Annotated in this window: 48 protein-coding genes and 1 pseudogene (1 of these 49 only partly in view); 22 read left to right on the top strand and 27 right to left on the bottom strand. The window is 71.2% G+C overall.

What is annotated here, in order from left to right; genetic code table 11:
- On the top strand, positions 1-645 hold the 3' portion of the coding sequence (locus ACZ67T_RS31630; RefSeq protein WP_469988429.1) for an urease accessory protein UreD. 111 nt of this gene lie to the left of the window's left edge; 645 of the gene's 756 nt are visible here — the last part of the coding sequence; the start codon falls outside the window, past its left edge; the stop codon is at positions 643-645.
- Positions 646-940: 295 nt separating this feature from the next.
- Positions 941-2,452, top strand: a complete 1,512-nt coding sequence (locus ACZ67T_RS31625; protein ID WP_469988624.1) for an alpha/beta hydrolase — start codon at positions 941-943, stop codon at positions 2,450-2,452.
- 66 nt (positions 2,453-2,518) lie between these two features.
- Here the strand turns inward: ACZ67T_RS31625 and ACZ67T_RS31620 are convergent, their stop codons facing one another.
- Both ACZ67T_RS31620 and ACZ67T_RS31615 read right to left on the bottom strand, forming a co-directional pair.
- Complete coding sequence (locus tag ACZ67T_RS31620) at positions 2,519-3,556, bottom strand: NAD-dependent epimerase/dehydratase family protein (RefSeq protein ID WP_469988427.1); 1,038 nt, start codon at positions 3,554-3,556, stop codon at positions 2,519-2,521.
- Positions 3,557-3,631: 75 nt separating this feature from the next.
- The gene (locus ACZ67T_RS31615; RefSeq protein ID WP_100597534.1) at positions 3,632-4,354 is read right to left on the bottom strand and encodes a lysophospholipid acyltransferase family protein; all 723 of its coding nucleotides are present in this window, start codon (positions 4,352-4,354) and stop codon (positions 3,632-3,634) included.
- Between the two features lie 190 nt (positions 4,355-4,544).
- Here ACZ67T_RS31615 and ACZ67T_RS31610 point away from each other — a divergent pair, with 190 nt between their 5' ends.
- Positions 4,545-4,934 (top strand): SSI family serine proteinase inhibitor, encoded by a 390-nt coding sequence (locus tag ACZ67T_RS31610; protein ID WP_469988425.1) that lies wholly within the window; start codon positions 4,545-4,547, stop codon positions 4,932-4,934.
- A gap of 38 nt (positions 4,935-4,972) precedes the next feature.
- Here the strand turns inward: ACZ67T_RS31610 and ACZ67T_RS31605 are convergent, their stop codons facing one another.
- From ACZ67T_RS31605 to ACZ67T_RS31585, 5 genes are all read right to left on the bottom strand, one after another.
- A complete protein-coding gene (locus tag ACZ67T_RS31605; RefSeq protein WP_469988423.1) occupies positions 4,973-5,131 on the bottom strand; it encodes a hypothetical protein in 159 nt (52 codons plus the stop codon).
- Between the two features lie 84 nt (positions 5,132-5,215).
- Positions 5,216-6,166, bottom strand: coding sequence for a cytochrome c oxidase assembly protein (locus ACZ67T_RS31600; RefSeq protein ID WP_469988421.1), 951 nt, complete (start codon positions 6,164-6,166; stop codon positions 5,216-5,218).
- A gap of 103 nt (positions 6,167-6,269) precedes the next feature.
- On the bottom strand, positions 6,270-7,295 hold the full coding sequence (locus ACZ67T_RS31595) for a 6-phosphofructokinase (RefSeq protein WP_116500180.1): 1,026 nt from the start codon (positions 7,293-7,295) through the stop codon (positions 6,270-6,272).
- A 142-nt stretch (positions 7,296-7,437) separates the two neighbouring features.
- On the bottom strand, positions 7,438-8,166 hold the full coding sequence (locus ACZ67T_RS31590) for a type 1 glutamine amidotransferase (RefSeq protein ID WP_116500181.1): 729 nt from the start codon (positions 8,164-8,166) through the stop codon (positions 7,438-7,440).
- Positions 8,167-8,189: 23 nt separating this feature from the next.
- Entirely contained in the window at positions 8,190-9,428 is a 1,239-nt protein-coding gene (locus tag ACZ67T_RS31585; protein WP_100597528.1) for a Mur ligase family protein, read from the bottom strand.
- Between the two features lie 141 nt (positions 9,429-9,569).
- Here ACZ67T_RS31585 and def point away from each other — a divergent pair, with 141 nt between their 5' ends.
- Complete coding sequence (gene def, locus ACZ67T_RS31580; protein ID WP_469988419.1) at positions 9,570-10,121, top strand: peptide deformylase; 552 nt, start codon at positions 9,570-9,572, stop codon at positions 10,119-10,121.
- Between the two features lie 11 nt (positions 10,122-10,132).
- On the opposite strand, the gene ACZ67T_RS31575 is transcribed toward def, so the two are convergent.
- Complete coding sequence (locus ACZ67T_RS31575; protein ID WP_266566971.1) at positions 10,133-10,789, bottom strand: TetR/AcrR family transcriptional regulator; 657 nt, start codon at positions 10,787-10,789, stop codon at positions 10,133-10,135.
- A 164-nt stretch (positions 10,790-10,953) separates the two neighbouring features.
- Between ACZ67T_RS31575 and ACZ67T_RS31570 the strand changes: the two genes are divergently transcribed.
- The gene (locus ACZ67T_RS31570; RefSeq protein ID WP_469988417.1) at positions 10,954-12,183 is read left to right on the top strand and encodes an acyl-CoA dehydrogenase family protein; all 1,230 of its coding nucleotides are present in this window, start codon (positions 10,954-10,956) and stop codon (positions 12,181-12,183) included.
- A gap of 63 nt (positions 12,184-12,246) precedes the next feature.
- Here the strand turns inward: ACZ67T_RS31570 and ACZ67T_RS31565 are convergent, their stop codons facing one another.
- The 3 genes from ACZ67T_RS31565 to ACZ67T_RS31555 all read right to left on the bottom strand — a co-directional run bounded on the left by ACZ67T_RS31565 (position 12,247) and on the right by ACZ67T_RS31555 (position 18,986).
- Positions 12,247-14,436: an alpha-N-acetylglucosaminidase gene (locus ACZ67T_RS31565; protein ID WP_469988415.1), complete on the bottom strand. Its 2,190-nt coding sequence runs from the start codon at positions 14,434-14,436 to the stop codon at positions 12,247-12,249.
- A 333-nt stretch (positions 14,437-14,769) separates the two neighbouring features.
- Positions 14,770-16,119 carry an SWIM zinc finger family protein gene (locus ACZ67T_RS31560; RefSeq protein WP_469988413.1) on the bottom strand — a complete coding sequence of 450 codons (1,350 nt, stop codon included), beginning with the start codon at positions 16,117-16,119 and terminating at the stop codon, positions 14,770-14,772.
- Positions 16,116-18,986 (bottom strand): DEAD/DEAH box helicase, encoded by a 2,871-nt coding sequence (locus ACZ67T_RS31555; RefSeq protein ID WP_469988411.1) that lies wholly within the window; start codon positions 18,984-18,986, stop codon positions 16,116-16,118. The genes ACZ67T_RS31560 and ACZ67T_RS31555 overlap by 4 nt, the downstream gene beginning before the upstream one ends.
- A gap of 355 nt (positions 18,987-19,341) precedes the next feature.
- On the opposite strand from ACZ67T_RS31555, the gene ACZ67T_RS31550 reads away from it, so the two are divergent.
- Both ACZ67T_RS31550 and ACZ67T_RS31545 read left to right on the top strand, forming a co-directional pair.
- Entirely contained in the window at positions 19,342-20,397 is a 1,056-nt protein-coding gene (locus ACZ67T_RS31550; RefSeq protein ID WP_469988409.1) for a fatty acid desaturase family protein, read from the top strand.
- Between the two features lie 248 nt (positions 20,398-20,645).
- Positions 20,646-20,828, top strand: coding sequence for a hypothetical protein (locus ACZ67T_RS31545; RefSeq protein WP_469988407.1), 183 nt, complete (start codon positions 20,646-20,648; stop codon positions 20,826-20,828).
- A gap of 9 nt (positions 20,829-20,837) precedes the next feature.
- On the opposite strand, the gene ACZ67T_RS31540 is transcribed toward ACZ67T_RS31545, so the two are convergent.
- The 4 genes from ACZ67T_RS31540 to ACZ67T_RS31525 form a co-directional block, all read right to left on the bottom strand.
- The gene (locus tag ACZ67T_RS31540) at positions 20,838-22,241 is read right to left on the bottom strand and encodes a tannase/feruloyl esterase family alpha/beta hydrolase (RefSeq protein WP_469988405.1); all 1,404 of its coding nucleotides are present in this window, start codon (positions 22,239-22,241) and stop codon (positions 20,838-20,840) included.
- A 175-nt stretch (positions 22,242-22,416) separates the two neighbouring features.
- On the bottom strand, positions 22,417-23,421 hold the full coding sequence (locus ACZ67T_RS31535) for a hypothetical protein (protein ID WP_469988404.1): 1,005 nt from the start codon (positions 23,419-23,421) through the stop codon (positions 22,417-22,419).
- A gap of 179 nt (positions 23,422-23,600) precedes the next feature.
- A complete protein-coding gene (locus ACZ67T_RS31530; protein WP_469988403.1) occupies positions 23,601-23,897 on the bottom strand; it encodes a hypothetical protein in 297 nt (98 codons plus the stop codon).
- 97 nt (positions 23,898-23,994) lie between these two features.
- Entirely contained in the window at positions 23,995-24,522 is a 528-nt protein-coding gene (locus ACZ67T_RS31525) for a PadR family transcriptional regulator (RefSeq protein ID WP_469988402.1), read from the bottom strand.
- Positions 24,523-24,658: 136 nt separating this feature from the next.
- Here ACZ67T_RS31525 and ACZ67T_RS31520 point away from each other — a divergent pair, with 136 nt between their 5' ends.
- On the top strand, positions 24,659-25,426 hold the full coding sequence (locus ACZ67T_RS31520) for an alpha/beta fold hydrolase (protein ID WP_469988622.1): 768 nt from the start codon (positions 24,659-24,661) through the stop codon (positions 25,424-25,426).
- A 46-nt stretch (positions 25,427-25,472) separates the two neighbouring features.
- Here ACZ67T_RS31520 and ACZ67T_RS31515 read toward each other — a convergent pair whose 3' ends face one another.
- Positions 25,473-26,072: a class I SAM-dependent methyltransferase gene (locus ACZ67T_RS31515; RefSeq protein WP_469988401.1), complete on the bottom strand. Its 600-nt coding sequence runs from the start codon at positions 26,070-26,072 to the stop codon at positions 25,473-25,475.
- A gap of 227 nt (positions 26,073-26,299) precedes the next feature.
- Here ACZ67T_RS31515 and ACZ67T_RS31510 point away from each other — a divergent pair, with 227 nt between their 5' ends.
- The 5 genes from ACZ67T_RS31510 to ACZ67T_RS31490 are packed head-to-tail and all read left to right on the top strand — an operon-like array spanning position 26,300 to position 31,156.
- Complete coding sequence (locus ACZ67T_RS31510; protein ID WP_469988400.1) at positions 26,300-27,073, top strand: MHYT domain-containing protein; 774 nt, start codon at positions 26,300-26,302, stop codon at positions 27,071-27,073.
- A gap of 56 nt (positions 27,074-27,129) precedes the next feature.
- Positions 27,130-29,670, top strand: coding sequence for a sensor histidine kinase (locus ACZ67T_RS31505; protein WP_469988399.1), 2,541 nt, complete (start codon positions 27,130-27,132; stop codon positions 29,668-29,670).
- Positions 29,667-30,104: a roadblock/LC7 domain-containing protein gene (locus ACZ67T_RS31500; RefSeq protein ID WP_100598443.1), complete on the top strand. Its 438-nt coding sequence runs from the start codon at positions 29,667-29,669 to the stop codon at positions 30,102-30,104. The genes ACZ67T_RS31505 and ACZ67T_RS31500 overlap by 4 nt, the downstream gene beginning before the upstream one ends.
- A 16-nt stretch (positions 30,105-30,120) precedes the next feature.
- Complete coding sequence (locus ACZ67T_RS31495; RefSeq protein WP_469988398.1) at positions 30,121-30,552, top strand: DUF742 domain-containing protein; 432 nt, start codon at positions 30,121-30,123, stop codon at positions 30,550-30,552.
- The gene (locus ACZ67T_RS31490; RefSeq protein WP_469988397.1) at positions 30,533-31,156 is read left to right on the top strand and encodes a GTP-binding protein; all 624 of its coding nucleotides are present in this window, start codon (positions 30,533-30,535) and stop codon (positions 31,154-31,156) included. The genes ACZ67T_RS31495 and ACZ67T_RS31490 overlap by 20 nt, the downstream gene beginning before the upstream one ends.
- A 12-nt stretch (positions 31,157-31,168) precedes the next feature.
- On the opposite strand, the gene ACZ67T_RS31485 is transcribed toward ACZ67T_RS31490, so the two are convergent.
- Positions 31,169-31,597 carry a PPOX class F420-dependent oxidoreductase gene (locus ACZ67T_RS31485; RefSeq protein ID WP_469988396.1) on the bottom strand — a complete coding sequence of 143 codons (429 nt, stop codon included), beginning with the start codon at positions 31,595-31,597 and terminating at the stop codon, positions 31,169-31,171.
- Positions 31,598-31,692: 95 nt separating this feature from the next.
- Between ACZ67T_RS31485 and ACZ67T_RS31480 the strand changes: the two genes are divergently transcribed.
- Positions 31,693-32,091 carry a roadblock/LC7 domain-containing protein gene (locus ACZ67T_RS31480; RefSeq protein ID WP_469988395.1) on the top strand — a complete coding sequence of 133 codons (399 nt, stop codon included), beginning with the start codon at positions 31,693-31,695 and terminating at the stop codon, positions 32,089-32,091.
- A 111-nt stretch (positions 32,092-32,202) separates the two neighbouring features.
- The gene (locus ACZ67T_RS31475) at positions 32,203-33,144 is read left to right on the top strand and encodes a DUF6397 family protein (protein WP_469988394.1); all 942 of its coding nucleotides are present in this window, start codon (positions 32,203-32,205) and stop codon (positions 33,142-33,144) included.
- 37 nt (positions 33,145-33,181) lie between these two features.
- Here the strand turns inward: ACZ67T_RS31475 and ACZ67T_RS31470 are convergent, their stop codons facing one another.
- From ACZ67T_RS31470 to ACZ67T_RS31460, 3 genes are all read right to left on the bottom strand, one after another.
- A complete protein-coding gene (locus ACZ67T_RS31470; protein WP_469988393.1) occupies positions 33,182-33,685 on the bottom strand; it encodes a tetratricopeptide repeat protein in 504 nt (167 codons plus the stop codon).
- On the bottom strand, positions 33,682-34,554 hold the full coding sequence (locus ACZ67T_RS31465) for an acyl-CoA thioesterase (RefSeq protein ID WP_469988392.1): 873 nt from the start codon (positions 34,552-34,554) through the stop codon (positions 33,682-33,684). The genes ACZ67T_RS31470 and ACZ67T_RS31465 overlap by 4 nt, the downstream gene beginning before the upstream one ends.
- A 67-nt stretch (positions 34,555-34,621) precedes the next feature.
- Complete coding sequence (locus tag ACZ67T_RS31460) at positions 34,622-37,135, bottom strand: DEAD/DEAH box helicase (RefSeq protein ID WP_469988391.1); 2,514 nt, start codon at positions 37,133-37,135, stop codon at positions 34,622-34,624.
- A gap of 157 nt (positions 37,136-37,292) precedes the next feature.
- Here ACZ67T_RS31460 and ACZ67T_RS31455 point away from each other — a divergent pair, with 157 nt between their 5' ends.
- Positions 37,293-38,087, top strand: a complete 795-nt coding sequence (locus ACZ67T_RS31455; RefSeq protein ID WP_469988390.1) for a metal-dependent hydrolase — start codon at positions 37,293-37,295, stop codon at positions 38,085-38,087.
- Positions 38,088-38,119: 32 nt separating this feature from the next.
- On the opposite strand, the gene ACZ67T_RS31450 is transcribed toward ACZ67T_RS31455, so the two are convergent.
- The gene (locus ACZ67T_RS31450) at positions 38,120-39,910 is read right to left on the bottom strand and encodes an ABC transporter ATP-binding protein (protein ID WP_469988389.1); all 1,791 of its coding nucleotides are present in this window, start codon (positions 39,908-39,910) and stop codon (positions 38,120-38,122) included.
- A complete protein-coding gene (locus ACZ67T_RS31445) occupies positions 39,907-41,787 on the bottom strand; it encodes an ABC transporter transmembrane domain-containing protein (protein ID WP_469988388.1) in 1,881 nt (626 codons plus the stop codon). Before ACZ67T_RS31445 ends, ACZ67T_RS31450 begins: the two co-directional genes overlap by 4 nt.
- Before the next feature lie 187 nt (positions 41,788-41,974).
- On the opposite strand from ACZ67T_RS31445, the gene ACZ67T_RS31440 reads away from it, so the two are divergent.
- From ACZ67T_RS31440 to ACZ67T_RS31430, 3 genes are all read left to right on the top strand, one after another.
- A complete protein-coding gene (locus ACZ67T_RS31440) occupies positions 41,975-42,721 on the top strand; it encodes a L,D-transpeptidase family protein (protein ID WP_469988621.1) in 747 nt (248 codons plus the stop codon).
- A gap of 103 nt (positions 42,722-42,824) precedes the next feature.
- Positions 42,825-44,480, top strand: a complete 1,656-nt coding sequence (locus ACZ67T_RS31435) for a peptide-N4-asparagine amidase (RefSeq protein ID WP_469988387.1) — start codon at positions 42,825-42,827, stop codon at positions 44,478-44,480.
- A 189-nt stretch (positions 44,481-44,669) separates the two neighbouring features.
- The gene (locus ACZ67T_RS31430; protein ID WP_469988386.1) at positions 44,670-46,055 is read left to right on the top strand and encodes a cation:dicarboxylate symporter family transporter; all 1,386 of its coding nucleotides are present in this window, start codon (positions 44,670-44,672) and stop codon (positions 46,053-46,055) included.
- A 53-nt stretch (positions 46,056-46,108) separates the two neighbouring features.
- On the opposite strand, the gene ACZ67T_RS31425 is transcribed toward ACZ67T_RS31430, so the two are convergent.
- From ACZ67T_RS31425 to ACZ67T_RS31415, 3 genes are all read right to left on the bottom strand, one after another.
- Positions 46,109-47,599, bottom strand: a complete 1,491-nt coding sequence (locus tag ACZ67T_RS31425) for a Gfo/Idh/MocA family protein (protein WP_469988385.1) — start codon at positions 47,597-47,599, stop codon at positions 46,109-46,111.
- A gap of 184 nt (positions 47,600-47,783) precedes the next feature.
- Positions 47,784-50,702 (bottom strand): FAD-binding and (Fe-S)-binding domain-containing protein, encoded by a 2,919-nt coding sequence (locus ACZ67T_RS31420; RefSeq protein ID WP_469988384.1) that lies wholly within the window; start codon positions 50,700-50,702, stop codon positions 47,784-47,786.
- A gap of 38 nt (positions 50,703-50,740) precedes the next feature.
- On the bottom strand, positions 50,741-51,184 hold the full coding sequence (locus ACZ67T_RS31415) for a MarR family winged helix-turn-helix transcriptional regulator (protein WP_469988383.1): 444 nt from the start codon (positions 51,182-51,184) through the stop codon (positions 50,741-50,743).
- 93 nt (positions 51,185-51,277) lie between these two features.
- Between ACZ67T_RS31415 and ACZ67T_RS31410 the strand changes: the two genes are divergently transcribed.
- Complete coding sequence (locus tag ACZ67T_RS31410) at positions 51,278-53,098, top strand: ABC transporter ATP-binding protein (protein ID WP_469988382.1); 1,821 nt, start codon at positions 51,278-51,280, stop codon at positions 53,096-53,098.
- A 110-nt stretch (positions 53,099-53,208) separates the two neighbouring features.
- Positions 53,209-54,057 carry an endolytic transglycosylase MltG gene (mltG, locus tag ACZ67T_RS31405; RefSeq protein WP_469988381.1) on the top strand — a complete coding sequence of 283 codons (849 nt, stop codon included), beginning with the start codon at positions 53,209-53,211 and terminating at the stop codon, positions 54,055-54,057.
- 93 nt (positions 54,058-54,150) lie between these two features.
- Here mltG and ACZ67T_RS31400 read toward each other — a convergent pair whose 3' ends face one another.
- Both ACZ67T_RS31400 and ACZ67T_RS31395 read right to left on the bottom strand, forming a co-directional pair.
- Positions 54,151-55,275: an NAD(P)-binding domain-containing protein gene (locus ACZ67T_RS31400; protein ID WP_469988380.1), complete on the bottom strand. Its 1,125-nt coding sequence runs from the start codon at positions 55,273-55,275 to the stop codon at positions 54,151-54,153.
- A gap of 70 nt (positions 55,276-55,345) precedes the next feature.
- Positions 55,346-55,489: pseudogene (locus tag ACZ67T_RS31395) on the bottom strand (alkanesulfonate monooxygenase); the annotation flags it as partial.
- A 72-nt stretch (positions 55,490-55,561) separates the two neighbouring features.
- On the opposite strand from ACZ67T_RS31395, the gene ACZ67T_RS31390 reads away from it, so the two are divergent.
- On the top strand, positions 55,562-55,821 hold a 260-nt coding region (locus ACZ67T_RS31390; RefSeq protein WP_469988379.1), incomplete at its 3' end, for a recombinase family protein.

The following is a 55,821-nucleotide window of genomic DNA, read 5'->3' as shown; positions in this document are numbered from 1 at the left end:
CGCTCGACCGGTCCCGACGCGCGCGTCATGCTCGTCGGCGCCATGAGCGGGCCGCTCGGCGGCGACCACATGAGTGTCGAGGCGCATGCGACGGCCGGTGCCCGCCTGCGCATCGGATCCGTCGCCGCGACGATCGCCCTGCCCGGCCAGACCAAGGGCGAGGCGCGCTACGACGTCCGCCTCACGGTCGACGACGGGGCCGAACTGCACTGGCTGCCCGAGCAGTTGATCTCCGCGTGCGAGAGTGACCTGCGGGTCACCACGCGGGCCGAACTCGCTCCGGGCGCCCGGCTCGTGCTGCGTGAGGAACAGGTGCTCGGCCGCACTGCCGAGGAGCCCGGCCGGCTCACCAGCCGGCTCACCGTCCACCGCGCGGGCCGGCCGCTGCTCGACCAGGAGCTGGCCTGCGGCCCCGGCGCCCCCGGCGGCTGGGACGGCCCCGCCGTACTCGCGGGACACCGGGCGCTCGGTCAACTCGTGGTCGTGAGGCCCGAGTTCGAGAAGGACAGGCCGTCGCCCGCGCTGCTCGGCGAGAACGCCGCGCTGACGCCGCTCGCCGGGCCCGCGGTCCTGGTCACGGCCCTCGCGTCCGACGCGCTGCGGCTGCGCGGAACGCTCGACGACGCCCTGCGCCGCCTGTCCTGAGCGACGGCCCAAGGGGCCCGGCCGGTCCGAACCAAACGACCGTACGGGCCCATTCCGCTCACCGGGACGAGTTATACCGTTTATCGGATTGGTAAAGAACGTCAACTGTCCCTGTTGTCAGGGACGGTGCAGGCGCAAGGATCCCCGTACTGATCGAGAACCCGATCGAAGTAATGATCGAATCGATGTACGGAGGCCTCAGTTGAGACGGACTCGACTTACCAGTCGAAGCAGCCGGACGGCGGTGATCGGCTCCGCCGGAACCCTGGTGGCGGCGACCCTGATCGCCGGAGCGATGGCGGCGCCGGTGGCGAGCGCGGACTCCCGGACCGGCCAGGACCGTGAGGCCCGCGGTGCGGCCGTCGCGGCGGCCCGTGCCGCCAAGGCCGGCATCGACTGGAAGGACTGCCCCGCCGACTGGGGCATAGCCAAGCCCATCCAGTGCGGCTGGGTGACGGTGCCGCTGGACTACGCGAAGCCGTACGGCAAGCAGATCAAGCTCGCTGTCGACCGCATAGGCTCCACCGGCACCCAGGACGAGCGCCAGGGCGCCCTCGTCTACAACCCGGGCGGCCCCGGCGGCTCCGGCATGCGCTTCCCGACGCGCGTGACCAGCAAGAACCCGCTCTGGGCGAAGACTTCGAAGGCGTACGACTTCGTGGGCTTCGACCCGCGCGGCGTCGGCCACTCCGCGCCGATCTCCTGCATCGACCCGCAGGAGTTCGTGAAGGCCCCCAAGGCCGACCCGGTCCCCGACTCCGAGGCCGACAAGCTCGGCCAGCGCAAGCTCGCCAAGGAGTACGCGGACGGCTGCGCCGAGCGCAGCGGCGACATGCTGCCGCAGATGACCACGCCGAACACCGCGCGCGACCTCGACGTCATCCGCGCCGCCCTCGGCGAGAAGAAGCTCAACTACCTGGGCGTCTCCTACGGCACGTACCTGGGCGCCGTGTACGGCACGCTCTTCCCGGGCCACGTCCGCCGCATGGTCGTCGACAGCGTCGTCGACCCGTCGCGCGACAACATCTGGTACGAGGCCAACCTCGGCCAGGACGTCGCCTTCCAGGGCCGCTGGAACGACTGGACCTCGTGGGTGGCCAAGAACGACGCCTCCTTCCACCTCGGTGGCACGCAGGCCGAGGTCGAGGCCCAGTGGCTGAAGCTGCGCGCCGCCGCCAAGAAGAACCCCATCGGCGGCGTCGTCGGCCCCGCCGAACTGATCGGCTTCTTCCAGAGCGCCCCGTACTACGACTCGTCGTGGGTGCCGGTCGCGCAGGTGTGGAGCAAGTACGTCGCCGGGGACACCCAGGCGCTCGTCGACGCCGCGGCCCCCGACATGTCGGACACCGCGGGCAACGCCGCGTCGGAGAACGGCAACGCGGTCTACACCGCCGTCGAGTGCGCCGACGCCAAGTGGCCCACCAGCTGGAACAAGTGGGACCGCGACAACACGCGTCTGAACAAGGACTATCCGTTCATGACGTGGGCGAACGCGTGGATGAACCTGCCGTGCGCCACCTGGCCCACCAAGCAGCAGACCCCCGTGAACGTGAAGACCGGCAAGGGCCTGCCCGCCGTTCTCATCGTCCAGTCCACGCGCGACGCGGCCACCCCCTACAAGGGCGCCGTCGAGCTGCACCAGCGCTTCAAGGGCTCGCGCCTGATCACCGAGAAGGACGCGGGCTCCCACGGTGTCACCGGCCTGACCAACCCGTGCATCAACGACCGGGTCGACACCTACCTGCTCACCGGCGGGACGGACAGCAAGGATGTGACGTGCGCCCCGCACGCCACGCCCAAGCCGTAGCCACCGTCTGACGGCAGCACCTTGACGGCCCGGCCCCCGCTCGGGGGCCGGGCCGTCACCGTGCGGTCAGCCGCGCCGCGCCAGCCACGCGTCCTCGGCCGCGTAGTCGAAGAGCCCCGTCGTGTAGGTCCGCACCATCGCCGGGAACGCCTCCTCCCAGCCTCGCCCCGCGCTCAGCCGCTCGGTCAGCCAGCCCACCGTGCCCGGCAGCGACGCGCTGTACGTCGTCACCGCGCGATAGCCCAACTCCCGCTCCGCGGCAGCCATGTCGTACAGGACGGGATGCGCGATGGACCACGGGGTGTCACCCACGTTCGGCTCCGGGGGCGCACCGTCCACCAGGACGGTCTCCGTCTCGACCCCCATCACGGCGTCGATCTCCGCCCCGATCTCCGCGATCGTCGGTGCCTCGGGATCCCCGGCGTTCAGGACCCGCGAACCGGGCCGTGCCGCGGCGAGCCGCACCAGCTCGGCGAGGTTGTACACGCTGACCGGATGGAACCGGCTCCGCCCACCGTGGGCCAGCACGCGCGTACGGCGGCCGTCCAGATTCCGCTTCACGAAGTACAGCTCACGGGGCGTACGGCAGTGCGGTCCGTGCACGGCGCCCGCGCGCAGGAGCGTCGCCGGCAGCCGGCCGCCCAGCGCGAGCAGCTCCCGCTCCAGCCCGACCTTCCGTGTGCTGTACGTCGCGTCGCCGGGGGCGACCGTCCGCTGGGTCTCCGGGATGGGCACCGGATACGCGGGCGCCCCGTCCGGCTCACCCTGCGTGTCGAAGCCGCGCCCCTCGTCGTCCTCGTAGACCGCCCCGCTGGAGATCACCACCGCGGAACCGATCCGGCCGGCGAACGAGGCCAGCTGTCGGGCGTGGGCCGGGCCGTACGCCACAGTGTCCACGACCACGTCGACGCCGTCCCCGAGCACCGCGCCGAGCGCTCCGTCGTCCTCCCGGTCGGCGCGGGACTCCCGCACGTCCCCCGGCCAGCTCGCGTCGCGTCCGCCGCCGCGGGAGACCGCCGTCACCGCCCAGCCGTCCTCCGCGAGCGCCCGCACCGCCGCGCGCCCGATCTGCCCCGTCGCCCCGATCACCACCGCTGTCCTCATGACCGGACCGTACGCCGCGCGCAGGCGCCGCTCCCAGGGCGTTTCGCGGTGCGCAGAAACCCCCGGCCGCCGCTCTCAGCTCAGCGGCATCCGCGGGAACTTGCGGGCCTTGTCCTTGGCCGCTTCGGCCTCGGCCTTGACGTCGGCCGCGTACTTGTCGACGTACTCCTGACCGGACAGGCCGAGGATCGCGTAGATGATCTCGTCGGTGACCGCGCGGAGGATCGCCTTCTCGCCGTCCATGCCCGCGTAGCGCGAGAAGTCCAGGGGCTCGCCGAAGCGGATCGTCACGCGGTGGAGGTTCGGGATGACCTGGCCGGGCGGCTGCGCCTCGAACGTGCCGATCATCGCGCAGGGGATCACCGGGACCTGCCCCTTGAGCGCCATCGCGGCCACGCCGACCTTGCCCTTGTAGAGCCGCCCGTCGTGCGAGCGCGTGCCCTCCGGGTAGATGCCGAGCAGCTCGCCCTTGCTCAGCACGCCGAGGCCCTCACGGATCGCGGCCTGGCCCGCCGCTCTGCCGGAGCGGTCCACGGGGATCTGTCCGGCGCTGCGGAAGAACGCGGCCGTCAGCCGGCCCCTGATGCCGGGCCCCGTGAAGTACTCCGCCTTCGCCAGGAACGTGATGCGCCGCTTCAGGATGGCCGGCATCAGGAAGTGGTCCGAGAACGACAGGTGATTGCCCGCGACGATCGCCGCGCCCGACTCCGGCACATGGTCGAGCCCCTCGATCCGGGGCCGGAACACCAGCCGCAGCAGTGGGCCCAGAATCACGTACTTGAGCAGTCGGTAGAACATGCTGGGCCGCCTTCCCCGTGGATCCAGATGCGTGCGCACAGTAACCAATCGTCGGCCCGCACGCGAGAGCCCGTTCGGACCTCGCCCGGCCTTCGACCGGGGGACCGCACGGCGCGTCCGCTTGGCGGCCGGCCGGGACGGGGCGTCCCCTGGCCTCCGTTCGTCCCGCACCTTCACCGGAGGTCCCGTGATGCGTCCGCTCGTTCTCGCCGCCGCAGCCCTCACCGTCCTCGCCGCGGCCGGCCCCGCCGGCGCCACCGCCACCGACCCGCCCGCGCCCCAGGGGCTCTTCCTCACCGTCTCCGGGGATCAGGGCTCGTGGATGCGCGGTGAGCTGCTGCGCTGCGAGCCGGGGGCGTCGGGGCACCATCCCCACGCGGCAGCGGCGTGCGTCGCACTCGACCGGGCGCAGGGGGATCTGGACGCGCTCAACCCGGACCCGGAGATGTGCACCCAGGTCTACGCCCCCGTCACCGTGAGTGCGAACGGCACGTACCGCGGCAAGAAGATCACCTGGCAGAAGACGTTCGCCAACGCCTGCACGATGAACGCGTCGACCGGGTCCGTCTTCCGGTTCTGACGCGCGGGACCCGCTCTCGTGCGGCACCGGGCCATGTGTCAGGTGCTGCGCGACGCGGCCATCCCGACGGTGAGCAGACCGAGCACGACCCAGCCGAACCACAGCCAGCCGTTGCTCCCGAGCGCCACCGTGTAGGCGGTCACCGCGACGAGGGCGCCGACGGTGAGCACCCCCATCGTCTTCATCGATCCGGGCATGGCCCGCCTCCTCCCGGCAACCCGGACGGCGCAGCGCCCGGACCACGGCTGAACACCATGGTCACCCCTCAGGGGCGCCGGGCGCTACCGGCCGCGCGTGTTCAGTGAGGCGAGATACGCGTTGTACGCGACAAGCTCCTGGTCACCGTCGCGGTCCGCGGCGCGGTCCTTGCGGCGCGCCTGCCGGTCCTCGGACTTCTTCCACTGGAAGAGCAGCGCGAGCAGCACGAGCACCGAGGGCACCTCGCTGAACGCCCAGGCGATGCCGCCCGCCGCCGTCTGGTCCGCCAGCGCGTCGATCCCGAGCGAGGCCGGCGGGTGCTCGTACGTGCCGATCATCGGCCCGGACGCCATCATCAGCGCGATGCCGAAGAACGCGTGGAAGGGCATGCCCGCGAAGAGCTCCAGCATCCGCATCACATAGCCGGGGCGGTGCGGGCCCGGGTCCACGCCCATGATCGGCCAGAAGAAGACCAGGCCGACGGCGAGGAAGTGCACCATCATGGCGATGTGCCCGGCCTTCGAACCCATGAGGGTGTCGAAGATCGGCGTGAAGTAGAGCGCGTACAGGCTCGCGATGAACAGCGGGATGGTGAACGCGGGATGCGTGATGATCCGCATGTACCGGCTGTGCAGCAGCATCAGGAGCAGCTCGCGCGGCCCCTTCGAGCCGCGCCGCGCCACCGGCATCGCCCGCAGGGCGAGCGTGATCGGCGCGCCCATCAGGAGCAGGATCGGCGACAGCATGCTGATCACCATGTGCTGCACCATGTGCACGGAGAACATGACCATGCCGTAGTCGTTCAGCTTGGTGCACATCACCAGCATCACGGTCAGCACGCCGATGACGAACGACAGCGTGCGGCCCACCTGCCAGCTGTCACCGCGCCGCACGAGCCGTACGACACCCCAGCCGTACAGGCCGAGCGCCACCAGGCACCCGATCAGGAAGAAGGGGTCCGCCGACCATACGAGGCCTCGCCCCAGCGTGAACGGCGGCAGATCCATGTTCATGCCGTGCCCGCTGTGATCCATCCGCCGGCTCCTGATTGGTACTGGTTATGGGCTGTCTGTCCGCACCAGAGTAGAACTGCCCCCGGTCGCGGTCGCGACCGGGGGCAGACTCTTCAAGAGCGAACTAGAGAACGCACTCCGCCTCGGCGTACCGCTCCTGCGGAACCGTCTTCAGCGTCTCGACGGCCTCGGCGAGCGACACCATCACGATGTCCGTGCCGCGCAGCGCCGTCATCATGCCGAACTCGCCGCGGTGCACCGCCTCGACGGCGTGCCAGCCGAAGCGCGTGGCGAGCACACGGTCGTACGCGGTGGGGGTGCCGCCGCGCTGCACGTGACCGAGGATCACCGGGCGGGCCTCCTTGCCGAGGCGCTGCTCCAGCTCGCCGGAGAGCCGCGTGGCGATGCCCGCGAAGCGCTCGTGGCCGTACATGTCCTTGACGCCCTCGTCGAACTCCATGGAGCCGGGGGCGGGCTTGGCGCCCTCGGCGGCCACGACGATGGCGAACTTCTTGCCGGCGGAGAACCGCTCGCCGACCTTCGCGGCCAGCTCCTCGATGTCGAAGGGGCGCTCCGGCACGACGATGGCGTGGGCGCCCGCGGCCATGCCCGAGTGCAGTGCGATCCAGCCGGTGTGACGGCCCATGACCTCGACGATCAGGACGCGCTGGTGGGACTCGGCGGTCGTCTTGAGGCGGTCGAGCGCCTCGGTCGCGACGCCGACGGCCGTGTCGAAGCCGAAGGTGACGTCCGTGACGGCGATGTCGTTGTCGATCGTCTTCGGTACGCCGACGATCGGGAGGCCGCTGTCGGACAGCAGGCGGGCCGCCTTCAGCGTGCCCTCTCCGCCGATCGGGATGATCGCGTCAAGACCCAGATCCGCGACATGGCCCCTGGCCCGCTCCACGCCGTCGCGCAGATGCGCGGGCTGGACCCGCGACGAGCCGAGGATCGTGCCGCCGCGGGCGAGGATGCCGCCCACCGCGTCCAGGTCGAGCTTGCGGTAGTCGCACTCCAGCAGGCCCTTCCAGCCGTCGTGGAAGCCGATGACCTCGTCGCCGTGGTCGACGACGGCACGGTGCACGACCGAACGAATCACGGCGTTCAGGCCGGGGCAGTCTCCGCCGGAGGTGAGGACACCAATACGCATAGCCCGAGAACCTTTGCAGAGTGGGCCGATGACCGGACCACTTTGTCCGGCTGGATCCCCGCCACCCTACCGGCGGGAGGGGGCGGGGCCGCACCTGACGTCCGCCTGCTGGACTGCCCCGCTCACTTGTGCGGGACAGCGATCAGGCGGGCTGCTGAGCCGCCGTGATCCGCTCGTTGCGCAGCGCCTCGTACCAGCGGTCGTCGACCGGCGGCAGCGCGTTGACATCGAGGGCCAGCTTCAGGAGCAGGTCCGCGATCAGCGGGTTGCGGGCGAGGACGGGGCCGTGCATGTACGTGCCGAACACGGTGTCGTTGAACGCGCCCTCCGTGCCGTCACCCGTGCCGTTGCCCTTGCCGATCTGCACGCGCGCGAAGGGGCGCGCCGACGGGCCGAGGTGCGTGATGCCCTGGTGGTTCTCGAAGCCCGTCAGCGGGGGCAGCCCCAACTGCGGGTCGATGTCGCCCAGTACGTCGCCGACGCACCGCTCGCCCTCACCGCGCGTGGACACCACGTCGAGCAGGCCGAGGCCCTGCTCGCGCTCGCCCAGGTCGTTGATGAACTCGTGGCCGAGGATCTGGTAACCGGCGCAGACCGAGAAGACGATCGCGCCGTTGGCCACGGCCCGCTGGAGACCGCCGTCGCGGCGCAGCCGCTCCGCGGCGAGACGCTGCGGCCGGTCCTCACCGCCGCCGATCAGATAGATGTCGCCGGAGGTGGGCACCGGCTGGTCGCTGCGCACGTCGAGGCGGTGCACGTCGAGGCGGCGCTGGCGGGCGCGGCGCTCCACGACGAGGGCGTTGCCCTGGTCGCCGTACGTGCTCAGGAGGTCGGGGTAGACCCAGACCAGACGAAGGCCGTTGTCGCTCATGCTCATGAATCCTCTGCGGGGTCTCAGTTGCCGACGCGGCGGCGGACGTCCTGGAACGCGGTGTAGTTGGCGATCAGCTCGATCCGCCCGGGCGGGGCGGACTGCACCGCCTCGTCGACGCTCTCGCAGACCCGGAAGTCCAGGCCGGCGACCTCGAGCCGCACGGCGAGGTCGAGCCTGCGGTCGCCGATCACGAAGATCGGGTGACCGGCCAGACGCGTGTAGTCGACGTCCCACAGCCAGGAGGTGTCGGTGCCGTCGGCGCCGCGCGCGTTGACCGAAAGGATCACCGGGGTGGGCGGCGGGTCGATCAGGGAAAACGTTTCGAGCCAGCCCGCAGGGTTCTTCGCGAGCAGCAGACGCAGGTCACGGCCGAGGAACTGCACGACGTCGTAGCGTCCCGCGACCGCCTGCACCTGGTACATGCGCTCGAGGGCCACCTGGGGCGGCACGCCGAAGCACGCGGCGACGGCGGCCGACGAGGTCGCGTTCGCCTTGTTGGCACGGCCTGGGAGCTGGAGGTGGATCGGCCACGCCGAGCCGTGCGGGTCGAGGACGTAGTCGCCCTGGAGCGCCCAGCTGGGCGTCGGACGGCGGAAGCCGCACTCGCCGCAGTACCAGTCGTCGCCGGGGCGCTGCATCACGCCGCCGCACGACGGGCAGGACCACGCGTCGTCCTTCCACTCCTGGCCGGCGGCGACCCACACCACGTTCGGTGAGGAGGACGCGGCCCAGACGACCAGCGGGTCGTCCGCGTTCGCGATCACGATCGCCTTCGAACCGGCCAGGCCCTCGCGCCACTTCTCGGCGAGCATGCGGGTCTCGGCGGCACGGTCGAGCTGGTCGCGCGAGAGGTTGAGGAGCGCGATCGCCTTGGGAGCGGTGTCGCGGGCGACACCCGCGAGGTACTTCTCGTCGACCTCGATCACGCCGAACTTCGCGTCCGAGCCGCCGGCCAGCGCCGACGTGATGCCCGCGGGCATGTTCGCGCCGAGCGCGTTCGACACGACGGGGCCGGCGGCGCGCAGGGCCTCCGCGATCAGCCGCGTGGTGGTGGTCTTGCCGTTCGTCGCCGAGACGAGCACCACGTCCAGATGCTGCGCAAGCCGCCCGAGCAGCTCGGGGTCGAGCCTGAGCGCGACCTTGCCGCCGATCACCGATCCGCTGCCGCGGCCCGCCGCGCGGGACACCGCCGCGGCCGCCTTGCCCGCCGTGACGGCCAGCTTGGCCCGCGGAGTCAGCGGCTCCGAGTTGCCTGACATCGTTCTGGATCCTCCTTGCGTACGGCGCCGCGCCTGCCCCCGGCATCGCTTGGGGGAGTCAGCCTATCGAGATCCACCTTTGAGCCCGAACCGCGGCACCACCCCGGATTCGGGGTTCGCCCTGACCGTACCCTTACGCCCATGCGACACGGCTCGATCCCGGGCGCCTCCGGGCGCGTACGACCCCTGACCCTGCTCGGTGATCCCGTGCTGCACACGCCCTGCGAGGAGGTGACGGATTTCGGGCCCTCGCTCGGCCGCCTCGTGGAGGACCTGTTCGCGACGATGTACGCCGCCCAGGGCGTGGGCCTCGCGGCGAACCAGATCGGCGAGTCCGCGCGGGTGTTCGTGTACGACTGCCCCGACGACGAGGACGTCCGTCACCTCGGGCACATCGTGAACCCGCGCCTCGTCGACGCGGACGGGGTGGTCGTGCGCGGCCCGGAGGGCTGTCTGTCGCTGCCCGGCCTGGAGGCGGGCACGCCCCGCTTCGACCATGCCCGCGTCGAGGGCGTGGACCTGCGGGGCGAACCTCTGGTGGTGCACGGCACGGGCTGGTTCGCCCGCTGCCTCCAGCACGAGTGCGACCACCTGGAGGGGCGGCTCTACACGGACCACGTCACGGGGTGGCGCCGCCGCAGGGTCCTGCGCCAGGTGGCGCGGGCCCCCTGGGCGACCGACACGGCGTCCTGAGGTTCCTCGGGCTAGAAGCCCGGCCCGCCCACCTTGTCGCCCGCCGCGGCGAGCCTGCCCCACAGCAGGTCGGCGAGGCTGCGCACCAACTCGCTTCGCGAGCAGGGCCTTTCGCCGAGCCACCAGTCACCCGCGGCGTGCATCATGCCGACGATTCCATGGCCCCAGACGCGCGCGAGCTGCTGGCTGCCGGGGCCGAGATCGACGCGCTCCTCGATGACCTCCGCGAGCTCCTCGCCCATGCGGCGCAGCAGGGGCGCGGAGTGCTTGCCGACGTAGAAGCCCTGCTCGCCCGGTGCTGCGCTCTCGGAGACGCTCTCCGAGGGATGCATGAGGAAGCGGTACACCTGAGGCCGCGCCTCGATCGCCGCGAGATAGGTGTCGAGCGTCGACTCGACCCGCTCACGGCGCTCGGCCGGGGCGTCGAGCGCGGCCCGCAGCGAGGCGAGCAGCGCGTCGGTGTGGCGCTTGGCGAGTGCGGCGTAGAGGCCGCCCTTGTCGCCGAAGTGCCGGTAGAGGATCGGCTTGGTGATGCCCGCCTCGGCCGCGATGGCGTTCATGGACGCACCGGGCCCGTCGCGGAGCACCACGCGGTCCGCGGCCTCCAGCAGCTCTCGCCGCCGACGCTCGGCAGACGTCTGCTGTTCCGTCCGCTGTGTGGTCTCCATGAGGTTTCTCCCCGCCCGTGCGATGGCCTGACGCACGCGAAACGTAACACTCGACGGCCTCGGGGCATCGAACGGGCTGCCGGGAGTTGACAGGGTCTACTGGCGAGTAACAGACTGCCGTTACCGCAAGTAACGTGTGAAGTGTACGCAGTGCTGGAGGGGTCATGGCCGAGTTCACGATGGATCTGAACGACGAGCAGAAGGAAGTCAGGGACTGGCTCCACGGGTTCGCCGCCGATGTGATCCGTCCCGCGGCCGCCGAGTGGGACGAGCGCGAAGAGACGCCGTGGCCGGTCATCCAGGAAGCCGCCAAGATCGGAATCTACTCCCTGGACTTCTACGCGCAGCAGTTCTTCGACCCGACGGGTCTCGGCATCCCGATGGCCATGGAGGAGCTGTTCTGGGGCGACGCGGGCATAGCCCTGTCGATCGTCGGCACCGGGCTCGCCGCGGTCGGCGTCCTCGCCAACGGCACCGAGGAGCAGATCGGCACCTGGATCCCCCAGATGTACGGCGACGCCAACGATGTCAAGGTCGCCGCCTTCTGCTCGTCCGAGCCGGACGCCGGATCCGACGTCGCCTCCATGCGCACCCGCGCCGTCTATGACGCGGCCAAGGACGAATGGATCCTCAACGGCACCAAGACCTGGGCGACCAACGGCGGCATCGCCAACGTCCACGTCGTCGTCGCCGTCGTCGACCCCGAGCTCGGCTCCAAGGGCCACGCCTCCTTCATCGTCCCGCCGAACACGCCGGGTCTGTCCCAGGGCCAGAAGTTCAAGAAGCACGGCATCCGCGCCTCGCACACCGCCGAGGTCGTCCTCGAGGACGTACGCGTCCCCGGCTCCTGCCTGCTCGGCGGCAAGGACAAGCTCGACGAGCGCATGGCGCGCGCCCGTGAGCGCGCCAGGGCCGGCGGCGGCGAGCGTGTGAAGAACGCCGCCATGGCCACGTTCGAGGCGTCCCGCCCCGCCGTCGGCGCGATGGCGGTGGGCACGGCACGCGCCGCCTACGAGGAGGCCCTGGAGTACGCCAAGACGCGTACGCAGTTCGGCCGCCCGATCATCGACAACCAGGGCGTCGCCTTCCAGCTCGCCGACATGCGCACGCAGATCGACGCGGCGCGACTCCTGGTGTGGCGCGCCTCCTGGATGGCGACGACGGGCAAGAAGTTCGAGTCGGCCGAGGGCTCCATGTCGAAGCTCTTCGCGAGCGAGACGGCCAAGAAGGTCACCGGCCAGGCCATCCAGATCCTCGGCGGCAACGGCTTCACCCGCGAGTACCCCGTCGAGCGCATGCACCGGGACGCCGCGATCTACACGATCTTCGAGGGCACCAGCGAGATCCAGCGCCTGGTGATCGCCCGCACCCTCTCGGGTCTGCCGGTCCGCTGACCAGGTCGGCCGGTGCCCCTCGCGCGGCGCGGGGCACCGGCTTCGGCAGCCGTGCCGCAGCGGTCAGAGCCGCGCGGCGACCTTGCGGGCGACGCGCACGATGTCGCCGGAGGGCCGTGCGGAGTACGCCGGGTGGTCGCGGACCCAGCCGTCCTCCAATGCGTACCAGTCGATCTGTCGAGGGGCGGTGCCGTCGGCGAGAGCGGCCGCGAGCGCGTCGAAGCAGGTCCGCCAGCGCAGCGTGTAGAGGCCGCCGACGAGCCCGGCCCACTCGCGGTTCGCGTAGTCGTGCAGCCCGCCGTCGTCGGCACCCGAACGCGGACCCCACACCGTCACCAGAGAGACGGCGTCGTACTCGAGACGGTCCCGCTCCTCCTCGTCGGCGCCCCAGGCACGCGCGTCGGCGATCCAGCGCCCGAGCAGATGGCGCGGCTGCGTGGCGACGGTCTCCTCCAGCAGCCCGAGCCAGGTGAACCACTCACTCGTCAACTCCTCGAACGCCCCGCGGTCCTCGGCGTCGTACGCGGACTTGATCCGCGGCAGCAGGATGCGGCTGCGGTGCGAGACCGTCTGCCGGGTGACGTCCATCAGGTCGTAGGCGTACGCGGTGCTGCGGCGCAAGCGCGGTGCCACCGCGAGCAGTTCGGGCAGGGCCCGCGCGAACTCCCCGGGGTCGTAGCGAAGCGCGCCCGGTGACCAGGACGCGCCGCTGGACACGTCCAGGCCGGGCCGGGCGCCGAACAGGCCGTCGTGGCCCTCGCTCCAGCTGTCCGCGCGCGTGGTGCCGTACGCGGTGCGGCGCAGGACGTCCCAGGCGGCCACCGCGTGCGCGTCGTGCCCGCCGTAGCGCTGCACCGGCCACTGCTCGAACCAGCTCTTCAGCTCGACCGGGCCGTCCGTCCACGGCAGGTCGCTGAAGAGGGCGAACGCGGCCGGATTGTTGTCGGCGCCCTCGGGCATGAGCGCGATGCCGTCCAGGGAGCTGTTCTCCTTGGCGCGCCAACTCTCGTACAGAGCAGCCCAGTCAGGGGTGTTGGCGCCCATCGTCGTGTGGCCGCCGAAGTTCCAGATCGAGCCGAACGCGTAGGGCGTGCCCGCCCAGTCCTTTTCGCGGTCGGTCACCGAGGGGAAGCGGTCGGAGAGGCCGTCGACGATGAACATCTTCGAGCGGTCGACGGCGTCGAGGATGTCGCGGCGCGGGTTGGTCTGCCAGCCGAGGATGTTCCAGATCGCGCCGGGGTGGGCGGTGCGCAGCGCCTTCTCGACCGCCTTCGCGGCCTCGCCGACCGGCACGTCACCCGGCTTGCCGCCCTCGTGCAGCAGGTCGATCTTGTACATGGTGGTGTCGCCGAGCAGTTCGCTCTGCACGCGGTAGAACCTCTCGGCGATCCTGGCGAAGAGCGGGTCGCGGGGATCGAGCCAGTCCGGGCGCGTGAAGCCGACCCAATCGCCCTGGGGGACGACGTGCGCGCCCGGGTTCCGGTCGGCGAAGCCGGGCGGGACGGTGCCGAAGTAGCCGGGGAACACCGGGGTCATCCCCAGCTCGCGGATCCGGCGGACGATTCTGCTCGCGAGTGCCGCGCGCCGGTCGAGGAGCTGCCGCGACACGGGGCCGCCGAAGCCGGACATGTTCTGGAGCAGCCACCACGGCTGATGGGCCGGGCCCGCGATCCATCCGCGCATCTCGGCGTCGTCGTAACCGAATTCCTGGAATGTGCGGTGGTAGACGGTGTCGGCGCCGAGGTACACGAGGACCTCGTTGAAGCCGTGCAGCGCGAGGACGTCGAGCTCGCGCTCCCAGTAGTCCCAGCCGTGATACGGGCCTGTGTAGCCGTCGTTGGTGTCGTTGAAGGCGAAGCGGTGGGCGACGTTCGCGACGCGCGTCAGGGGCGTGGCGAGACCGGGCAGTCGCGCCGGCAGGGACTCCGTCTGCTCGCCGCTCCACGAGAAGTGCGCGTGGGCGTGGTGACGCAGGTAGTGGTGGAAGCCGGTCAACTGCACGGCGGGCGTGGTGCCTTCGACGAGTACGCGGCCGCTGGACCCCGACACTCTGAACGCGTCGCCGGTGCCGGCCGCGTGGGGCACGGCGCGGAAGGTGACCTGGTCGTGGTGGCGCGGCAGCAGCCGGGCCAGGGCGTCGGCGGCCGGGGTGCGGGAGGCCGTACGGCTCTCGGCGGAGGCACAGGAGGCGGACGCGGTGAGCGCGGCGGCGGAGCCGAGGGCGGTGAGCACGGTACGGCGGCCGATGTTCATGAAGCACTCCAAGCGCGTGAGTGGACTGGACCACTTGCGCCGGGGATCTTACGGAGGGCGGGGTGGGTTCGGTAGGGAGCGGGAGTGAGCGCTAGCGGGTGCTGCCCGCCCGCCCCGGCCGGTGGTCGGTCGTCCGTGGCGGTGACCGAGAGCGTGGCGGCAGGGTCGTGGGCCGCGCGCCCCAAGGGGGCCAGTGGCCGGCGGGCGTTCGCCGTTCGGGGATGGGTGCGGGTGAGCGGCCAGCTCGCCGCCCACCCGGATGTGCTGTCACGTGTCTGTACGGATGGCCGGCCGGGGCAGGTGCGCGTGTGCCCGCCCCGGTCGGCCGTCCCGTCACTCGTCCCCGGCGGCAGCCGACAGTGCCGCGGCCGGGTCGTGGGCCGCAGGACCCGCCGGGAGCCAGTGGTCGTGGTTCTTCCGGTACGGCCACCAGCGGCCGTCGCGGCCCAGGCGCGCCTGCGCTCCCGTGCCGGTGGCCGTCCACCGGTTGTGGGTCACCCGCAACGACGGGCGCTCCCCGGCGTCCCAGGCCGCTTCGACGGCGGTACGCGCGCGTGCCGCCGTCTCCGCGTCCGGCGTCCACTCGTCCTCCAGGACGGACAGGGCGGCGGTGCCTCCGTGTTCCCACGCCAGCACCGCCGCCGCGAGGCCCTCGCGGTCCCGACCCGAACCGTCCGCGAGCCGGGCCCCGATCCACGCCTCGGGCGCGCCCGCAGCCAACCGGACAGCATCCTGGTCAATCGTCAATTCGGGCTGCGGGGCGCGAAGTTCGTGACCCGGAGTGAGCGCATCCGTCAGCATCCGGTGCGCCTCGGCCGCCGCCCGCGCCCCGAGGAACTCCAGCGCCGCCACATCCGTCCCGGCGGGCGGCTCCGTCTCCGTGTCCAGCGACGGCACGACCGCCGCCTCGGGCGGCACCGGGGGAGCGGCGGGCAGCGGCGGCAGAATGCTCCCGGCCGCGAACGCCTCAGTGGCGTCCATGCCGTTCGCGTCCACCGGCCCCTCGTCCGTCTCCCGGTCCGTCTCCTCGTCCGCGGACCCGGCCGAGGCGGACGCGACACTGCGCACCTGGAGCTCGTCGAGCAGCACCCGCTCGCCGCGCCCGCGCATCAGCAGCAGGACGAACGGATCCTGGTCGAGGAGACGGGCCAGCTGATAGCAGAGCGCCGCCGTATGGGCACAGTGGTCCCACGCGTCACACCCGCAGCGCGGCTCCAAGTCACCGATACCGGGCAGCAGTTCCACGCCCGCCGCCGCCGCGTCCTCGACCAGGTGCGGCGGCATCTCGCGGTCGAGCAGCGCCGCGATGTGCCCGGCCCGCTCGACCGCCATCCCGAGGAACCGGTCCCACTCCTCCTCGCTCAGCCGTTGCAGCAGCACGTCGGCGCGGTACACGGCGCCACCCCGGTCCTTGACGAGCGCGGTGACCCGCCCCGGACGCACCGAGACGGCCCCCACGGACCCGCCGCGCGCCAGTGCGCGCCCCGCCTTCAGCTGCTGAAGGTCGAGTGCCGTGTCCTCCAGCGCCTTGAGCCAGGTCTGCCCCCACCACGACTGCGCGAAGCCGCGCCCCTGGACGGCCGCCAGAGCCGCGAAGACACGCTCCTCGTCCGATGCGCCGGCCCCGTCACTGTCGCCTTCGGTGTCGAACAGGTCGTCCTCGTACTCGTGACGGTCCGTCATCGTGCGCCCCCTCGCAGCTCGACCAGATCGGCCAGTTCGGAATCGGTGAGTTCGGTCAGGGCGGCCTCGCCGGAGCCGAGCACCGCGTCGGCCAGCTCCCGCTTGCGTACCAGCATGTCCGCGATCCGGTCCTCGATCGTCCCCTCCGCGATCAGGCGGTGCACCTGGACCGGCCTGTTCTGTCCGATCCGGTACGCGCGGTCCGTCGCCTGCGCCTCGACCGCGGGGTTCCACCAGCGGTCGTAGTGCACGACGTGTTCGGCGCGGGTGAGGTTGAGACCCGTACCCGCGGCCTTGAGGGAGAGCAGGAAGACCGGCACCTCGCCCTCCTGGAAGCGCCCCACCATCGCCTCGCGCGCGGCGACGGGCGTGCCGCCGTGGAGGAACTGCGAGGCCACGCCGCGAGCGGCCAGATGCTGCTCGATCAGGCGACCCATCTGCACGTACTGGGTGAAGACCAGCACGCTCGCGTCCTCGGAGAGGATCGTGTCGAGCAGTTCGTCGAGCAGTTCCAGCTTGCCGGAGCGGCCGGGGATGCGCGGCGCGTCCTCCTTGAGGAACTGGGCCGGGTGGTTGCAGATCTGTTTGAGCCCGGTGAGGAGTTTGACGATCAGCCCGCGCCGGGCGATGCCGTCCGCTCCGGAGATCTCGGCGAGCGTCTCGCGCACCACGGCCTCGTAGAGCCCGGCCTGTTCGGTGGTGAGCGACACGGCGCGGTCGGTCTCGGTCTTCGGCGGAAGCTCGGGCGCGATGCCGGGGTCCGACTTGCGGCGCCTGAGCAGGAAGGGGCGCACGAGTTGGGAGAGGCGCTGGGCGGCGCCGGGGTCCTTGCCCTCCTCGACCGCGCGTGCGTAACGCGTGCGGAACGTGCCGAGTTTTCCGAGCAGCCCCGGGGTCGTCCAGTCGAGGATCGCCCACAGCTCGGACAGGTTGTTCTCCACGGGGGTGCCGGTGAGCGCCACGCGCGCGCGTGCACCGATGGTCCGCAGCTCCCTCGCGGTCGCCGAGTGCGGGTTCTTGACGTGCTGCGCCTCGTCGGTGACGACCATGCCCCAGTCGACGCCCGCGAGCTGCGAGGCGTCGAGCCGCATCGTGCCGTACGTGGTGAGCACGAACTCACCGGGATCGAGGTCCTCCAGACTGCGGCGCCCGCCGTGGAAGCGGCGTACGGGGGTGCCGGGCGCGAACCTCTCGATCTCGCGCTGCCAGTTCCCCATGAGGGACGTGGGGCAGACGACGAGGGTCGGGGCGGCGGTCTCCGTGGCCGTCTGCCGGTGCAGGTGGAGGGCGATCAGCGTGATCGTCTTGCCGAGGCCCATGTCGTCGGCGAGGCAGGCGCCGAGGCCGAGGGAGGTCATCCGGGCCAGCCAGTTCAGGCCGCGCAGCTGATAGTCGCGCAGGTCGGCGGCGAGCGCGGCCGGCTGTCCGACGGGCGCCATGCCCTCCGGGTCGGCGAGCCGCTCCCGCAACTCGGCCAGCCAGCCCGTCGGGTGGACGTCGACGCGGCGGCCGTCGACCTCCGTGGAGCCCGTCAGGACCGCGCCGAGCGCGTCGATCGGCGTGACCTTGCGGTCCTGGTGCTCGCGGGCGCGCCGGGCCTCCTCGGGGTCGATGAGGACCCACTGGTCGCGCAGCCGCACGACGGGCCGGACGGCCTCGGCGAGCCGGTCGAGCTCCTCCCGGCTCAGCTCCTGGCCGCCCAGCGCGAAGCGCCAGTTGAACGTGAGGAGGGCGTCCGCGGAGAGGAACGACGAGGTGGCCGTCCGGAATCGGTCAGGGTTCTCCCCTCCGGGTGACCCCTCGCCCGGAGGGCCGATCACCGCGCGTGCGCTCAGCCGGCGCGCCAGCTGCCGGGGCCAGTGCACGTCGACACCCGCCGCCGCGAGGGCCCGCGCGCCGGCGCCCAGGAGGTCGGTGACCTCCTCGTCCGCCAGGTCGAGGGCGTCCGGGACGGCCGCCGAGAGCAGCGGCGCGAGGGGCGTCCAGGCGCGGGCGGCGCGCCGCAGCGCGAGCAGGGTGTCCATGCGGGCCCGCGGCCCGAAGGCCCTGCCCGAAGCGCCTGACGCCGCCCAGACCTCGGTGGCGTCGGCGACCACCGCGGGGTCGCTGACGCTGTGCATCTGGAGCACGGCGCGGAACGCGACGCGTTCCTCGTCCTCGGCTCCCGATGCGGCCGGGTCGAGGCCCGGCACCTCGACGCGCAGCGAGATCCGCACGCCCGCGTCGTGTCCCGCGGCGACATCGGCGGCCCACGCGCGGTGTTCGGGCACCTGCTGCGGCGCGGTCGAGGCGAAGGCCGGCGCCCCCGCCGCGAGGCTCGCCGCGGGGGAGCGGGGCAGAGTGTCGGCGACTGCGTCGAGGAAGGCGCGCAGCAGCGCCTCGGGCGCGGGGAGGCGGAGGGGCTCCGGTCCGTCCAGGGGTGTCGCGTGGGCCTCGGGCGGCATCGCGGCGGCCAGTTCCCTGACCCGCTCCAGGTCCTCGGCCCGCAACGGACCCGCGCGCCAGGCGTCGTGATCGGTCGCGGTGAGCCCGGGCAGCAGCAGGCCGCGCGCCGCGAACTGGAGGGCGAGCACGGAGGCGGCGCCCCAGAAGACGGCGGTCGGGTGCGCCTGCGCGGTGGCACGCGCGCGCGTGAGGACCGGCAGCGCGGCGCGTACGGGCAGCAGGACGGCGGGTACGGACGTGCGCTCGACACCGGCGTCTTCGGGCAGGGCGAGGCTCAGCTCCTCGGGCGTGCCGGCGTCCGTGTGCGGGGGCCGGCCGCCGTCGGGGCGCCAGAAGGCGACTCTTCCTTCGCGTGCCGGGTCGGCGGGCACGAAGACCGCGCAGCAGCGGACCAGTTCGGAGATGTCGGGGAGTGTTGCCACGGGACGCCTGTGGGCAGCGATGACGTATTCCTCAAATTTGACTACCGAGCGGAATCGCCGAGGGTACCCCAAGACTCCGCCCGACGTGCAGCGTCGCAAGGTGACGCCGGTCACTCCCGCCCGAAAGGGGTGGAGCTAGCCCCCCGCCGGTGGCGGTGCTAACCCCGTGCACAGCCGGGTGGTGGCGTCATGGTGCCCAAGGCCGCTGATTTCTAGGTTTGTTGAGGTCAGGGCGTCTCGTCAGCGGGGCGTCCGGACAGTACGTCCATCCCCACACCACTCGCCACGCCTCGCCATGCCCATTCCCGTGCCCGTCACAGGCCTATCGCCATGCCCAGAGACCGGAGACCTCGCCATGACCCTGGCCGTCGAACCCGTAGTGGACCATTCCTCAGGTACGAACGGGACGCAGCCGCAAGGAAGCGAGTTCACGCCGCTGCTGCGCACCGTCAAGAGCCAGGACCTCCTGGAGCGGCGCACCGGCTGGTACGTGCGCAACATCGCGCTGAACGCCCTGTCCCTCGCCGCCGTCGGCACGGGCATGGCCCTCATCGGCGGTTCCTGGTGGGTCCTCGCCCTCGCTCCCGTCCTCGCGGTGCTCTGCGCGCGCACCGCCTTCGTGGGGCACGACGCCGGCCACGCGCAGATCACCGGCAACCGCGCCGTGAGCCGGCTCATCGGGCTCATCCACGGAAATCTCCTGCTCGGCATGAGCTACGGCTGGTGGAACGACAAGCACAACCGGCACCACGCCAACCCGAACCACATCGACAAGGACCCCGACGTGGCCGCCGACGTCCTCGTCTTCACGAGCGAGCAGGCCGCGACGCGCTCCGGCTTCCGCCGCTGGCTCACCCGCAACCAGGCCTGGCTGTTCTTCCCGCTGACCCTCCTGGAGGGCCTCGCCCTGAAGCTGTCCGGCTTCCAGGACCTGCGCCGCCAGTCCCCGCGCGAACGCACCGTGGAAGGACTCCTCCTCGTCGCCCACGTCGTCGGCTACGTGGCCCTGCTCCTGACCACCATGCCGCTCGGCCACGCCCTCGCCTTCGCGGCGATCCACCAGGCACTCTTCGGCCTGCACCTCGGTATGGCCTTCGCGCCGAACCACAAGGGCATGGAGATGCCGGACCCGGACGGCGAGCGCTGGGGCCACCTGCGCCGGCAGGTGCTCACCTCCCGCAACATCAAGGGCGGCGCGCTGACCGACTGGTTCCTCGGAGGCCTCAACTACCAGATCGAGCACCACCTCTTCCCGAGCATGCCCCGCCCCCACTTGCGCCTGGCCCAGCCCCTCGTCAAGGCCCACTGCCGCGACCTGGGCATCCCCTTCACGGAGACCGGACTCGTCGACTCCTACCGGCAGGCGCTGCGCCACATGTACGAGGTCGGGGAGCCGCTGCGCATGGAGTGACCCACCTTCCCGGCGGGTCCTGTGCAGCCCTGAGCCCCGGGTTCCCCGCCCGGGGCTCAGGGCGTGCGTCCTGCCTGGGGCTGCGCGGGGCCGCGCCGGGCTCAGGGGTGCGTCAGGGTGGAGGCTCAGGGGTGTCTCAGGGTCGTGAACAGGAACCGCCCGGGCCGCGAGTCCGTTTCAGAGAGTAGAGGCGGGGGCCCGCCTCTCATGGCGAGGGCGGTTTGCAGCCCCCGAAGGAGGCGACGGACATGTCGAGGAACGCGAAGATCGCCGCAGGAGGTGTGGCGGCCGGACTGATCCTGTTGATCTGGCTGCCCTGGTGGGCGTCACTCCTGATCGTGCTCGGGGTGCCCACGGCGGCCTATCTGGCGCTTGACCCCTCCCAGCGGCGCAGGCTCCGCCGCGCCTCACGCAGGGAGCTGGGCCGCTGACGGGCGGCGCTACGGGCGGGTGGTCGCTGCCGCTGCCGTCGCCGAGCAGCTGTTGACGACGTCGCCGCTCGCCGGCCTGGCGATCGTGTGGTCGGCGGGCGGCCGCGCGCCGTCCTCCACCCAAGCGGTGAGCAGGTCGAACGCGGACCGGTAGCAGGGCAGCACGGGCCGGAGCCGGTCGGGATAGGTGTCGTAGAGGCCATCGGTGTGTGTGCCGTCCTGCACGGTGTACGAGCGGTGCAGGCGGCCGCGCCCCCGGTCGTCGACCATCCGCCCGTACACATCGGCGTCGGCCGCGATCGGAAGCAGGGTGTCCAGATCGCCCTGGAGCGTGATCAGCGGCTTGCCGATCCGCCCGCTCAGCGCGACCCGCGCGACGGCCCGGTGTACGGAGGCGGGGCGTGCCGCATAGTCGTAGGAGACGTCGGACGCGCACGGCGCGAGCAGCTCGTCCGTCGTCGAACCCGCCGACGGACCGGGGCACTTGGAGTCGTACGAGGGGTCGAACTCGGCGCGGTAGATCTTCTGCGTGATCCCCCAGTAGGCCTTCTGGTGGTAGGCCCACAGGAATTCGGAGCCGTGCGCGAAGCCCACGCGGTACAGATCGTCGGCGTCGGCCTTGCCGAGCCCGTAGGCGACGGCGGTCGGCAGTGAGGTGAGCAGGTTCGGGCCGTTGGCGGTCCAGAGGGTGCCCTCCCAGTCGACGCCTCCGTCGTACAGCTCGGGATGGTTCTCCAGCTGCCAGCGCGTCAGATAGCCGGCGTTGGAGATCCCGGTCATGTACGTCCGCCGCGGGGCCCGCCCGTAGCGCTGGGCCACCGCCTTCTTCGCGGCTCTGGTGAGTTGAGTGGTTCGGTTGTTCCACTCGACGATCGCGTCGCCGGGGCGCTTTCCGTCGCGGTAGAAGTCGGGCCCGGTGTTGCCCTTGTCGGTCGCCGCGTAGGCGTAACCCTGGGCCAGGACGCGGTCGGAGATCGCCGCGTCCGTCGAGTACTGCTTACGGTTTCCGGGTGAGCCGGTCACCACGAGGCCGCCGTTCCAGTGGTCGGGCAGCCTGATCACGAACTGGGCATCGTGCTGCCAGCCGTGCGTCGCGTTCGACGTGGAGTCGTCCGGGAAGTACCCGTCGATCTGCGAACCGGGGACGCCGGACGGGTTGCGGGTCCCCTTCGCGGTGAGGCCCGCCTGGTCGGCGGTGTCGGTGTACGGGGTTCCGGCCAGGGCCGAGGTCGTCAAGTCGTCCAGGCAGGCGCTCTGTTGAAGGGCGGCACCCGGGACGTGCACCCGCTCCTGGTGTGCGCAGTGGGCCCGGTCTGCGCCGCTCTCCGTGGCGGCTCCTGCGGGCGCCGACCCCGAGACGGCCAGCGCCAGCAGGGCGGTGGCGAAGAGGGGGACTGTTCCGGGCACGCGCATGGTGAGCCTCCGCGACGACGAGGGACCGGCAAGGGTGACGAGCGGGGCCATCGTGCGGGCGGGACCAGTCACCGGGCCATGGGCCGGCGCCACATGGGGGAGGGGAGCGATATGTGGGGCGAAGGGTTCGGGGCGGCCTGCGCGCGGCGGGCCGGCCGGCCCGCCGCGGGAGGGGTCAGGAGGGACGCACGGCCATCTTGTCGAGCGCTTCCAGGAGGCCGGGCAGCTCGGTGCCCCGCCCCACGGGCAGCACCTCACCGGGCTCCTCGTCCAGGAGCACGAACGCGATGTCGTCCGTCCGGGCCACCATCGACCAGCCGGGACCGTCGGCCCGGAGCGTCCTGGCGTCCCCGGACGCGAACGCCGACCGGACACGGCCCAGGGGCGGAGGGCTGTCCACGTAGGCGCGCACCTCGGCGAGGACCCGCCGGATGCCGGTGTGCGGAGCACGGGCGCTCTGCGCCTCGGGGTCGCTTGCCGCGGGAGCGGCGACGGTGGCGTCGCCGGAACCGGGGGTGGCTGTGCTGTTCGTGCTCTCGGTGTCCGGACGGTCGGAGCCCGTCCCGTCTGCCCCCTCCGGGGCCTGCGCACCAGCCGCGCCCTCGGAGCCCTCCGGGCCACCCGTGGCGTCCGCGCCGCGCGTGCTGTCCGTGGTGTCCGTGCCGTCCGTCAAGAACGCACTGTCGTCGATCTGGTCCCGCCAGGACGCCCACTGGAGGGCGATCTCGTCGGCGCCGAGGCGCCGTTGGGCGGGGCCCCACGTCTCCGTGTTCGGCGGCGTGAGGGGCGGACCGTCCATGATCTCGGGGTCGTGCTCCGGGTCGTGCGGGGCGGGGACGCCCGGCGCTGACACGGACAGGGCGAGCGGCCATCCCGGCAGGGCCGAGACCACCGTGCGCTCGTCGGGCGACAGCTCGTACTCCATGCCGCAGTCCCAGGATGCGATGGCGACGGCGACGAGGGACACGTCGTCGATGACGACGGTCCAGCGCGCCCCCGTCCCGTCCTGCCCGAGTACGAGCCCGTACCCGTCGGCGAGGGGGGCGAGCCCGAGTGCTGCGCATGCCTCCGGGTAGTCGTCCCCGAGCACACTGGGGAACTTCGCAGGGGTCAGCAACACCGCCGTCAGTACGTACAGCGCGTCGTCCCCGGCGGCGACCGCGTCGTCCGTCCCGGCCATGCCAGCCTCCCCTGAGCTTCGTCCGTCGGCGCACCCTAACCAGTCGCGGTGGAGATCGTCGAGGGCGTTGAGCTGGAAATTCTCCCCGGGGACCCGGTGTGGCGGCCCGTGGGCGGACCCTGCCAAGATCCCGTGTGCACTTCGTGTGCCTTCCATGGAGAGCCGACGGGCTTCGCGGGTCAGGTGGCGGCGGGCAGGCCGAGCAGCGCCCGCGCCACGACCTGCGGTGACTCGTCGCGTTCCCGCGCGAGTGCGACGACCGCGCGGCACGCGAGTTCGTTGATGCCGAACGTCAGGGCCTCCGGAGACACCCACGTGGCGGCCTCGGCGAGCCTGTCCTCGTCGTCCTCGACGGATGCGGAGACATAGGTGGCCGCCGCCTCGAACAGGTTGTGCGGCCGCTTGCGGGGCCGTTCGGCGACGCTTGTGCCGGCCGGTGTCCGTGTGGTCAAGGCCTTGCGGAGTCTGTCGAACATGTACGCCACCTTCCCTCTGTGTCGTGTGCGACGGTGCGTCACATGACCAACGTAGAGCTGGAGTTCGAGCGCCAGAAGGGTTCCGAAGGCGATTCGTCTACGGTGCTCGCAAGTCCGCGAGGGTGGAACGCAGCCAGACGAGTTCTGCCTGGCTCGTCGCGCGGGCGATGGTGAGGATGCCGCGGCGGAACGGGTCGTCCAACTCCTCGGCACGCAGCGGGCGTTCGCCGTCGTAGAAGAAACTGGCCGGTTCCTCGAGGAACGCGAGCCTGCGCCCGAGCACCGCCGCCTGTGCCGAGGGGTCGTCGAGGTGTCTCAGGAAGGCGAGGACCGTGAACCAGCGGTTCTCGTCGGTGATGTCGGCCCGCCCGGGCTCCGCCAGCCTGCCGCGGAGTTCCTCCCGGCCCGCGGCGGTCAGGCTGAGGACGTGGCGCTGGGCCGCGACCGACCCTGGCTGTGTCTCGCGGGTGAGCAGGCCCGCCTTCTCCAGGCGTTTGATCGCCGGATAGAGCGTGCTCTCGGCGACGGGCCGCACGTGGCCGGTCAGTGCCGTGATCCGTTTGCGCAGCTCGTAACCGTGCAGTGGGGCGTCGTGGAGGAAGCCGAGGATGGCGAGTTCCAGCATGCACTCATTGTGCCGCACCTCCTCCGAGTTCGGTGTACATCGATCTGGTAATACATCGGCACCGATGTATGCTCTACGGAGTGCCCCGTAAGAGCGGGGCTGTGCGGTTGCTGGGGAGAGGGAGTGGGGGCGCATGATGAAGCAGGCCCGGTTCGACTCGCAGGAGGGCCACATCCGCTGGGTCGAGGCCGACGGGGACGGGGCGCCGCGAGTGTACGTCCATGGGCTGGGGTCCGCCTCGACCGTCTACCACGCGCACATCGCCGGCAGGCCCGAACTCGTCGGCCGTCGTTCGCTGTTCGTCGACCTGCCGGGGCACGGCATCAGTGACCGGCCCGCCGACTTCGGGTACTCGCTGGACGGCCATGCCGACGCTCTGGCGGCCGCTCTCGACGCATCCGGCGCGTCCGGTGCCGAGCTCGTCGCGCACAGCATGGGCGGCGCCGTGGCGATCGTCCTCGCCCACCGCCGCCCCGACCTCGTGTCACGGCTCGTGCTCACCGAGGCCAACCTCGACCCGTACCCTCCCCGTGTGGAGGGCAGCAGCGGAATCGCCTCTTACGGGGAGGACGAGTACGTCACGGGCGGCGGCCACGCGCGCGTGCTCGCCAAGATCGGCCCCCTGTGGGCGGCCACCATGCGCCTCGCGGACCCCCTCGCCCTGCACCGCACCGCCGTCGGGCTCGCTCGCGGCACCCGCCCCACCATGCGGCGGATGCTCATGGACCTGGACATCGACCGCCTGTATCTGCAGGGTGCGCGCAGCGGTGAACTCGCGGACCGCGCGGGCCTGGAGGCCGCGGGCGTGCGCGTGCGCACCGTGCCCGACGCCGGGCACAACATCATGTTCGACAACGCGGAGGCCTTCGCGGCGGCGGTCGCGGGCGACCACGCCATCGCGTAACCCGGCAGCGGGGCAATGGGGCAACGGGGTCAATGCCCCTGGGGCGTCAGGCCCGGCGCTCCGCCCGCGCCAGGAAACGGTCGTCCTCGTCCACGTACGACGTCATCTGCCAGCCCGAACCGGCAAGCAGTGAGCGGAGGTTCGGTTCGGCGCGCAGGTCGTCCGGGGTGAGTTCGCGGCGCTGCCGGGTGGCCAGTGCCGCCCGCCCGATGGGGTGGAACAGTGCGAGGAGCCCGCCCGGGCGCACCACCCTCGCCAACTCGCGCAGATTTTCCCGGGGTTGGGGCAGGTGCGCGACAAGTCCGGAGCCGAAGACGGCGTCGAGCGACTCGGACCGTACCGGCAGGCGCGTCACGTCGGCGAGCATCAGCGAGCCGGCGCGATCCCGTCCCGCCCGCACGGCGGCCTCCAGCATCGCGGGCGTCAGGTCGACGCCGAGTACGGCTCCCGAAGGCCCCACAGCGTCCCTGAGCGCCGGCAGGGCGCGCCCTGTGCCGCATCCCGCGTCGAGCACCCGGTCGCCCGCGCGGAGCCCCAGCTCGGCGACGGCCGCCTCGAAGCGCGGACCGTCGTCGGGGAACCGTGTGTCCCAGTGGGCCGCGCGGGCCGAGAAGAACTCCTGTACGTGCGTGTGGTCGTCGCTCATGACTCCATGATCCCTCGCGTGTGGGCGGGCGGGCAGGCGCGTGTGGGCGATCGAAAACTCCGCATGCGACCGATGAGAACCGATGCGAACCGAAACCGCCGTATGCGCGGACGGTGCACATGTTCGAGCCTGACGCGATCGTTCAGGTGCGTCTCTCTGTCATATTCCAGCACCTTTCGAAATGCGCCCCTGCTCTGCGCCCCCGAGAGGTCTAGCGTCCCGGAGCCATGGGACACCTGGACCACGCCACCTTCGGCTGGCTTACCCCCGTGCTGTCATACGTGATGGCCTCCATCGGCGCCGCGCTCGGTCTGCGCTGCACCGTCCGCGCCCTCGGTGCCACCGGCCGTTCGCGGCGCAACTGGCTGATCACGGCGGCGTCCGCGATCGGTACCGGCATCTGGACGATGCACTTCGTGGCGATGCTCGGCTTCGGCATCACCGGTACGGAGATCCGGTACAACGTGCCGCTCACCGTCGTCAGCCTGGTCGTCGCGGTGGCCGTCGTGGGCGTCGGCGTCTTCGCCGTCGGCTACGGCCGCGACCGCAACCGGGCCCTCGCACTCGGCGGGCTCACCACGGGGCTCGGCGTCGCGAGCATGCACTACCTGGGCATGGCGGCGCTGCGCCTGCACGGCCAGGTGCGCTACGACCCGCTGCTCGTGGGGCTCTCCGTCGCCATCGCCGTCGTCGCCGCGACAGCCGCCCTCTGGGCGGGGCTCAACATCAAGTCGCCCGCCGCCGTCGCGGTCGCCTCCCTCGTCATGGGAGGCGCGGTGACCAGCATGCACTACACCGGAATGATGGCGGTGAGCGTGAAGGTCGCGCCCTCCGCAGCGACCCTGCCCGGGGCGACGGCGATGCAGTTCATCTTCCCCCTCGCCGTCGGCCTCGGGTCCTACCTGTTCCTGACCTCCGCGTTCGTCGCGCTGTCCCCCACCTCGGGGGAGCGCGAGGCCTCCGCGTCGGCCCAGCGACCCGTCGAGAGCGTCGCCCGCTGACAGCGGACCGGCACCGTCACCCTTCGCACCACGAGCGCACCACGAGCGAGGAGGCCATGCGTACACCCCGTAGGACCCCCATCAACGGCGCGCCGCCCAAGGCCGCGCCCCCGGCGCGCGGACGGCGCGCGCACGCCGGACCGCCCGCGGAAGAGCACCACACAGCGGACGGCCCGTCCGCTCCTGTCGTGCCTCCCACGCGCGCGGGCGGCCGAGGGCTGCGGCCCCGTACCGTCCGCGCCAAGATCGTGTGCCTGCTGATGGTGCCCGTCGTCTCCCTGCTCGCTCTGTGGGCGTACGCGACAGTCACCACCGCCCAGGACGTCGCCCGTATGCGGCAGTTGCAGCGAGTCGACTCCACGGTTCGCGGCCCGGTCGCCGACGCGGTCGCCGCGCTCCAGGCCGAACGCACCGCGGCCGTCGCGTACGCCGCCAAGCCCGCGGCCGACCGCGGTGACGCCCTCAGGACGCGCACCTCGGCGACCGACAAGGCCGTGGCGAAGCTCCGCCTCGGCGAAGGCAACACCGTCACGGACGGCGCCGATCTGCCCGCCCTGCTCGGTGAGCGCCTCTCGGTGTTCGTCTCCGGCGCCGAGAAGCTGCGCTCCGTGCGCAGCGCGGTGCTCGGCCGGCGGACCGGCTGGGAGGGGACGTACGAGCAGTACACGAAGACGATCGACTCGGCGTTCGCCGTCAACGGAGCGGTGACCGGGATCCAGGACGACCGACTCGGCTCCGACGCGCGCGTGCTGCTCGAGTTCTCACGGTCCGGCGAGATGCTCGCCCGCGAGGACTCCCTGCTCACCGCCGCACGGCTCGCGGGCTCGCTGGACGGCGCACGGCTGCGGCTGTTCACGGGAGCGGTCGACACCCGAAGGACCCTCGCCGAAGCGGCCGTCGCCGATCTCCCGGCACCGCAACGGACCGCCTGGCGCAGCCTCGTGGCGGGGAGCGCGTACGGCGACGTACGCGCCGTCGAGGACAAAGCGATCGCCGCACGGCCCGGTCGCGCGGCGCTCGACGAGGCGCCCGCACTCACCTGGGACAGCGCGCACACGACCGTGCAGAACCGGTTCCGCTCGATCGAGGCGGACGCGGCGCGCACAGCAGCGGTCCGGGCGGATCCGTTCGCCCGCGGACTGCTCACGCCCGCGGGCGCCGCCGTCCTCTTCGGCCTGCTGGCCGTCGCCGCCTCGCTCGTGATCTCCGTACGCATCGGCCGAGGCCTGGTCGTCGAACTGATCAGCCTGCGCAACACCGCACTGGAGATCGCCCGGCGCAAACTCCCGCACGCCATGCGGAAACTGCGCGCCGGCGAGGAGATCGACGTCCGTGCGGAAGCGCCGGAAGGCCCTCCCGCCGAGGACGAGACGGGACAGGTCGCCGAGGCACTCGGCACCGTGCACAGGGCGGCCCTGCGCGCCGCCGCCGAACGAGCGGAACTCGCCAGCGGGATCTCCGGTGTCTTCGTCAACCTCGCCCGCCGCAGCCAGGTCCTCGTCCACCGTCAGCTCGGCCTCCTCGACACCATGGAGCGCAGGGCCGAGGACCCGAACGAACTCAGCGACCTCTTCCGCCTCGACCACCTCACGACCCGCATGCGGCGCCACGCGGAAAGCCTGATCATCCTCTCCGGAGCCGCCCCGGGCCGCGCCTGGCGTACCCCCGTCTCGCTGACCAATGTGGTCCGCGCGGCCGTCTCCGAAGTCGAGGACTACGCGCGCGTGGAGGTACGGCAACTGCCCGCCGCCTCCGTACAGGGCGCCGCGGTCGCCGACCTCACCCACCTCCTGGCCGAACTCGTGGAGAACGCCGCCCAGTTCTCCCCACCGCACACCAAGGTGCGCGTCAGCGGCGAACCCGTCGGAAACGGCTACGCCCTGGAGATCGAGGACCGCGGCCTGGGCATGGGCAAGGAGACCCTCGCAGAGGCCAACAAGCGCATCGCCCACTCCGAAGCGCTCGACCTGTTCGACAGCGACCGGCTCGGGCTCTTCGTGGTCAGCCGGCTCGCCCACCGCCACGGCATCAAGGTGCACCTGCGCACTTCGCCCTATGGCGGCACCACCACGGTCGTCCTGCTGCCCACACCCCTGCTGCACGCCGGAACCCCGGAAGGGGCGGACACCACCCAGGAACACGCGACGGAGCACCACTACGCGCGCGTGCCCGACCCGGAAGCACTTCACATGAACGGCAACTCCGTGCCCGCCCAGGGGCCACGCCCCGCCATCGCCGCCGCCGTACACGCCGTGCCGGACGCCGACAAGGCTCACGACACCCCGACGCCCCCGGGCGTCACCACCCTGCGCCTGCACAGGCAGCCCGCGAACAACGCAGACGGCACCGACGACGCATCACCGGACGGACTGCCCAGGCGGGTGCGGCAGGCGAGCCTCGCGCCCCAGCTGCGCGAGCGGCCCGAGGAGCAGAACGGCGCCGCACAGCGCCAGGAATCCGACGCACGGACACCCGAAGAGGCACGACAGCGCATGGCGGCGTTCCGTGACGGCTGGGTCCGGGGCGGCGGCCGTCCACCAGGAGCCGGCTCAGGACCCGTGCCCCGCAGCGACAGCACCGAAGGAGATCCCACATGATCCAGGACCCGACCATGGACGCCGCGCCCCGGTCCGGAGAACTCGACTGGCTCCTCGACGACCTGGTGCAGCGCGTGGCCGAGCTGAGGCACGCGGTCGTCCTGTCCAACGACGGACTCGCCGTCGGCGCGTCGAGCGCACTCGGCCGCGAGGACGCCGAACACCTGGCCGCCGTCGCCTCCGGCTTCCACAGTCTCGCCAAGGGGGCGGGCCGGCACTTCGGAGCGGGCGGCGTCCGCCAGACCATGGTGGAGATGGACGACGGCTTTCTCTTCGTCGCGGCCGCGGGCGACGGTTCCTGCCTCGCCGTCCTCAGCACGGCCGACGCCGACATCGGCCTCGTGGCGTACGAGATGGCCCGCATGGTCAAGCGGGTCGGCGAACACCTCTACACCCCACCGCGGTTCGCCGCGCACCCGCCCGCCGCCGGATGACCGGACGGCCACGACGATGAACGATCACGGGCACAGGGACGACCAGGGACCGGGCAGCCCCGACCGGTCGGGCAGCCAGTGGTACGACAACGAGGCCGGGCCCCTGGTCCGCCCGTACGCGATGACCGGCGGGCGCACGTCACCCGGGCCCAGAGGGGTGCGCTTCGACCTGATCGCACTCGTCAAGCTCGACGACGCCGCGCCCGGCAAGGACGACGACACGGCGCTCGGACCCGAGCACAGGGCGCTCATCGAGCTGTGCCGCACCGAGACGCAGTCGGTCGCCGAACTCGCCGCGGGCACCGACCTCCCCGTAGGGGTGGTCAGGGTGCTCCTGGGCGACCTGCTCGACATGGGCTGCGTCAAGGTCAGCCGGCCCGTGCCGCCCGCACAGCTACCCGACGAAAAGATCTTGAGGGAAGTCATCGATGGCCTCCGAGCACTCTGAAGAGACGAACGCCGACCATGCCGACCACGCCGACAACACCGCCCTGGCTCTGAAGATCCTTGTCGCGGGCGGCTTCGGGGTGGGCAAGACCACCCTGGTCGGCGCCGTCAGCGAGATCCGGCCCCTGCGCACCGAGGAACTGCTCAGCGAACTCGGCCAGAACGTGGACGACACCGGAGCGGTGGAGCGCAAGACCACGACGACCGTCGCCATGGACTTCGGCCGCATCACCATCCGGTCCGGTCTCTCGCTCTACCTGTTCGGCACGCCCGGGCAGGACCGTTTCTGGTTCCTCTGGGACGAGCTGTCACAGGGCGCGCTGGGCGCCGTCGTCCTGGCGGACACCCGACGGCTCGAGGACAGCTTCCCCGCCGTGGACTACTTCGAGCACCGGCGCATCCCGTTCGTCGTGGCGGTCAACTGCTTCACGAACGCGCGTGCTTACGGTGCCCGCGAGGTGTCTCGCGCCCTCGACCTCGACCGCGGGACACCCGTGGTCCTGTGCGACGCCCGCGACCGCGACTCGGGAAAGGAGGTGCTGATCCGGCTCGTCGAGTACGCCGGGCGGATGCACACCGCCCGGCTTCTCGACTCCGTGAGCTGACGTGCGCCGTCGTCAGTCGGTGAGCCTCGCCAGGGCGACGACCTTCTCGATCCGTACGCGTACCAGGAGCTCGCCGGGCACGCCGTTGCGCTCGCCGAACTCCTGGGCGCGGTCCTCGCCCATGTAACGCCCGCCGATCCGTGTGGCCGACTCCCGCACCTGCCCCAGGTCCTCGATGAGTTCGGCACGGCCCTCGATCACCGTGAAGGAGAACGGCGGCCGATCGTCGTCCACGCACAGAGCCACTCGGTTGTCCCGAGCGAGGTTGCGGCCCTTCACGGTGTCGTTGCCGGTGTTGAACAGGACGTTCTCGCCGTCGAGTACGAACCAGACGGGGGCGATGTGCGGGCTGCCGTCGGGCCGCACGGTGGACAGCTTGGCGGTGCGGGTCCCCTCGGAGACGAACGCACGCCATTCCTCATCGGTCATCTTGTGTGCCATGGGGTCATCCTGCTTGCCCAGACGCCGAGGGTGGGGAAGGCTGGCGAAGCAGATCCTCCGGGTAGGGGAGCGATCGGGAACGGGGAGACGGGATCATGGTGGACAACGAGGGGCTCGGCTGGCTGCTGGACGACCTGACGGAGCGTGTCGAACATGTGCGCCACGCTCTCGTTCTGTCCAACGACGGTCTGGTCACCGGGGCGAGCAGTGACCTCAGGCGGGAGGACGCGGAGCATCTGGCTGCCGTGTCGTCCGGTCTGCACAGTCTGGCCAAGGGATCCGGGCGGCACTTCGGCGCGGGCGGGGTCCGGCAGACGATGATCGAGTTCGACGACGCCGTACTTTTCGTGACGGCGGCCGGTGACGGCAGCTGCCTGTGCGTCCTCAGCTCGGCGGAGGCCGACATCGGCCAGGTCGCGTACGAGATGACGCTGCTCGTCAATCGGGTCGGCGAGCACCTCGGCGTGGGAGCCCGTCGCGCAGAAGGCTCCTGACCTGTGCAAACGCCGGGGCCGTTCGGAGTTATCCACAGGCTCGGCGGCGCGGGCGGGTTTCGGGCTACGGTTTTTCCCGGGAGCGATCACGACTCACGGGGGAGATCAGACATGGGTGGCGACACCATCACGACACCGGCCACGCGCGTACCCGCCGCCTCGCTCGCACAGAGCAGGGCGGCTCGCGAACTCGGTCTGAAGGGGGGCGAGTTCGAGCTGGCAGTGCGGCTGGGACGCGTCCGCACCGTACCGGCCGACGCCGGCGGGCGCCGCCGCGTGGCCCGCGACGAGATCGAGCGGGTGCGTGGCACCGCGGGCTTCCCCGAATCGCTGCGGGAGCAGGTCCGGACCGTGGGGACCACGGAAGGCGCGGGCCTCATGGACATCACCACAGCCAGGTTCACGCGACTCGCCCGCGCGGGGATGCTGACGCCGGTTCGCTTCTACTTGAATCGCTACAGGGCCGTGGTCTGGCTCTATCTCGCCGAGGAGCTGAGGGAGTTCGCGGCGGCCGAGGTCAACGCACCGCTGATGACGGGACGCGCACCCGACCGTATGCGCGCCCGCCTCGACGCGGGGATCGACCTGCGGCCCCGGAACTGGCGGTCGCGCCACGCGAGCCACCTGCTCGGGCAGAGCGACGACGCATGGGAGCGCGCCGCAGCGGTCGCGTCCCTCCTCGACCCGGTGACGGTCCTGGAAGTCGTCAAGTGCCCGTACGAGCGCGGATATCTGAGCGAACTGCGGCCCGAGTCGACCGGACACGGGGCGCCCGACTCGCCATCGGCACACATCGCCGAGCGGATCATGACGGCGGACGACCCGCACGAGATCAGCTGGCTCAGGGCGAGCCTGCTCCTCAGCCTGGCGGAGGCGCGCGGCCTGCGCCCCGCGCCGCGACCGGGTGCGGGCCTCCCCGTGGTGGCCCCTCCGGCGCCGGATGTGGTGCCTGCGGAGCGGTCAAAGGGTACGGGCGAGCAGAGTCCGCCCGACACCGAACCACTCCGCCCGTCGCGCGGACTGCTCGGCTGGCTGCGCCGCAGAGGAGCCTGAACCGGGCCCGCGGCGGCGGCAGTTCGCAAGCATGGGCCTATTCGACGGCGTCGAGATCCCTGGCGTAGTGCTCGATGGCCGGCCGGTACGCGATGAGGTCCGGGTCGCCGCTCGTCTTCGCGAGGACGGTCAGCAGCAGCCGCATCCCGTCGTGCGCGCGTCCCACGTTGTACAGGGCCATGGCCAGGAACGTCTTGAGGGCGTTGTCCTCGGGGAAATCGGTGGTGCCGCCGCTCAGTGTGGCGACCGCCTCCGGGTAGCGGCCAAGAGTGCGGTACGTGCTGCCCAGGCCGAGCAGCGCGCCGCGCCGGTCGTCCGCGCTCAGGCCAGAGCCGGCGAGTGCCCGCACGTAGTAGGGGACGGCGTCGGCCTCGAGCCCGAGGGTGTCGTGGACCCAGGCTGTCTGGTACGCGACCTCGGCGTCGTCGGGGAACCGGGTGGACAGCGCGACGAGCCGCTCGCGGGCCTCTTCGCGTCGGCCGTCCTCGCGCAGCCGCACGGCCAACGCGAGTGACACGTCCCGGTCGTCGGCGCCGGTCACTCCCCGAGCTTCCGGAAGAGGCCCTCTTGCACCACGGACACGAGGAGATGTCCGTCGGCGTCGTAGATCCGGCCGCGGGCCAGACCACGGCCGCCCGTCGCGATCGGGGACTCCTGGTCGTACAGGAACCACTCGTCGGCGCGGAAGGGACGGTGGAACCACATGGCGTGGTCGAGCGAAGCCATGTCGAAACCGCGCTGCCCCCACAGCGGTTCCACGGGGATGCGCACGGCATCGAGGAGGGTCATGTCGCTCGCGTACGTGAGCGCGCAGGTGTGCACGAGTGGGTCGTCGCCGAGGGGCCCGACCGCGCGCATCCACACCGCGCTGCGCGGCTCGGCGCTCTCGACATCCTGCGGGGACCAGCGCAGCCGGTCCACATACCGGATGTCGAAGGGCTGGCGCCGCGCCATGAGCTCCAACGTCTCGGGCAGCGCGCCCAGATGGGCTTTGACCTCGTCGGCGATCGTCGGCAGGGACTCCGGATCGGGAACTTCGCGCGCCGGCGGCAGCTGGTGCTCGAAGCTCCCGTCCTCGGGCTTGTGGAAGGAGGCGGTCAGATTGAAGATCGTGCGGCCCTGCTGCACGGCGGTGACGCGGCGCGTCGTGAACGACCGGCCGTCGCGGACCCGTTCGACCTGGTACACGATGGGCACGCCGGGGCGGCCCGGACGCAGGAAGTACGCGTGCAGCGAGTGCACGGGCCGGTCGCCCTCAGTGGTGCGGCCCGCGGCGACGAGCGCCTGGCCGGCCACCTGGCCGCCGAAGACCCGCTGCAGGGACTCCTGGGGGCTGCGGCCCCGGAAGATGTTGACCTCGATCTGCTCCAGGTCGAGCAGGTCGACGAGCCGCTCAGCTGGGTTCGTCATGCGTTGTTCTCTCATCTCTGCACCGCGCTCCGGGCGCTGCGTCCGGGGTGTGCGACCGGGTCAGGACCTACAGCTGGCCGACATCCGTGACACGGACGACCGCACGGCCCTCCGCGTCGGACGCCTCGAGGTCGATCTCGGCGCTGATACCCCAGTCGTGATCGCCGTTCGGATCGGCGAACGTCTGGCGCACCCGCCACAGGCCGTGCGCGGCGTCCTCCTCGATCTGCAGCAGCTTCGGCCCGCGGGCGTCGGGACCGGTGGCGAGATCTTCGTACTCGTCCCAGTACTTGTCCATGGCCTCGCCCCAGGCGTCCGCGTCCCAGCCCGCGTCGGCGTCCAGCTCGCCCAGTTCGTCGACGTTGTCGAGGGCGGCCAGCTCGACCCGGCGGAACATGGCGTTGCGGACGAGCACACGGAACGCGCGTGCGTTCGCCGTGACCGGCTTGACCTGGTCGGCCTTCTCCTGGGCCTCCTCGGCCGTCATGACCTCGGGGTTGGCGAGCTGCTCCCACTCGTCGAGGAGGCTGGAGTCGACCTGGCGGACCATCTCGCCCAGCCAGGCGATCAGGTCCTCGAGGTCCTCGGACTTGAGGTCGTCGGGGACCGTGTGCTCAAGGGTCTTGTACGCGCCGGCGAGGTACCGCAGGACGATGCCCTCGGTGCGGGCGAGCTCGTAGAAGGACACGAACTCCGTGAAGGTCATGGCCCGTTCGTACATGTCGCGGATCACGGACTTCGGCGACAGCGGGTGGTCACCCACCCACGGGTGGCTCCTGCGGTACACGTCGTACGCGTGGAAGAGCAGCTCCTCCAGGGGCTTCGGGTACGTGACGTCCTGGAGCCGCTCCATGCGGTCCTCGTACTCGACGCCGTCGGACTTCATCGCCGCCACCGCCTCACCGCGCGCCTTGTTCTGCTGGGCGGCGAGGATCTGGCGCGGGTCGTCGAGCGTCGACTCCACGACGGACACCATGTCGAGCGCGTACGACGGCGAGTCGGCGTCGAGCAGGTCGAACGAGGCGAGGGCGAACGTCGACAGCGGCTGGTTGAGCGCGAAGTCCTGCTGGAGATCGACCGTCAGCCGGACGATCCGGCCCGTGGAGTCGGGCTCGTCGAGCTTCTCCACGATGCCGCCGTCGAGGAGCGAGCGGTAGATGGCGATCGCGCGGCGGATGTGCCGCAGCTGCTGCTTGCGCGGCTCGTGGTTGTCCTCGAGGAGATGGCGCATGGCGGCGAAGGCGTTGCCGGGCCGGGCGATGACCGCGAGCAGCATCATGTGCGTCACCCGGAAGCGGGACGTCAGCGGCTCCGGAGCCGAGCCGATCAACTTCTCGAAGGTGTTCTCGGTCCAGCCGACGAAGCCCTCGGGGGCCTTCTTGCGCACCACCTTGCGACGCTTCTTCGGGTCGTCCCCCGCCTTCGTGAGCGCTTTCTCGTTCTCGATGACGTGCTCGGGCGCCTGCGCCACGACGAGGCCCGCCGTGTCGAAGCCGGCCCGCCCGGCCCGGCCCGCGATCTGGTGGAACTCCCGCGCGCGCAGCGTCCGCACCCGCGTCCCGTCGTACTTCGTCAGAGCGGTGAACAGGACGGTACGGATGGGCACGTTGACCCCCACGCCCAGGGTGTCCGTGCCGCAGATGACCTTCAAGAGGCCCGCCTGCGCGAGCTTCTCCACCAGACGCCGGTACTTGGGCAGCATGCCCGCGTGGTGCACGCCGATCCCGTGCCGCACGTAGCGCGACAGATTCCGGCCGAACTTGGTGGTGAAGCGGAAGTTGCCGATCAGGTCGGCGATCTTCTCCTTCTCCTCGCGCGTGCACATGTTGATGCTCATGAGCGCCTGCGCGCGCTCGACGGCCTGCGCCTGTGTGAAGTGCACGATGTAGACCGGGGCCTGCCGGGTGTCGAGCAGCTCGGTCAGCGTCTCCGTGAGCGGCGTGAGCCGGTACTCGTAGGAAAGGGGAACCGGACGCGTCGCGGAGCTGACCACGGACGTGGGGCGGCCGGTGCGCCGGGTCAGGTCCTTCTCGAACATGGCGACGTCGCCGAGCGTCGCCGACATGAGGATGAACTGCGCCTGGGGGAGTTCGAGCAGGGGAATCTGCCAGGCCCAGCCGCGGTCGCCCTCCGCGTAGAAGTGGAACTCGTCCATCACGACCTGGCCGATGTCGGCCCGCGCCCCGTCGCGCAGCGCGATGGACGCGAGGATCTCGGCGGTGCAGCAGATCACGGGGGCGTCGGCGTTGACCGACGCGTCACCCGTGAGCATGCCGACGTTCTCCGTGCCGAAGAGCTTGCACAGCTCGAAGAACTTCTCGGAGACCAGCGCCTTGATCGGTGCGGTGTAGAAGGTGACCTCGTCCCGCGCGAGCGCCGCGAAGTGCGCACCGGCGGCGATCATGCTCTTTCCGGACCCCGTGGGCGTCGAGACGATCACGTTCGCCCCCGACACCACCTCGATCAGCGCCTCCTCCTGGTGGGGATAGAGGGTGATCCCGCGCTCCACGGCCCACGACTCGAAAGCCTCGTAGAGGGCGTCGGGGTCGGCGGTCTGCGGCAGCTGATCGATAAGGGTCACGCCCCCATCTTGCCTGCCTTCCGACCCGATCCGGGAATCGGTTGCCTGCACGAAGATCACGAAAGGTACGCTGTGGCGCCGACGGAGCGTCAGCACGTGGTGGCCCGGGTGGGGACAACTGGGCGCCGACACAAGTGGAATGGGGCGGAACGCAGCCATGATGGGACCGGCACATTCGCTGTCAGGAGCAGCGGCCTGGCTGGGGGTGGGTGCGGCCGCGGCCGCCGCCGGACACCCCATGCCCTGGCCCGTCGTGCTCGTCGGGGCACTGATCTGCGCGGGCGCGGCCCTCGCCCCCGACCTGGACCACAAGGCGGCCACCATCTCGCGGGCCTTCGGCCCGGTGTCGCGCGGCCTGTGCGAGATCGTCGACAAGCTGTCGTACGCGGTCTACAAGGCAACCCGCATGAAGGGCGACCCGCGCCGTTCCGGCGGACACCGTACCCTCACGCACACCTGGCTGTGGGCGGTCCTCATCGGCGCCGGCGCCTCCGCCGCGGCGATATTCGGCGGACGCTGGGCGGTCCTCGCCCTCCTCTTCGTCCACATGGTGCTGGCCATCGAGGGCCTGCTGTGGCGGGCGGCACGCGGCTCCAGCAGCGACGTCCTGGTGTGGCTGCTCGCCGGTACCAGCGCCTGGATCCTCGCCGGAGTCCTCGACAAGCCGGGCAACGGGTCGGACTGGCTGTTCACACAGCCCGGCCAGGAGTACCTGTGGCTGGGCCTGCCCATCGTCCTGGGCGCCCTGGTGCACGACATCGGGGACGCGCTCACGGTCTCCGGCTGCCCGGTGCTGTGGCCCATCCCCATCGGCCGCAAGCGCTGGTACCCGATCGGCCCGCCCAAGGCGATGCGCTTCCGAGCGGGCAGCTGGGTCGAGCTCAAGGTGCTGATGCCGGTGTTCATGCTGCTCGGCGGAGTGGGGTGCGCGGCCGCGCTCAACGTCATCTGAGCCGTCGCACACCCCCTGCCCCGCCCGCGCGGTCACCCGTGCCAGGACCGCCACAGCGCCGCGTACGCGCCGTCGGCAGCCACCAGCTGGTCATGGCTGCCGAGCTCCCTGATCCGCCCCTCCTCGACCACGGCGATCACATCCGCGTCGTGCGCGGTGTGCAGCCGGTGGGCGATGGCGACGACCGTGCGGCCGTCCAGGACCCTGCCGAGCGAACGCTCCAGATTCCTGGCCGCCCGGGGATCGAGCAGCGAGGTCGCCTCGTCCAGGACCAGGGTGTGCGGATCGGCGAGGACCAGGCGGGCCAGGGCGATCTGCTGGGCCTGTGCCGGGGTCAGGGCCACCGAGCCCGAGCCGACCTCGGTGTCGAGGCCCCCGTCCAGCGCCCGCGCCCAGCCGTCCGCGTCGACCGCCCCCAGGGCCGCCCACAGCTCGGCGTCCTCGGCCCCGGTGCGGGCCAGCCGCAGATTGTCGCGCAGGGAGCCGACGAACACGTGGTGCTCCTGGTTGACCAGCGCCACGTGCGAGCGCACGCGCTCGGCGGGCATCCGGGAGAGCTCGGCGCCCCCCAACGTGACCTGCCCGGCCCGCGGCGCATAGATCCCCGCGAGGAGCCGGCCGAGCGTGGACTTGCCCGCTCCGGACGGCCCTACCAGGGCGAGCCGCGTCCCCGGCCGCACGTCGAGCGACACCTCGCGCAACACGTCGACACCTGCCCGGTACCCGAAGTGAACGTCGTCGGCCTGCACGTGCCGTCCGTCCGGCGCCACCGAGGCGTCGCCCGCGTCCGGCTCGATGTCCCGGACCCCCACGAGCCGGGCCAGCGACACCTGGGCGACCTGGAGCTCGTCGTACCAGCGCAGGATCAGGCCCAGCGGGTCGACCAGCATCTGGGCGATCAGCGCGCCCGTGGTCAGCTGCCCGACGCCGATCCAGCCCTGAAGTACGAAGACCCCGCCGATCAGGAGCACCGAGCACAGGACCGTCACATGCGTGGCGTTGATGACCGGGAAGAACACCGACCGCAGATAGAGCGTGTAGCGCTCCCACGCCGTCCACTCCTTGACCCGCTGGTCGGACATCCCCACGCGGCGGGCGCCGAGCCGGTGCGCCTCGATGGTGCGCCCGGCGTCGACGGTCTCCGCGAGGGCCGCGGCCACCGCCGCGTAGCCGGCGGCCTCCGAGCGGTACGCGGACGGGGCCCGCTTGAAGTACCAGCGGCAGCCCACGACGAGCAGTGGTACCGCCACGAGGACCGCCGGTGCCAGCGGCGGAGCGGTCACGGCGAGACCGCCGAGCAGCAGCCCCACCCACACGACGCCGATGGACAGCTGGGGAACGGCCTCGCGCATCGCGTTGGCCAGCCGGTCGATGTCGGTGGTGATGCGCGAAAGGAGATCACCGGTACCGGCCCGTTCGAGCACGCCGGGCGGCAGGCCCACCGCGCGCACGAGGAAGTCCTCGCGCAGGTCCGCCAGCATCCGCTCGCCGAGCATCGCGCCCCGCAGCCGCACCTGCCGTACGAACACGGCCTGGACGACGAGCGCGACGACGAACACGGTGATGGTGGTGCCCAGGTGCTCCACGCGCAGCCGGTCCGTGCCGTCCGAGACGTCCTGGACCAGGGCGCCGAGCAGATAGGGGCCGACCATCGACGCCACGACGGCGATCGTGTTCACACCGATGAGCAGCAGAAACGCTCGCCGGTGCCGCTGGTACAGCTCGCGGACGTAGGACCGTACGGTCGCCGGGGCACCGACGGGCAGTGTGTTCGCCGTGGTCGGGGCCGCCGGGTCGTAGGCCGGTGGCGCCAGGCCGATCATGCCGTCTCCTCGATCTCGGTGAGTTCTTCGATGCCGGGGTCGCCGATGGCGGGTTCGCCGCGCAGAGGGGTGCCACCGTTCTGGGACAGGGCCGCCGACGCCGCCTCCTCGTCGGTCTCGCGGGTCACGACGGCCCGGTACCGGGGCTCGGTGAGCACCAGTTCCCGGTGCTCACCGACCGCCGCGACCGTGCCCTCGTGGACCAGGACGACCCGATCGGCACGATCGAGCAGCAGCGGGGACGAGGTGAGCACCACGGTCGTACGTCCACGGCGCAGCGCCCGCAGGCCGTCGGCGATCCTGGCCTCGGTGTGGGAGTCGACGGCGGACGTCGGCTCGTCGAGGACCAGCGCCTCCGGGTCGGTGACCAGGGACCGCGCAAGAGCGAGCCGCTGCCGCTGGCCTCCGGAGAGCGAACGGCCGCGCTCGGTGATCCGCGCGTTCATCGGGTCGTCGTCCAGCGACGCCTGCGAGAGCGCGTCCAGTACGTCGGCGCACTGCGCCGCGGTCAGTGCCTCCTCGGGGGGTACGGATCCCGAGGAGGGGACGTCGAGCAGTTCGGCGAGCGTGCCGGACAGCAGTACGGGGTCCTTGTCCTGGACGAGCACGGCGGTGCGGGCCGTGTCCAGGGGCAGCTCGTCGAGCGGCACCCCGCCGAGCAGCACGGAGGGCAGGGAATCCGGATCCGAACCCGGATCCGGCCCGGTCCCGCTGTCCGCGTCCGTGGGGTGTCCCCCGAGCCGGTCCGCGAGCCGGCCTGCGAGGTCCGGGTCGCCGCACACCACGGCGGTGAGCAGGCCCGCGGGGGCCAGCAGGCCCGTCACCGGGTCGTACAGGTCTCCGGCCGGTGCTTCGGCGGTGCGGAGTCCGCCCGGCTCCGTGACCCGTTCGATGGAGAGGACGCGTGCCGCGCGCTGGGCCGAGGGGCGCGAGAAGGAGTACGCCATGGCGATCTCCTCGAAGTGCCGCAGCGGGTAGTTGAGGATCATCACGGCGCTGTAGACGGTGACGAGTTCACCGACGGTGATCCGGCCCTGGCGGGCCAGCTCGATGCCGTACCAGACGACCGCGATCAGCAGCAGGCCCGGCAGCAGTACCTGGACCGCGGAGATCAGGGACCACATGCGGGCGCTGCGGACGGCGGCCGTACGGACCTCCTGCGAGGCGCTGCGGTAGCGGTCGAGGAAGAGTTCCTCGCCGCCGATGCCGCGCAGGACACGCAGCCCCGCGACGGTGTCCGAAGCGAGTTCCGTGGCACGGCCCGCCTTCTCGCGCTGGTGGTCGGCACGGCGGGTGGCGCGGGGGAGGAGGGGGAGGACTGAGAGCGCGAGGACCGGCATGCCGATGGCGACGACGATGCCGAGCGCCGGTTGGTAGATGACGAGCCCGACACAGACCACGACGACGGTGAGCGCGGCGGCGGCGAAGCGCGAGAGCGCCTCGACGAACCAGCCGATCTTCTCGACGTCGCCCGTGGAGACGGCGACGACCTCACCGGCGGCGACCCGCCGGGTCAGCGCGGCGCCCAGGGCCGCGGTCCTGCGGGCGAGGAGCTGCTGCACCCGGGCCGCCGCGGTGATCCAGTTGGTGACCGCCGTCCGGTGCAGCATCGTGTCGCCGAGGGCGAGCAAGGCGCCGAGGAGCACGATCAGCCCGCCCGCGAGAGCGAGCCGAGAGCCGTTGCCGTCGACCACGGCCTGCACGGCGAAGCCGACGCCGTAGGGAAGCGAGGCGACGGACAGGAAGTGGAGGAGTCCCCAGGAGAGGGACTTGAGCTGGCCGCCGAGCTGGTTCCGGCCGAGCCAGAGCAGGAAACGGGGGCCCGAGCGGGCATCAGGCCGGCCCGGGTCGGGATACGGAAGATCGTGGATCTGCATGACGTCCCAGGGCTCGGAAGGGGGAGCGAAGTCGGGGGGTACGGATGGAACAAACCGTGCAAGGTTCGCGGGATTCAGGCACTGGAGGCAAACGGTTTTCCGCCGTGGGGCAAAGTTTCGGCCCGCGTTCGACGTCCGGGGCAGGGCCGGTCGGGGTCACCTGGTGCGTGGTGCGACCATGGACCGTATGCGTAACGCGGGTGCGGTTCGAACGGCGGTCGCTGCGGCGGCCTGCAGCGTCCTTCTCATGACCCTGTCCGCTTGCGGAGGTTCGAGCGGGGGCGACGGGACCGGGCGCGAGGCGGGGTCGGGCTCGGCCGACAATCGGCAGGAGGACCGCCCCGCCGTCGACCTCAGACGCATTCCCGACGTCGGCGATCAGCTCCAGTCGAAGATCCCGCAGAACGCGGGACAGGTCATCGCGGTCTACGGTGACGGCAAGAACTCCGGTGACTCGACCGTCGTGCTCTACACGAAGTCCGGTTCCACCTGGGACAAGACGCGCAGCTGGCCCGCGCACAACGGCAAGAAGGGCTGGACCGCCGACCATCGCGAGGGCGACAAGCGCAGCCCCATAGGGGTGTTCACCCTCACCGACGCGGGCGGGGTGCTCGCCGACCCGGGCGCGAAGCTGCCGTACACGCAGGCCGCGTCGTTCCAGGCCCCGCACTACTGGGCCGAGTCGCACTGGCACGATTTCGACTACGTCATCGCCATCGACTACAACCGGGTGAAGGGCAGCGCGCCGAACGACCCCACCCGGCCCGAGGGGCAGACCAAGGGCGGCAGCATCTGGCTCCACATGGACCACGGCAGCGGCACGTCGGCGTGCGTGAGCCTGTCGAAGTCCGGCATGGAGTACCTGCTGCGCACGATCGACCCGAAGCAGCACCCGGTCGTGGTTATGGGCGACAAGGCGTCGCTGAAGAGCTGACGCGACACCAGGCACCGGCGTCTGCCCGGCCCGGCCTTGCATCGGGCCGGCATGAGGGTGGGCGCTGTTGCGGGCGTCGCGTCCGCGCCGTACAACACCCGTCATGAGTAGACGCATCATGTCCATGCTCGCCGTGGTGACCCTCGCGGCCGGCGCCTTCGCCGGACAGGCCACCGCGGCCTCCGCCGAGCCCCCTCGCGCCGTGGCATCCGCCGACAGCCGTTCCGTGGAGCCCCAACCCACCGACCCGCCGGCCGAGTTCGGCACCGACTGGCACGACCCGATCACGGCCACACCGCCCGTGGCCAAGCCCGCCACCAAGTCCTGCCGCGTGACGCTCGCGGAGACCGAGTTCCGTGACTTCACGCCCTACAAGGGCAGTTACACCCCGCCCAAGGGCTGCGGCGACCGGTGGAGCAAGGTCGTCCTGCGCCTCGAAGGCAAGGTGAAGGGACGGCAGTTCGACCGTCTCGGCTATCTGCACATCGGCGGCGTGGAAGTCCTGCGCACCTCCACCCCCGAGCCCTCGCCCGACGGCATCGCCTGGAATGTGGAAAAGGACGTCACCCGCTACAGCGACACCCTGCGGGCCGACCAGCCGGTCGAGATGCTGATAGGCAACGTTGTCGACGACACGTACACCGGCGTCATCGAGGTCAAGGCCACTCTCACCTTCTACGCCGCCGAGCCGCACGTGAAGCGGCAGCCCGCCACGGACACCCCCGACCGCGTGCTCACCCTCGACCAGGGCAGACTCACCACCCCGCGCAACAGCGAGCGCATCGTCGCCGAGGTGTACGCCACCGGATCGGGCGGTGGCTGCGAGGAGTTCTGGTACCTGGCGGTGCCGAACGAGGTCCCGTACTCGTGCAAGGCGGACGGCGGCCCGTACCGCGAGGTGCAGATCTCCGTAGACGGCCAACTGGCCGGCATCGCCTCGCCGTTCCCGAACGTCTGGACGGGCGGCTGGTCCAACCCCTTCCTCTGGTACGTGATTCCGGCTCCCGGAGCCTTCGACGTCCGGCCCCTCCAGTACGACCTGACGCCGTTCGCCGGGCTCCTCGACGACGGCCGTCCGCACCAGGTCGACGTCTCCGTCAAGGGTGTCCCGAAGGGGCAGAGCGGCTGGAGCGTCCCGGTCAACGTGCTCGTCTGGCAGGACAGCGGGAGTTCGCACGTCACCGGCGCGCTGACCGGCCACAAGGAGACCGAGCCGGAGAGCTCGACGACGTACACGCCCGGCACGGACGAGTACCGCCTCGACGCGCTGGGCGGGCACAGGCTGACGGTGTCCGGCTACGTGAACACCTCGCACGGCCGCGTCGCCACCACCGTCACCCGCGAACTCACCAGCACGTCCACGCACCGCTGGTCCGAGGGCGAGAACAACGACGCGCTGAAGGGGACTTGGACGGATCGCCAGACCGTCGTCTCCGGCCACCACACCCTTCGCACGAACCGGGCCTACACGATGGACGGCGCCACCACGCTCGACGCGGACAACCGGCTGCGGACCGTGATCGACCTCGGTGACCGGGCCGAGACGGGGCGGGCCACGGGCTCGGGCCGCACGGCGTGGACGGTCCTCGACGACACCTACGCGGGTGACGCCTCGTACACGGCGAACGTTCCGCGTGACCAACGGCACGCTGTGGGTACCAGCCGTGAGCGATACCGTCTGACCAGCCCCGATGGCTGCTACGACCGCGAGCTGGCCACGGCACAGGGTGCGCTGACGGTGGACCGCAGGCACTGCTGAGGGCAGGGCCGCAGGTACCGGCGCCGAGGTCTTGGAGCAATATCCAAGATTTACGCCGATGTGACATCGGGGTCTTCTACGGAAGCCGCTACTCCGACATAGTGACGCTTCGCGGAACAGGAATTGGAATCCAACTTCCGCATAGCAGAATCCGCACAAGTCACTGACGTTGCTCCGGAGGAATGCCCCGTGCCGCAGTCCGTACCGTCCCTACCGCGACGCGCCGCACGCGTACTACGTACCTCGTTGTTCGCGCAGGTCGCCTGCGCACTCGTGATCGGAGTCGTCGTCGGACGGCTGTGGCCCCACGCGGGCACAGCCGTCCAACCGCTCGGCGACGGCTTCGTTCGCCTCATCAAGGCGATGATCGCGCCCCTCGTCTTCTGCGTGGTCGTCGCCGGAATCACCAAGGCCGGAGACCTCAAGGCCTTCGGCCGCATCGGGCTCAAGGCCCTCCTGTGGTTCGAGGTGGCGACGACCGTCGCCCTCGTCGTCGGCCTGCTCGCCGGAAACCTGGCGGGTCCCGGCGTCGGCATGAACGTCGATCCGTCCAAGCTGGACGCGTCCGCCGTCGAGGACAAGACAGGCGGCGGCTCGCTCCCGTCCACCGGCGACTTCATCCTGCACTCGCTCCCCGACAGCGCGGTCGGCGCCTTCGCCGAGAACTCGCTGCTCCAGGTGCTCGTCCTCGCCTGCCTCGTGGGAGCCGCACTGCTGCACCTCGGCAACACCAAGGTCCCCGCGATCCTGCCCGCCATCGAACAGGGTCAGGAAGTGGTCTTCGCCGTCGTCGGCTTCATCATGAAGCTGGCCCCGCTCGCCGTGTTCGGCGCAACGGCGCACCTCGTGGGCGAGTACGGCCTCGGCGCCCTGTCGACGTACGGCAAGCTCATCGGCGTCTGTTACGCCGTCGCCGTGATCTTCCTCGTGCTCCTCGGCCTCGCCATGAAGGCGGTCACCGGACTGAGCCTGTGGAAGTTCGTCCGCTACACGCGCGAGGAACTGCTCCTCGCGCTCGGCACCGCCTCCAGCGAGACGGTCATGCCCCGCATGATGCAGAAGCTGCGCCACGCCGGCTGCCGCGACGACGCCGTGGGCCTGGTCCTGCCGACGGGGTACTCATTCAACCTCGACGGAGCGTCGATCTACCTCTCCATCGGTACGTTGTTCATCGCGCAGGCCGTCGGCGTGGACCTCTCGCTCGGCCAGCAGATCACCGTCGTGATCGTCCTGATGCTCACCAGCAAGGGCATGGCGGGGGTGCCCGGTTCGGCCTTCCTCGCGCTGTCGGCCACCGCGTCCGCACTCGGGGTCATCCCGGCGGGCGCCGTCGCCCTGCTGCTCGGCGTCGACCGCATCATGGACGCCATGCGCGTCTCCACGAACCTGCTCGGCAACTGCGTGGCCGTCTTCGTGGTCTCCCGCTGGGAAGGCGCGCTCGACATGGCCAGGGCCAAGAAGGTATTGGGTGGCGAGATCGCGTTCGTACCGGAGGAGGACCGGGCCGAGCCGGTCAGGTCGCCGGAGCTCGCGAAGCCCCAGGACCCTGAGTCCGCTGCGGAGACGGTGGGCTGAGCCCGGGTGGGGGCCCGGCGGCAAGCGCGCCGCCGCCGGGCCCCCGCGCCGTCTCAGGCCTCCTCGGGCTTCTCGGAATCCGCCCCGGGCCGCGCCTTCTTCCACATCCCGCGCGTGAAGTCGGGGATCGCCTGAGGCGCCCCCTTCGCCTTGATGGACAAGTGGCTCAGCGGCACCGGCGACGTCCACGTCGCCGCGTCGTACACATCGAAGTCCGGTACCAGGCCAACCCGCAGACACTGCATCAGACGGAACACCATGATGTAGTCCATGCCGCCGTGGCCGCCCGGCGGGTTGGAGTGCTCCTTCCACAGCCAGTGATCGAAGTCGGTGTACTTGGAGAAGTCACCCCAGGAGTCGTTCGTGTGGTCCGGCTCTATGTAGATCCGCTCCGGGTAGTCCTCGAACACACCCTTCGTGCCGCCGAGGCTGTTGATCCGCGAGTACGGGTGGGGCGTGGACACATCGTGTTCGAGCCGGATGACGCGCCCCTTCGCCGTCTGGACCAGGCTGATGGTGCGGTCCGACTCGATGTACGTCTCCTTCCAGCTCGGGTCGCCCTTCGGCATATGGGCCTCGCGGTACTGGGCGAGGCCGAGCGAGGGCGTGCCGAAGCTGGAGATGTGCGTGACGCGGTCGCCGCGGTTGATGTCCATGTAGTTGGCGACCGGGCCGAAGCCGTGGTTGGGGTACAGATCGCCGCGCAGCCGCGTGTGCCACAGCCGCCGCCACGGGCCCTCGTAGTAGTCGGGGTCGAACATCAGGCCGCGCAGGTCATGGTTGTATGCGCCCGCTCCGTGCAGCAGGTCGCCGAACTTGCCGGCGTGCGCCATCCGCAGAACCCGCATTTCGTTCCTGCCGTAGCAGCAGTTCTCCAGCTGCATGCAGTGCCTGCGGGTGCGCTCGGAGAGATCGACCAACTCCCAGAGCTGGTCGAGCTGGAGGGCGATCGGACACTCCACACCGACGTGCTTGCCGTTGAGCATCGCCGTCTTGGCCATCTCGAAGTGCCAGTCCCAGGGCGTCGCCGCGTACACGAAGTCGACGTCGCCCCGCTTGCACAGGTTCTCGAAGTCGTGGTCGCCCTTGGTGTACGTCGCCGGGGCCGGCTGGCCCGCGGCCGTCACCTTGGCCGCCGCTCTCGCGGTCTTGTCCTTCACCGGATCGCAGAGCGCGACCACTTGGACGCCTGGGATCGCCAGGAACAGGTCGATCATGCTGCCGCCGCGGTTGCCGAGCCCGATGATGCCGACCCGCACGGTGGAACGCCCCTCGAAGGGCACGCCGACCATCGTCACGCCCTTCCGGGCCGGAGCCCCGGCGGCCGTCGCCCCGGCCTGCCCGGCCCCGCTCCGCCCGGCCTCGGCCTGCCCGCCCGCGGCCTGCGCCGTGCCACCGGTGAACGCACCGAGCCCGAGCCCCGCCCCGGCGATGCCGGCCGTCCGCAGGACGGACCTGCGGGACTGCGCGGCGGCGTCGTGTTCGGGGTGCTCGGGCTGCTCGTGGCTCGCGTCGGGTGCCGGTGTCGCGTTGTCGTCGTGCATCGGACCTCCATCGATGGGTGGGTGCGCTGCAAGCGCTTGCCACCCTGGAGGGGGACGACACGGGGACGCAAGGGGCAGAAGTGGTCAGGGAGTTGGACTTTTCTTTACGGAGTCTTTGGGACCTGCGGGTAGCGGCGAGGCGGAATTTGGCGTGACAAGACCCTTGGGGCTGGGCGTGATTGACCTAGGGACGCGTCGCGCGCTCCAGCTCCACGAGCACGGAGTAATAGCTGCGGCCCGTCGCGTGATCCATGCCCACCTCGCACATCCGGTTCGCCGACAGATGCGCGTCGAAGTCGCGGGCGGTCACCTCGGCCGCCTCCTTCAGGGTGGCCGACTCGGTGAGCTCCTTGTGGAGCATGCCTCGGTCGCCCGCGAACGCGCAGCACCCGGCGTCGTCCGGGACGACGACCTCGTCGGCACAGGCCTCGGCGACGGCCCGCAACTGCGCCACATCGCCGAGGTGTTCCATGGAGCACGTCGGATGAAGGACCGCCGAACCCACCCTCCGGTGCACCGTCAGGTGCGGCAGCAGCTCGTCCGCCGCCCACACGATCGAGTCGACGATGGTGAGCTCCTTGTGCAACTCCCTGTTGTCGTCGGTCAGATAGGGAACGACCTCATGGGCGATGCCGAGCGTGCACGACGAGGCGTCGACGACGAGCGGCAGTCTGCCGCCGGCGGTCCAGCCCCAGGCCGCCTCGACGATCCGGTTCGCCATGACGGTATTGCCCTCGTCGTACCCCTTCGAGTGCCAGATGGTGGCGCAGCACGTCCCCGCGACATCGTCCGGAATCCAGACCGGCCGTCCCGCGCGCGCGGACACGGCGACCATGGCCTGCGCGAGGGACACGTCTCCGGGGCTGCCGAAGATGCGGTTCACACAGGCCGGGTAGTAGACCGCGGCAGCCCCCACGCGCGCGGTGCGCGGGAGCTTCCGCGCGGCGGCGGCGGGGATCTCCGGCAGCCACTCCGGTACGAGGTCGGGGCGGACGGCCTTGCGGGCGGCCTGGGTCACGGAGGTCAGGAGCCGGTCGCCGATCTTGCCGGCGGCCGCCACGGCGAGCCGCGCCGACGCCTCGACGGCCTTGAAGTTCCTCGCCGTGAAGGCGGCCACCTTCTCCTCGCGCGGGGTGTGCCGCGCGTGCCGGAACTCCTTCATGAAGGCGCCCGTGTCGATGCCGACCGGACACGCCAGCTTGCACGTCGAGTCGCCCGCGCACGTGTCCACGGCGTCGTACCCGTACGCCTCGACAAGCCCGTCCTCGACCGGCGAACCGGACGGCTGGCGCATCATCTCGCGGCGCAGGACGATCCGTTGGCGTGGCGTGGTCGTCAGGTCCTCACTGGGACACGTCGGCTCGCAGAAGCCGCACTCGATGCACGGGTCGGCGATCAGCTCCACCTTGGGGATCGTCTTGAGGCCGCGCAGATGGGCCCTGGGATCGCGGTCGAGGACGATACGCGGCGCGAGGACGCCGTCCGGGTCGATGACCTGCTTGGTGCGCCACATCAACTCCGTGGCCTTCGCGCCCCATTCGAGCTCCAGGAACGGCGCGATATTGCGCCCTGTGGCGTGCTCGGCCTTGAGCGATCCGTCGAAACGCTCGACCGTGAGGCGGCAGAACTCGTCCATGAAGGCGGCGTACCGCTCGACGTCCTCGGGCCTGCCCGCGTCGAAGGCGAGCAGGAAGTGCAGATTGCCGTGCGCCGCATGACCGGCGACGGCGGCGTCGAAGCCGTGCCGCGTCTGGAGTTCGAGGAGCGCCTCGCACGCCTCGGCCAGGCGCGAGGGCGGCACTGCGAAGTCCTCGGTGATCAGCGTCGTCCCGGAGGGGCGCGATCCGCCGACCGCCGTCACGAACGCCTTGCGTGCCTTCCAGTAGCCACCGATCGTCTTCGCGTCCCGCGTGAACGTGTTGGTCACCGAGGCCACGGGCGCCACCAGTTCGAGCCCTTCGAGCACCTCGGCGGCCGCCGCCTCGTAACGCTCCTGGGCGGCCTCGTCCGGCGCGCGGAACTCCACCAGGAGCGCCGTCGTCGACTTGGGCAGGCTCGCCCAGTCGGCGGGCACCCCCTCCACGCGCACCGAGGCCCGCAGCGTATTGCCGTCCATCACCTCGACGGCGATCGCGCCCGCCTCGTTGAACAGCGGGACCGCCGCTGCCGCCGCGGGCAGCGAGGGGAAGAACAGCAGCGCCGTGGAGACCATCCGGTCGAGGGGCAGCGTGTCGAACACGACCTCGGAGATGAAGCCGAACGTCCCCTCGGACCCCACCATGAGGCCGCGCAGGATCTCCACGGGTGTCGCGCCGTCCAGGAAGGCATCCAGGCGGTAGCCGTTGGTGTTCTTGATCTCGTACTTGGCGCGGATGCGGGCGACGAGCTCCGCGTCGGCCTCGATCTCGCTCTTGATCTCCAACAGACCTACGCAGAGGGCCGGTTCGGCGTGCTCGAGGAACGCTTCGGCATCGGGGTCGGCCGTGTCCACCACGGTGCCCGAGGGCAGCACGAAGGTGAGCGAGGCGACCGTCCGGTACGAGTTCCTGGTGGTGCCCGCCGTCATGCCCGAGGCGTTGTTGGCGACGACCCCGCCGATGGTGCAGGCAATGGCGCTCGCCGGGTCGGGGCCGAGCACTCGCCCGTGCCGCGCGAGCGTGATGTTGGCGCGCACGACGGTCGTACCGGGGCCGATCCTGGCCCGCTCGCCGTCTCCGATGACCTCGATGCCCGCCCAGTGCTTGCGGACGTCCACGAGGATGTCCTCGCCCTGTGCCTGCCCGTTGAGCGACGTGCCCGCCGCCCGGAAGACCACCTCGCGGCCCTTGCCGTGCGCGTACGACAGGACGGCCGACACGTCGTCGACGTCCTCGGCGACCACCACGACCTGCGGCACGAAACGGTAGGGACTCGCATCCGACGCGTACCGCACGAGGTCCGAGATGTGCGTGAGGACCTTGTCCGCCCCCAGAAGCCCGGACAGCTCGGAGCGGAGCGGCTCCGGGGTCCCGCCGGCCTGCGCGTCCGGCACCCGGTCGGGCGCCGGACCTCCCGCGTGCGGTCCCGGGCGCAGCGCTTCCGGCTTCGGCTCCAGCAGGGGCATGCTTCTCCAACCTCTCCTCGGCTGCTGTCGGCCGTGGGCTAACAGCGGTGGTCGTGCGGCGTCTCGAACAGCGCGTTCATCAGGACGCCCAGCTGGGCGCGCTGGTCGGGGCTCAATGGAGCCAGGATGTCCTCTGCGGCGGTCCTGCGCGCGCTGCGCAGCTCACGCAGCGCCTTGCGGCCCAGTTCGGTGAGCTCGATGCGGATCACCCTGCGGTTCGTGGGGTCGGGCACCCGGCGCACCAGTTCGGCCGTCTCCAGACCGTCGACCAGGGTCGTCACGGCGCGGGGCACGACTTCGAGGCGCTCGGCCAGGTCGGCCATCCGCGGCGGGGTGTCGTAGTGCACGAGGGTGCGCAGAAGCCGGGACTGGGCGGGCGTGATCCCGACCGGCTCCAGATAGCGCTTCTGGATCCGCTGCAGCCGCCGGGTCAGGCGGAGCAGCTGCTCCGCGAGAAGGCCGTCGGCGTCCGGGGTACTCATGTGCGGAACAATATCAGGACCTTGTTCATTGTGAGTATAGGTAACAATGAGCTATGCTCCCTGAGACCTTGAATCACGACTCGTAGGAGGCTCATGCGTCACGACGAACCCGGCTGGACGCCGTCGCCCTCCGACACCACGTCGCCGGAGCCGCGGCAGATGCGCCGCATCCTGGCCCTCTTCCGTCCCTATCGCGCCCGCCTCGCCCTGGTCGGCCTGCTCGTCGGCGCCGCCTCGCTCGTCTCGGTCGCCACACCCTTCCTGCTCAAGGAGATCCTCGACACCGCGATCCCGCAGGGCCGCACGGGGCTGCTCAGCCTGCTCGCCCTGGGCATGATCCTCAGCGCCGTCGTGACCAGCGTCTTCGGCGTCCTGCAGACCCTGATCTCCACGACCGTCGGCCAGCGCGTCATGCACGACCTGCGCACCGCCGTGTACGGCCGGCTCCAGCGCATGTCGCTCGCCTTCTTCACCAGGACCCGCACGGGCGAGGTCCAGTCCCGCATCGCCAACGACATCGGCGGCATGCAGGCGACGGTCACCTCCACCGCCACGTCCCTGGTCTCGAACCTCACCAGTGTGGTCGCCACCATCGTGGCGATGGTCGCGCTCGACTGGCGGCTCACGGCCGTCTCGCTGCTCCTGCTGCCCGTCTTCGTGTGGATCAGCCGTCGCGTCGGCCGCGAGCGCAAGAAGATCGCCACGGAACGCCAGAAGCAGATGGCCGCGATGGCCGCCACCGTCACCGAGTCCCTCTCCGTGAGCGGCATCCTCCTCGGCCGCACGATGGGCCGCGCGGACTCGCTCACCCGCTCGTTCGCCGACGAGTCCGACCGGCTCGTCGGGCTCGAGGTCCGGTCGAACATGGCGGGGCGCTGGCGCATGGCCGTCATCACGGTCGTCATGGCCGCCATGCCCGCCGTCATCTACTGGGTCGCGGGCGTCGCGCTCCAGCTCGGCGGCCCCTCCATCTCGATCGGCACCCTGGTCGCCTTCGTCTCGCTCCAGCAGGGCCTGTTCCGGCCGACCGTGAGCCTGCTCGCCACCGGCGTCCAGATCCAGACCTCGCTGGCGCTCTTCCAGCGCATCTTCGAGTACCTCGATCTGCCGATCGACATCACCGAGCCCGAGCGGCCCGTCCGCCTCGACACGATCAAGGGCGAAGTCCGCTTCGAGGACGTCGAGTTCCGTTACGACGCCGCCGACGGCAAGAGCGCGGCGATACTCGACGGGATCGACATCACCGTCCCCGCGGGCGGCAGCCTGGCCGTCGTCGGCCCCACCGGCTCCGGCAAGTCCACGCTCAGCTACCTGGTGCCGCGTCTGTACGACGTCACGGGCGGGCGCGTCACCCTCGACGGGGTGGATGTGCGCGACCTGGACTTCGACACCCTCGCCCGTGCCGTCGGTGTCGTCTCCCAGGAGACGTACCTCTTCCACGCCTCGGTCGCGGAGAACCTCCGGTTCGCCAAGCCCGACGCCACCGAGGAGGAGCTGCACGCTGCGGCCAGGGCGGCCCAGATCCACGAGCACATCGCCTCCCTGCCCGACGGGTACGAGACCGTCGTCGGCGAGCGTGGCCACCGGTTCTCCGGCGGCGAGAAGCAGCGCCTCGCCATCGCCCGCACGATCCTGCGCGACCCGCCGATCCTCATCCTCGACGAGGCGACGAGCGCCCTGGACACCCGCACCGAGTTCGCCGTGCAGGAAGCCATCGACGCCCTGTCGGCCAACCGCACGACCGTGACCATCGCCCACCGGCTGTCCACCATCCGGGGTGCCGACCAGATCGTCGTCCTGGACGGCGGGCGGGTGGCCGAGCGCGGCACCCACGAGGAGCTTCTGGAGCGGGACGGTCGCTATGCCGCCCTGGTCCGCAGAGACTCCCAACTGGAGCCCGCGAGTCCAGCCTGATCCAGACGAAATGCTCTGGGCCGTGACCGGGCATGCGGGTGACGCCCAAGTGGAGCCACCGAGGCTAAGATATGCCCGGTTTGTCATCCTCTGCGGGTTAGCGTTCGGCCATGCTGAACGAGACTCCGCAAAGGAGCGCGACACGACTGACGCGCCGGGGCCGCGCCTCACTGATCGCTGGTGGAGCCCTCGTGGCGGGGGCCGCCGCAGTGGTGGTGCCGCTCCTGCTCCCGCACCACGGGGGCGGTGACAAGCGCCCGCAGACGCTGACCGTCCCCGAAGGCTGGCGCGCGGGCCAGGTCTACGAGGCCCTGGACAAGGCCCTCGGTGTCCCGGCAGGCACGAGCAAGAAGGCCGTCCCCAAGGCCGGCCTCAATCTCCCGGGGGACGCGGGGGGAAACCCGGAGGGCTACCTCTTCCCGGCGACGTATCCGATCAGCGACAAGTCGACTCCGGCGGGCCTGCTGTCCTACATGGTCAACACGGCCAACACGAAGTTGAACGGCAGCCAGGTGACGGCGGGAGCCGAACGGGACTCGGTGAACCCCTACCAGACCCTCACCATCGCGAGCATCGTCGAGGCCGAGGCGGCCACCAAGGAAGACATGGGGAAGGTGGCCCGCGTCATCTACAACCGGCTCGACCGCGGCATGCCGCTCCAGATGGACTCGACCATCAACTACGGGCTCAACCGCTCCACGCTCGACACCACGACCAAGGACACCCGGGCCGAGAACCCGTACAACACCTATATCCGGATGGGGCTGCCGCCCACCCCCATCGCCAACCCCGGGGCCCAGGCCATGAAGGCCGCGATCAGCCCGCCGCAGGGGGACTGGGTGTACTTCGTGACGGTCAAGCCCGGCGACACCCGCTTCACGGCGGACTTCGACGAACAGCAGAAGAACGTCGCGGAGTTCAACAAGCTGCGCGCGAGCGGCAAGCCGTCGTCCGACTGAACGGTTCGCGACTGACGCGCCCGCGACTGATCGGGGCGCGCCTGATCGCACGCCGCCTGATCGGGCCGCGCCGGAGCGTCACGTTCGGGAGCGTCAGGCGGCGACCGGCGCCCCGGCCAGCAGGCGCTTGATGTCCCGTACGGCCGCGCGCCCCGCCCGGTTGGCGCCGATGGTGCTGGCCGAAGGCCCGTAGCCCACCAGATGGATCCGCGGATCGGCGACCACCCGGGTGTCCTCGGCCTGGATGCCGCCGCCGGGCCCGCGCAGCTTCAGCGGTGCCAGATGCTCGATCGCGGGCCGGAAGCCCGTCGCCCACAGGATGACGTCCGCGTCGACCCGCCGGCCGTCGTCCCACTCGACGCCGGACGGCGTGATCCGGTCGAACATCGGCAGCCGGTCGAGCACACCGTCGGCGCGGGCCTGCCGGATCGCGTCGTTCAGCGGCAGCCCCGTCACCGACACCACGCTCTGCGGGGGCAGCCCTGCCCGGACCCGCTCGTCGACGAGGGCGACCGCCGCGCGGCCGAAGTCCTCGTCGAAGGGCCCCTCGTTGAAGACGGGCGGCCGGCGCGTCACCCAGGTCGTCGCGGCCGCGTACGGTGCGATCTCCATCAGGTGCTGCGTCCCGGATGCCCCGCCGCCCACCACGATCACCCGCTGTCCGCGAAACGCCTCCGGGCCCGGGTAGACCGCGGTGTGGAGCTGACGCCCGCGGAACGTCTCCTGCCCCGGGTAGCGCGGCCAGAACGGCCGGTCCCAGGTGCCCGTCGCATTGATCAGCGCACGCGTCGACCACGTCCCGGCAGACGTCTCGACGAGCAGCCTCCCTCCCCCAAGGGCTCCGACAGGCTCCGTCCAGGGGGGACCCCCACCCCCCTCGCGTACGGCGCGCACATCGACTGGACGCAGTACCCGCAGGTCGAACGTCTCCTCGTACGAGGCGAAGTACGCCGCGATCACCTCTGACGACGGCCGGGCCGGGTCCGCGCCGGTCAGTTCCATGCCCGGCAGCGAGTGCATGCCGTGCACCCTGCCGTACGTCAGCGAGGGCCAGCGGAACTGCCAGGCGCCGCCAGGGCGCGGGGAGTGGTCGAGCACGACGAAGTCCCGCTCCGGCTCGAAGCCGGCCCGGCGCAGGTGATAGGCGCTGGACAGTCCCGCCTGCCCAGCGCCTACGACTACCACGTCGACCTCGCGTACATCCGCTGTGTCCCGCACCCCGATATCGTTCACGCTTCTACTAACTGCACCGGGGTCGTGGATCTTCCCGCAGGGACCGCGCGACGACTCAGCGGCCCCCGGCGACCAGAAGCGGCGCGCCTCGGACGCCGGACCCCGTGAGCGGGGACGCCGGAATCCGCGGCAGCAGCCCGCGCGCCGCCAGGTCCGGGATCACGCCCTCCCCGAACCAGTACGCCTCCTCCAGATGGGGGTCTTCAACTGCTTGCCGTCGAAGTCGGGTAAGTGAGCGTAACCATGTACGAGTGAGTGTCGTTGGCAGAGCATGAATCTCACGGAATGGGCGAAGACGCAGGGCGTGCATCCGCAGACCGCGTATCGCTGGTTCCGCGAGGGGACGTTGCCGGTACCGGCCCAGCGGGTCGGCCCGCGCACGATCCTCGTGAACGTGGAGGCCAACGCCGGGCCCGAGGCGATCGGCGGGCTGGGTCTGTATGCCCGCGTCTCCTCACACGATCAGAAGGACGATCTGGAGCGTCAGGTCGCCCGGCTGGCCCGGTGGGCTGCCACTGCAGGTCACCACGT

The organism is Streptomyces sp. NPDC107517, assembly GCF_055582645.1.
This window is presented reverse-complemented; position numbering and strand designations above follow the sequence as displayed.

Excerpts from the sequence above, each read along its gene's own strand:
- ACZ67T_RS31565 (WP_469988415.1), bottom strand. The coding sequence starts at position 14,436 with ATGAACATCGGCCGCCGTACCGTGCTCACCGCCCTCGGCTCCGCCGCC.
- ACZ67T_RS31535 (WP_469988404.1), bottom strand. The coding sequence starts at position 23,421 with ATGGCCGGGACGGACGACGCGGTCGCCGCCGGGGACGACGCGCTGTAC.
- ACZ67T_RS31440 (WP_469988621.1), top strand. The coding sequence starts at position 41,975 with ATGCGTAACGCGGGTGCGGTTCGAACGGCGGTCGCTGCGGCGGCCTGC.
- ACZ67T_RS31600 (WP_469988421.1), bottom strand. The coding sequence starts at position 6,166 with ATGGATCACAGCGGGCACGGCATGAACATGGATCTGCCGCCGTTCACG.
- ACZ67T_RS31570 (WP_469988417.1), top strand. The coding sequence starts at position 10,954 with ATGGCCGAGTTCACGATGGATCTGAACGACGAGCAGAAGGAAGTCAGG.
- ACZ67T_RS31545 (WP_469988407.1), top strand. The coding sequence starts at position 20,646 with ATGTCGAGGAACGCGAAGATCGCCGCAGGAGGTGTGGCGGCCGGACTG.
- ACZ67T_RS31615 (WP_100597534.1), bottom strand. The coding sequence starts at position 4,354 with ATGTTCTACCGACTGCTCAAGTACGTGATTCTGGGCCCACTGCTGCGG.
- ACZ67T_RS31485 (WP_469988396.1), bottom strand. The coding sequence starts at position 31,597 with ATGGCACACAAGATGACCGATGAGGAATGGCGTGCGTTCGTCTCCGAG.
- ACZ67T_RS31520 (WP_469988622.1), top strand. The coding sequence starts at position 24,659 with ATGAAGCAGGCCCGGTTCGACTCGCAGGAGGGCCACATCCGCTGGGTC.
- ACZ67T_RS31420 (WP_469988384.1), bottom strand. The coding sequence starts at position 50,702 with ATGCCCCTGCTGGAGCCGAAGCCGGAAGCGCTGCGCCCGGGACCGCAC.
- ACZ67T_RS31595 (WP_116500180.1), bottom strand. The coding sequence starts at position 7,295 with ATGCGTATTGGTGTCCTCACCTCCGGCGGAGACTGCCCCGGCCTGAAC.
- ACZ67T_RS31590 (WP_116500181.1), bottom strand. The coding sequence starts at position 8,166 with ATGAGCGACAACGGCCTTCGTCTGGTCTGGGTCTACCCCGACCTCCTG.
- ACZ67T_RS31475 (WP_469988394.1), top strand. The coding sequence starts at position 32,203 with ATGGGTGGCGACACCATCACGACACCGGCCACGCGCGTACCCGCCGCC.
- def (WP_469988419.1), top strand. The coding sequence starts at position 9,570 with ATGCGACACGGCTCGATCCCGGGCGCCTCCGGGCGCGTACGACCCCTG.
- ACZ67T_RS31560 (WP_469988413.1), bottom strand. The coding sequence starts at position 16,119 with ATGACGGACCGTCACGAGTACGAGGACGACCTGTTCGACACCGAAGGC.
- ACZ67T_RS31605 (WP_469988423.1), bottom strand. The coding sequence starts at position 5,131 with ATGCCCGGATCGATGAAGACGATGGGGGTGCTCACCGTCGGCGCCCTC.
- ACZ67T_RS31575 (WP_266566971.1), bottom strand. The coding sequence starts at position 10,789 with ATGGAGACCACACAGCGGACGGAACAGCAGACGTCTGCCGAGCGTCGG.
- ACZ67T_RS31495 (WP_469988398.1), top strand. The coding sequence starts at position 30,121 with ATGAACGATCACGGGCACAGGGACGACCAGGGACCGGGCAGCCCCGAC.
- ACZ67T_RS31510 (WP_469988400.1), top strand. The coding sequence starts at position 26,300 with ATGGGACACCTGGACCACGCCACCTTCGGCTGGCTTACCCCCGTGCTG.
- ACZ67T_RS31450 (WP_469988389.1), bottom strand. The coding sequence starts at position 39,910 with ATGATCGGCCTGGCGCCACCGGCCTACGACCCGGCGGCCCCGACCACG.
- ACZ67T_RS31425 (WP_469988385.1), bottom strand. The coding sequence starts at position 47,599 with ATGCACGACGACAACGCGACACCGGCACCCGACGCGAGCCACGAGCAG.
- ACZ67T_RS31490 (WP_469988397.1), top strand. The coding sequence starts at position 30,533 with ATGGCCTCCGAGCACTCTGAAGAGACGAACGCCGACCATGCCGACCAC.
- ACZ67T_RS31515 (WP_469988401.1), bottom strand. The coding sequence starts at position 26,072 with ATGAGCGACGACCACACGCACGTACAGGAGTTCTTCTCGGCCCGCGCG.
- mltG (WP_469988381.1), top strand. The coding sequence starts at position 53,209 with ATGCTGAACGAGACTCCGCAAAGGAGCGCGACACGACTGACGCGCCGG.
- ACZ67T_RS31530 (WP_469988403.1), bottom strand. The coding sequence starts at position 23,897 with ATGTTCGACAGACTCCGCAAGGCCTTGACCACACGGACACCGGCCGGC.
- ACZ67T_RS31585 (WP_100597528.1), bottom strand. The coding sequence starts at position 9,428 with ATGTCAGGCAACTCGGAGCCGCTGACTCCGCGGGCCAAGCTGGCCGTC.
- ACZ67T_RS31480 (WP_469988395.1), top strand. The coding sequence starts at position 31,693 with ATGGTGGACAACGAGGGGCTCGGCTGGCTGCTGGACGACCTGACGGAG.
- ACZ67T_RS31550 (WP_469988409.1), top strand. The coding sequence starts at position 19,342 with ATGACCCTGGCCGTCGAACCCGTAGTGGACCATTCCTCAGGTACGAAC.
- ACZ67T_RS31610 (WP_469988425.1), top strand. The coding sequence starts at position 4,545 with ATGCGTCCGCTCGTTCTCGCCGCCGCAGCCCTCACCGTCCTCGCCGCG.
- ACZ67T_RS31410 (WP_469988382.1), top strand. The coding sequence starts at position 51,278 with ATGCGTCACGACGAACCCGGCTGGACGCCGTCGCCCTCCGACACCACG.
- ACZ67T_RS31505 (WP_469988399.1), top strand. The coding sequence starts at position 27,130 with ATGCGTACACCCCGTAGGACCCCCATCAACGGCGCGCCGCCCAAGGCC.
- ACZ67T_RS31415 (WP_469988383.1), bottom strand. The coding sequence starts at position 51,184 with ATGAGTACCCCGGACGCCGACGGCCTTCTCGCGGAGCAGCTGCTCCGC.
- ACZ67T_RS31540 (WP_469988405.1), bottom strand. The coding sequence starts at position 22,241 with ATGCGCGTGCCCGGAACAGTCCCCCTCTTCGCCACCGCCCTGCTGGCG.
- ACZ67T_RS31445 (WP_469988388.1), bottom strand. The coding sequence starts at position 41,787 with ATGCAGATCCACGATCTTCCGTATCCCGACCCGGGCCGGCCTGATGCC.
- ACZ67T_RS31435 (WP_469988387.1), top strand. The coding sequence starts at position 42,825 with ATGAGTAGACGCATCATGTCCATGCTCGCCGTGGTGACCCTCGCGGCC.
- ACZ67T_RS31465 (WP_469988392.1), bottom strand. The coding sequence starts at position 34,554 with ATGACGAACCCAGCTGAGCGGCTCGTCGACCTGCTCGACCTGGAGCAG.
- ACZ67T_RS31500 (WP_100598443.1), top strand. The coding sequence starts at position 29,667 with ATGATCCAGGACCCGACCATGGACGCCGCGCCCCGGTCCGGAGAACTC.
- ACZ67T_RS31455 (WP_469988390.1), top strand. The coding sequence starts at position 37,293 with ATGATGGGACCGGCACATTCGCTGTCAGGAGCAGCGGCCTGGCTGGGG.
- ACZ67T_RS31620 (WP_469988427.1), bottom strand. The coding sequence starts at position 3,556 with ATGAGGACAGCGGTGGTGATCGGGGCGACGGGGCAGATCGGGCGCGCG.
- ACZ67T_RS31525 (WP_469988402.1), bottom strand. The coding sequence starts at position 24,522 with ATGCTGGAACTCGCCATCCTCGGCTTCCTCCACGACGCCCCACTGCAC.
- ACZ67T_RS31625 (WP_469988624.1), top strand. The coding sequence starts at position 941 with ATGGCGGCGCCGGTGGCGAGCGCGGACTCCCGGACCGGCCAGGACCGT.